General features: G+C 73.8%; 37 protein-coding genes, 2 pseudogenes and 2 riboswitches. Of the genes and pseudogenes, 28 read left to right on the top strand and 11 right to left on the bottom strand.

Annotated features, from left to right (window positions below):
• Nucleotides 1–68: 68 nt before the first annotated feature.
• From AB0I16_RS32500 to AB0I16_RS32465, 8 genes and pseudogenes are all read left to right on the top strand, one after another.
• Complete coding sequence (locus AB0I16_RS32500) at nt 69–734, top strand: CE1759 family FMN reductase (RefSeq protein WP_363253250.1); 666 nt, start codon at nt 69–71, stop codon at nt 732–734.
• 259 nt (nt 735–993) lie between these two features.
• The gene (locus AB0I16_RS32495) at nt 994–2,874 is read left to right on the top strand and encodes an amidohydrolase (protein ID WP_363253249.1); all 1,881 of its coding nucleotides are present in this window, start codon (nt 994–996) and stop codon (nt 2,872–2,874) included.
• Between the two features lie 94 nt (nt 2,875–2,968).
• Nucleotides 2,969–3,631 (top strand): hydrolase, encoded by a 663-nt coding sequence (locus AB0I16_RS32490; protein ID WP_363253248.1) that lies wholly within the window; start codon nt 2,969–2,971, stop codon nt 3,629–3,631.
• Between the two features lie 49 nt (nt 3,632–3,680).
• Nucleotides 3,681–4,217 carry a DoxX family protein gene (locus AB0I16_RS32485; protein WP_363253247.1) on the top strand — a complete coding sequence of 179 codons (537 nt, stop codon included), beginning with the start codon at nt 3,681–3,683 and terminating at the stop codon, nt 4,215–4,217.
• Complete coding sequence (locus tag AB0I16_RS32480; RefSeq protein WP_363253246.1) at nt 4,198–4,935, top strand: YoaK family protein; 738 nt, start codon at nt 4,198–4,200, stop codon at nt 4,933–4,935. Before AB0I16_RS32485 ends, AB0I16_RS32480 begins: the two co-directional genes overlap by 20 nt.
• A 10-nt stretch (nt 4,936–4,945) precedes the next feature.
• Nucleotides 4,946–5,292: pseudogene (locus AB0I16_RS32475) on the top strand (MFS transporter); the annotation flags it as partial.
• Nucleotides 5,293–5,372: 80 nt separating this feature from the next.
• Nucleotides 5,373–6,536, top strand: a complete 1,164-nt coding sequence (locus AB0I16_RS32470; RefSeq protein WP_363253245.1) for a hypothetical protein — start codon at nt 5,373–5,375, stop codon at nt 6,534–6,536.
• Between the two features lie 97 nt (nt 6,537–6,633).
• Complete coding sequence (locus AB0I16_RS32465) at nt 6,634–7,164, top strand: DUF6328 family protein (protein WP_363253244.1); 531 nt, start codon at nt 6,634–6,636, stop codon at nt 7,162–7,164.
• A 36-nt stretch (nt 7,165–7,200) separates the two neighbouring features.
• On the opposite strand, the gene AB0I16_RS32460 is transcribed toward AB0I16_RS32465, so the two are convergent.
• Nucleotides 7,201–7,920 (bottom strand): GAF and ANTAR domain-containing protein, encoded by a 720-nt coding sequence (locus AB0I16_RS32460; RefSeq protein WP_363253243.1) that lies wholly within the window; start codon nt 7,918–7,920, stop codon nt 7,201–7,203.
• Nucleotides 7,921–8,028: 108 nt separating this feature from the next.
• Nucleotides 8,029–9,018, bottom strand: coding sequence for a ferric reductase-like transmembrane domain-containing protein (locus AB0I16_RS32455; RefSeq protein WP_363253242.1), 990 nt, complete (start codon nt 9,016–9,018; stop codon nt 8,029–8,031).
• Between the two features lie 259 nt (nt 9,019–9,277).
• A riboswitch (cobalamin riboswitch) is annotated at nt 9,278–9,428 on the top strand.
• A 139-nt stretch (nt 9,429–9,567) separates the two neighbouring features.
• Here AB0I16_RS32455 and AB0I16_RS32450 point away from each other — a divergent pair.
• The 8 genes from AB0I16_RS32450 to AB0I16_RS32415 all read left to right on the top strand — a co-directional run bounded on the left by AB0I16_RS32450 (nt 9,568) and on the right by AB0I16_RS32415 (nt 17,894).
• Nucleotides 9,568–10,455, top strand: coding sequence for a hypothetical protein (locus AB0I16_RS32450; protein ID WP_363253241.1), 888 nt, complete (start codon nt 9,568–9,570; stop codon nt 10,453–10,455).
• Entirely contained in the window at nt 10,452–11,474 is a 1,023-nt protein-coding gene (locus AB0I16_RS32445; RefSeq protein WP_363253240.1) for a cysteine synthase family protein, read from the top strand. The genes AB0I16_RS32450 and AB0I16_RS32445 overlap by 4 nt, the downstream gene beginning before the upstream one ends.
• Entirely contained in the window at nt 11,471–12,724 is a 1,254-nt protein-coding gene (locus AB0I16_RS32440; RefSeq protein WP_363253238.1) for an ATP-grasp domain-containing protein, read from the top strand. The genes AB0I16_RS32445 and AB0I16_RS32440 overlap by 4 nt, the downstream gene beginning before the upstream one ends.
• The gene (locus AB0I16_RS32435) at nt 12,717–13,958 is read left to right on the top strand and encodes an MFS transporter (protein ID WP_363253237.1); all 1,242 of its coding nucleotides are present in this window, start codon (nt 12,717–12,719) and stop codon (nt 13,956–13,958) included. Before AB0I16_RS32440 ends, AB0I16_RS32435 begins: the two co-directional genes overlap by 8 nt.
• A complete protein-coding gene (locus AB0I16_RS32430; protein ID WP_363253236.1) occupies nt 13,955–14,704 on the top strand; it encodes a class I SAM-dependent methyltransferase in 750 nt (249 codons plus the stop codon). The genes AB0I16_RS32435 and AB0I16_RS32430 overlap by 4 nt, the downstream gene beginning before the upstream one ends.
• A 100-nt stretch (nt 14,705–14,804) precedes the next feature.
• A riboswitch (cobalamin riboswitch) is annotated at nt 14,805–14,926 on the top strand.
• 48 nt (nt 14,927–14,974) lie between these two features.
• Nucleotides 14,975–16,000, top strand: a complete 1,026-nt coding sequence (locus tag AB0I16_RS32425) for an ABC transporter substrate-binding protein (RefSeq protein WP_363253235.1) — start codon at nt 14,975–14,977, stop codon at nt 15,998–16,000.
• Between the two features lie 35 nt (nt 16,001–16,035).
• Complete coding sequence (locus AB0I16_RS32420) at nt 16,036–17,112, top strand: iron ABC transporter permease (RefSeq protein ID WP_363253252.1); 1,077 nt, start codon at nt 16,036–16,038, stop codon at nt 17,110–17,112.
• Entirely contained in the window at nt 17,109–17,894 is a 786-nt protein-coding gene (locus tag AB0I16_RS32415) for an ABC transporter ATP-binding protein (RefSeq protein WP_363253234.1), read from the top strand. The genes AB0I16_RS32420 and AB0I16_RS32415 overlap by 4 nt, the downstream gene beginning before the upstream one ends.
• 101 nt (nt 17,895–17,995) lie before the next feature.
• Here the strand turns inward: AB0I16_RS32415 and AB0I16_RS32410 are convergent, their stop codons facing one another.
• From AB0I16_RS32410 to AB0I16_RS32400, 3 genes are read right to left on the bottom strand one after another with little or no spacing between them, the layout of a single operon-like run.
• On the bottom strand, nt 17,996–18,688 hold the full coding sequence (locus tag AB0I16_RS32410) for a DUF3618 domain-containing protein (RefSeq protein WP_363253233.1): 693 nt from the start codon (nt 18,686–18,688) through the stop codon (nt 17,996–17,998).
• On the bottom strand, nt 18,664–19,101 hold the full coding sequence (locus AB0I16_RS32405; RefSeq protein WP_363253232.1) for a phage holin family protein: 438 nt from the start codon (nt 19,099–19,101) through the stop codon (nt 18,664–18,666). Before AB0I16_RS32405 ends, AB0I16_RS32410 begins: the two co-directional genes overlap by 25 nt.
• Nucleotides 19,102–19,104: 3 nt before the next feature.
• On the bottom strand, nt 19,105–19,749 hold the full coding sequence (locus AB0I16_RS32400) for a hypothetical protein (RefSeq protein WP_363253231.1): 645 nt from the start codon (nt 19,747–19,749) through the stop codon (nt 19,105–19,107).
• Between the two features lie 328 nt (nt 19,750–20,077).
• Between AB0I16_RS32400 and AB0I16_RS32395 the strand changes: the two are divergent.
• The 7 genes and pseudogenes from AB0I16_RS32395 to AB0I16_RS32365 form a co-directional block, all read left to right on the top strand.
• Nucleotides 20,078–20,254, top strand: a pseudogene (locus AB0I16_RS32395) (BatC protein); the annotation flags it as partial.
• 113 nt (nt 20,255–20,367) lie between these two features.
• On the top strand, nt 20,368–21,519 hold the full coding sequence (locus tag AB0I16_RS32390) for a cupin domain-containing protein (RefSeq protein ID WP_363253251.1): 1,152 nt from the start codon (nt 20,368–20,370) through the stop codon (nt 21,517–21,519).
• A gap of 1 nt (nt 21,520) precedes the next feature.
• Nucleotides 21,521–22,441 (top strand): sucrase ferredoxin, encoded by a 921-nt coding sequence (locus AB0I16_RS32385; RefSeq protein ID WP_363253230.1) that lies wholly within the window; start codon nt 21,521–21,523, stop codon nt 22,439–22,441.
• 119 nt (nt 22,442–22,560) lie between these two features.
• A complete protein-coding gene (locus AB0I16_RS32380; protein ID WP_363253229.1) occupies nt 22,561–24,933 on the top strand; it encodes a SpoIIE family protein phosphatase in 2,373 nt (790 codons plus the stop codon).
• 177 nt (nt 24,934–25,110) lie between these two features.
• Nucleotides 25,111–26,295 (top strand): alcohol dehydrogenase catalytic domain-containing protein, encoded by a 1,185-nt coding sequence (locus AB0I16_RS32375; protein ID WP_363253228.1) that lies wholly within the window; start codon nt 25,111–25,113, stop codon nt 26,293–26,295.
• 56 nt (nt 26,296–26,351) lie between these two features.
• Nucleotides 26,352–27,323 carry an SDR family NAD(P)-dependent oxidoreductase gene (locus AB0I16_RS32370; protein WP_363253227.1) on the top strand — a complete coding sequence of 324 codons (972 nt, stop codon included), beginning with the start codon at nt 26,352–26,354 and terminating at the stop codon, nt 27,321–27,323.
• 316 nt (nt 27,324–27,639) lie between these two features.
• Nucleotides 27,640–27,966: a plasmid stabilization protein gene (locus AB0I16_RS32365; RefSeq protein ID WP_363253226.1), complete on the top strand. Its 327-nt coding sequence runs from the start codon at nt 27,640–27,642 to the stop codon at nt 27,964–27,966.
• 74 nt (nt 27,967–28,040) lie between these two features.
• Here the strand turns inward: AB0I16_RS32365 and AB0I16_RS32360 are convergent, their stop codons facing one another.
• Together AB0I16_RS32360 and AB0I16_RS32355 are read right to left on the bottom strand one after the other, a co-directional pair.
• A complete protein-coding gene (locus AB0I16_RS32360) occupies nt 28,041–29,042 on the bottom strand; it encodes a Ku protein (RefSeq protein WP_363253225.1) in 1,002 nt (333 codons plus the stop codon).
• On the bottom strand, nt 29,042–29,965 hold the full coding sequence (locus AB0I16_RS32355; protein WP_363253224.1) for a hypothetical protein: 924 nt from the start codon (nt 29,963–29,965) through the stop codon (nt 29,042–29,044). Before AB0I16_RS32355 ends, AB0I16_RS32360 begins: the two co-directional genes overlap by 1 nt.
• 334 nt (nt 29,966–30,299) lie before the next feature.
• Here AB0I16_RS32355 and AB0I16_RS32350 point away from each other — a divergent pair, with 334 nt between their 5' ends.
• On the top strand, nt 30,300–31,361 hold the full coding sequence (locus tag AB0I16_RS32350) for a glucose 1-dehydrogenase (RefSeq protein ID WP_363253223.1): 1,062 nt from the start codon (nt 30,300–30,302) through the stop codon (nt 31,359–31,361).
• A gap of 144 nt (nt 31,362–31,505) precedes the next feature.
• Entirely contained in the window at nt 31,506–31,751 is a 246-nt protein-coding gene (locus AB0I16_RS32345; RefSeq protein ID WP_363253222.1) for a DUF5133 domain-containing protein, read from the top strand.
• A 13-nt stretch (nt 31,752–31,764) separates the two neighbouring features.
• Here the strand turns inward: AB0I16_RS32345 and AB0I16_RS32340 are convergent, their stop codons facing one another.
• On the bottom strand, nt 31,765–32,124 hold the full coding sequence (locus tag AB0I16_RS32340) for a hypothetical protein (protein ID WP_363253221.1): 360 nt from the start codon (nt 32,122–32,124) through the stop codon (nt 31,765–31,767).
• Nucleotides 32,125–32,340: 216 nt separating this feature from the next.
• On the opposite strand from AB0I16_RS32340, the gene AB0I16_RS32335 reads away from it, so the two are divergent.
• Entirely contained in the window at nt 32,341–33,102 is a 762-nt protein-coding gene (locus tag AB0I16_RS32335; protein WP_363253220.1) for a GAF and ANTAR domain-containing protein, read from the top strand.
• Between the two features lie 28 nt (nt 33,103–33,130).
• Here AB0I16_RS32335 and AB0I16_RS32330 read toward each other — a convergent pair whose 3' ends face one another.
• Nucleotides 33,131–34,345, bottom strand: a complete 1,215-nt coding sequence (locus tag AB0I16_RS32330) for a metallophosphoesterase (protein ID WP_363253219.1) — start codon at nt 34,343–34,345, stop codon at nt 33,131–33,133.
• A gap of 115 nt (nt 34,346–34,460) precedes the next feature.
• Nucleotides 34,461–36,362 carry an ABC transporter ATP-binding protein gene (locus AB0I16_RS32325; protein WP_363253218.1) on the bottom strand — a complete coding sequence of 634 codons (1,902 nt, stop codon included), beginning with the start codon at nt 36,360–36,362 and terminating at the stop codon, nt 34,461–34,463.
• A gap of 86 nt (nt 36,363–36,448) precedes the next feature.
• Between AB0I16_RS32325 and AB0I16_RS32320 the strand changes: the two genes are divergently transcribed.
• On the top strand, nt 36,449–38,767 hold the full coding sequence (locus tag AB0I16_RS32320; RefSeq protein ID WP_363253217.1) for a glycoside hydrolase family 3 N-terminal domain-containing protein: 2,319 nt from the start codon (nt 36,449–36,451) through the stop codon (nt 38,765–38,767).
• Between the two features lie 52 nt (nt 38,768–38,819).
• Here AB0I16_RS32320 and AB0I16_RS32315 read toward each other — a convergent pair whose 3' ends face one another.
• Nucleotides 38,820–39,677 (bottom strand): GNAT family N-acetyltransferase, encoded by an 858-nt coding sequence (locus AB0I16_RS32315; protein WP_363253216.1) that lies wholly within the window; start codon nt 39,675–39,677, stop codon nt 38,820–38,822.
• Between the two features lie 381 nt (nt 39,678–40,058).
• Here AB0I16_RS32315 and AB0I16_RS32310 point away from each other — a divergent pair, with 381 nt between their 5' ends.
• Nucleotides 40,059–40,949, top strand: a complete 891-nt coding sequence (locus AB0I16_RS32310) for a glycoside hydrolase family 19 protein (RefSeq protein ID WP_363253215.1) — start codon at nt 40,059–40,061, stop codon at nt 40,947–40,949.
• Nucleotides 40,950–41,004: the final 55 nt, after the last annotated feature.

The following is a 41,004-nucleotide window of genomic DNA, read 5'->3' as shown; positions in this document are numbered from 1 at the left end:
CCCACCCACACCGCCCGCGTCGCCCGCGCCGCCCTCACCAACCACCAGCCCCGGAAGGAAGCCACGGCATGAAACTCCTCGTCGTATCGGCCGGAGTGAGCCTCCCCTCCTCCACCCGCCTGCTCGCCGACCGCCTCGCCGCGGCCACCGCGCCGGCCGCGACCGCACCGGAACCGGCCCCCGCCGGCATCCACGTGCTCGAACTGCGCGACCTCGCCGGGGAGATCGCGCACACCTTCACCAACGGCTTCCCCGAGCAGAAGCTGTCCGCCGCCTTCGACGCCGTGCGCGCGGCCGACGGTCTGATCGCCGTCACCCCGGTGTTCTCGGCCTCCTACAGCGGCCTGTTCAAGTCCTTCTTCGACGCCCTGGGCGCCACCGACGACAGCGCCCTCGCGGGCAAACCCGTCCTGATCGCGGCCACCGGCGGCACCGCTCGCCACTCGCTGGTCCTCGATCACGCGCTGCGTCCCCTGTTCGCTCATCTGAAGGCCGTCGTCGTCCCCACCGGCGTGTACGCCGCCTCCGAGGACTGGGGCGCCGCAGGGCTCGAACAGCGCGTCCGGCGCGCGGCCGGGGAGCTGGCCGCGCTCATGTCCGGGGTGTCCGGCACACGTCCGGCGCTCCAGCGTGACTCCTTCGCGCACGTCACCCCGTTCGAGGAACGGCTCGCCGCGCTCAGCCCCGGCCCCGGTCCCGGCCCCGACGAGGCGCCCGGAACCTCGCAGACGTGACGCGGTGCCGGGCCGGCCGACCCCGACGTGTCCCGTGCGCTGCCAGGCAAGTCGCGGTGCGCTGACCAGGGACCGGGGCGGACCCGACCGGCATAGCGTGACCGACGAAGCAGCCGCGGCACAAAGGCCCGTGCCCCTCGCCACCGACGTCCCTGTCGGGCCCGTGCGCGCGGCCTCGACCCACATTCCACGCAGCCACATCCACGCAGCCACATTCCACGCAGTACACCCCGCAGGAGGTTGTCGAAAGGTGTCCACGATGCCGGTAGGCGGGCTGGTTCCCCGCGCCACCGACGACGCGGCGGACCTCGTCGTCCGCAACGCCAAGATCCATACGGGTGATCCCCGCCTCCCGCAGGCCGAGGCGATCGCCATCCGCGACGGCGTCATCACCGTCGTCGGCGGTGACAAGGACGTGGCCGGGCAGGTCGGTCCCGCCACGCGGGTGGTCGACGCGCTCGGCCGCAGGATGATCCCCGGTCTCAACGACGCCCACCTGCACGTGATCCGCGGCGGCCTCAACTACGTGCTGGAGCTGCGCTGGGACGGCGTCCGCACCCTGCGCCAGGGCCTGGCGATGCTGCGGGAGCAGGCGGCCCGCACTCCCAAGGGCCAGTGGGTCAGGGTGGTCGGCGGCTGGTCGGCCGAGCAGTTCGCCGAACGGCGGCTGCCCACGGTCGCGGAACTCAACGCCGCCGCCCCGGACACGCCGGTCTTCGTCCTGCACCTGTACCAGTCCGCGATCCTCAACCGGGCGGCGCTCAAGGCCGCGGGCTACGACAAGGACACCCCCGATCCACGGGGCGGGCAGATCATGCGGGGACGCGACGGCGACCCCACGGGCATGCTGCTGGCGGCCCCGAGCGCCCTGATCCTCTACTCGACCCTGGCCAAGGCGCCGGTCCTCGACGAGGAGCACCGCAAGACGTCGACCCGTCACTTCCTGCGGGAGCTGAACCGGTTCGGGCTCACGTCGGCGATCGACGCGGCGGGCGGGTTCCAGAACTTCCCCGACAACTACGCGACGGTCACGGAACTGGCCAGGGAGGGAGCGCTCTCCCTGCGCATCGCCTACCACCTGTTCCCCCAGACCGCGGGCCAGGAGATCGACGACCTCACCCGCTGGATCGGCATGGTCCGGCCCGAGGACGGCGACGAATGGCTCCGCCTCAACGGCGCCGGCGAGAATCTCACCTGGGCGGCGGCGGACTTCGAGAACTTCGCCGAGCCGCGGCCCGAGCACACGCCGGACTACGAGGTGGAGTTCGAGAAGGCCGTGCGCCTCCTCATGGAGAACGGCTGGGGCTTCCGCCTGCACGCCACCTACGACGAGACCATCCGCCGCGACCTGGCCGTGTTCGAGAAGCTCGCCGCGGAAGGTCTCTTCCCCGGCGGCAACCGGTGGCTGTTCGACCACGCGGAGACCGTGTCGGCCGACAGCCTGGACCGCATCGTGGCCCTCGGCGGGGCCATGTCGGTGCAGAACCGGCTCTCCTTCCAGGGCGAGGCGTTCGTCCGCCGCTACGGGATCGGAGCCGCCGCGGACGCGCCGCCGGTCCGGGCGATGCTCGGCCGCGGCCTGACCGTGGGCGCCGGCACCGACGCCACCCGCGTCTCCTCGTACAACCCGTGGCTCGCGCTCCACTGGCTGGTCACCGGCCGTACCGTCGGCGATCTGACCATCCACCCGCCGCACAACAGGGTGGACCGGGAGACGGCGCTGGAGATGTTCACCACGGCCGGTGCCGCGCTCACCGGCGAGCAGGACAGGAAGGGCGTCCTGCGCCCGGGGTGCCTCGGAGACCTCACCGTCCTGTCGGAGGACTACTTCACGGTTCCCGACCCGGAGATCGCGCACATCGAGGCGCTGCTGACGGTCGTCGGCGGTCGCATCGTCTACGCCGCCGGCGAGTACGAGGGCATCGACGAGCTGCTGCCTCCGGTGACACCGGGGTGGAGCCCGGTGGCGCACTTCGGCGGCTACCAGGCGGCACCGGCCCCCGGCAGGCCGGGGGTCCGCCAGGCCGAGCTCCTCGGCGAGGCCGTCGCCGAGTCGGAGCTGCACCGGCAGTGGCGCGCCCGCCGCGGCCTCGTCCCCGAGACCGAAGGCCCGGCCTTCGACCCCTGCTTCTCCTTCTGAGCCAGGCGTACACGAGCACCTGGCCCCACCCTCTTCCTTCCCCGGCCGCGGACGACCGTCCGCGACCGCCAACCTTCGACGGAAAGGCATACCCATGGTCAACATCGCCGAGGTCACCGCTTCCCCCAGCCCCGACCTGCTGACGCCCGACAACTGCGCGGTCCTGTTCGTGGACCACCAGCCGCAGATGTTCTTCGGCACCGGCAGCGGGGACCGCACCGCGATCATCAACGCGACGGTGGGGCTGGCGAAGGCCGCCAGGGCCTTCGACGTTCCCACGGTCCTGAGCACCGTGGCCGCCGAGTCCTTCTCCGGCCCGCTCATGCCGCAGCTCGCGGACGTCTTCCCCGGTCAGAACATCGTCGACCGCAGCACCATGAACGCATGGGAGGACGAGGCCTTCGTCGAGGCCGTCAAGGCCACCGGCCGCGAGAAGCTGGTCATCGCCGGCCTGTGGACCGAGGTCTGCGTCGTCCTGCCCGCCCTGTCCGCGCTCGCTCAGGGCTATGAGGTCTACGTCGTCACCGACGCGTCCGGCGGCGTCAGCCCCCAGGCCCACGAGCACGCCGTCCAGCGGATGGTGCAGGCCGGCGTGGTGCCGGTGACCTGGGTGCAGGTGCTCCTCGAACTCCAGCGTGACTGGGCCCGTACGGAGACGTACATGCCGGTCATGGACGTCGTGAAGGAGCACGGCGGCACCTACGGTCTCGGGGTCGTCTACGCGCAGGCCGTCATCGGCGAGCACGCCGCCGGCTGACGCCCTCCACCCGATCGACGACGGACGTCAGGAACAGGAACACAGCGCGATGGACAGCGGACTGTTGGTGCTCCGGCTGGTGGTGGGGCTCCTCATCGCCGGGCACGGAGTGCAGAAGGTCAGTCACCGGCTGGGAGGCGACGGACTGGCCGGCGGGACCGAGGAGTTCCGCCGGGACGGTTTCCGCGGCGGGAGGCTCACCGCCCTCGCCGCGGGCGGCAGCCAGATCGGTGCCGGCCTGTTCCTGGCGGCCGGCCTCCTCACCCCGCTGGCGGCCATGGCCGCCATGGGAGTGATGACGGTGGCCGGCACCGTCAAGCGGCACAAGGGGCTGTGGGTGCAGAACGACGGCTACGAGTACCCGCTGGTGCTCGTCACCGTCTCCGCGGCCGTGGCCCTCACCGGCCCGGGGCGCTGGTCCCTCGACCACCTCCTCGGGCCGGTCCCCTGGCCGCTGTGGATCACCGTGCCGGCGATCGTCGTCGGCCCGGTCAGCGGACTGCTCACCCGCACCTTGCTCGACGATCCCGCGGTGAGCGGCGGGACCACGAAGGAAAGGACGGGGCATGCGAAGGCTGTTGACTGACGCCGCCCACACACTCGTCCCCCCGAAGGACGACCGGCACGGCCCCCTGCCGCCGCTGATGCTGGTGCTGACAGTGGTGACCGGCCTCATAGACGCCGTGAGCTATCTGGCGCTCGGGCGGGTCTTCGTCGCCAACATGACCGGCAACGTGGTCTTCCTGGGCTTCGCCCTGGCGGGCGCACCCGGCCTGTCCGTGGCCGCGTCCCTCGTCTCGATGGCGTCCTTCCTCGTCGGAGCTGTGTCGGGAGGGCGGTTCGGCACCCTGTTCGCCGCGCACCGGGGCCGGCTGCTGACCACGGCGACCGCCGTCCAGGCCGTCCTGGTCGCCGGTGCGGTGGGCGCGCTGGTCGTCACGCACGGCGAGGTGACCGGCCCGGCCCGCTACACCCTGATCGTGCTGCTCGGCATCGCCATGGGCATGCAGAACGCCGTCGCACGACGCCTGGGGGTCCCGGACCTGACCACCACCGTCCTGACGCTCACCCTGACGGGACTGGCCGCCGACTCCTCCCCCGCGGGCGGACCCACCCCCCGGCCCGGCCGGCGCCTTCTCTCCGTGCTCGCCATGTTCCTCGGGGCCCTCGTCGGAGCCCTGCTCCTGGGACACGCCGAACTCCTCCACATCCTGGTCGTCGTCCTGGTCCTGCTCGTCGTCACCTCGGTGGCCACCCACCGCCTGGCGGCCTCCGGCCCCGCATGGACCAGGCCCGCCGCGTGAAGCTCCGGCCGACTCGGCCTGGGCGCCACTCGCGGTGCGTGCCTTCCGCGCGCTGTGGATCGCACAACTGGTCTCCAACACGGGCACGTGGATGCAGGCGGTCGGCGCCCAGTGGCTGCTCGTCGGGCACAGCGCCTGCTCGGTCTCACCTTCCTGCTGGGCTGCGGCACCGCGCTGATGGGCCCGGCCTGGCAGGCGGTCCAGCCCGAACTCGTCGAGCGCGGGCAGCCGGGGCAGGCGGCGGCGCTGGGGGCCGTGAACATGAACCTGGCCCGCGCCGTGGGGCCGGCCCTCGGCGGCGCGGTGGTGGCGGCGGCCGGCGCGGGGCGGGTGTTCGCCTGCAACGCCCTGTCCTACCACGTAGACTCCCGCTCGCTCCCCGGCCACCGGAGTCGCCGCGCCAGGGGGCCGGCCGGCGGGGGTCAGGGGGGAACGACATGTCCGCCGCACATCGCGCAGCCGCCCTCTTCGCGGTCCTGCTGGCACTCGCCGGCTGTGGTTCCGCGCCGGGGGGTGACGAGCCTCCGCCCCGGGACGGGCACCGGTCGGCGGCCGGCTGGCGCTACGACTACGCCGGGACGCGCACGAACGCCGCCTTCACCGACATCGTCGCCTCCTCCGGCGACGACGCCTGGGCGGTGGGCAAGACCCCCGTCACCGGACAGGTCGACGACCAGCGCACCTTCTTGTTCCGCTACGACGGGAAGACCTGGCGTCCCTACCGCCTGCCGCCCCGGCTGCGCCGCCTCGACGAGCTGCCCTCCGTCCGGCTCGCCGGCTCCGGGCCGCGTGACGTGTGGCTGTTCGCCGGTGTCCTCACGGCGCCCGAACGCAGCCGCCCCCCGCTCGCGGCCCACTGGGACGGCACGGCGTGGCGGACCGTGGACCTTCCCGAGGACTTCCCCCAGGTCGTGACGGACGCGGTGGTCGTCGGCCCCGAGGACGCCTGGGCCGTCGACGGGACGGCCACCGCCCGGCACTGGGACGGGCGGCGGTGGCGTGCCGTCCGGCTGCCCGACCGTGCGCGGGCGCTGGCCGGCGGGCCGGGGCGGGACCTGTGGGCCGTGGGGTCCACAGCGGCGGACACCGGTACGGCCGCGCCCGCCGCCATGCGCCGGGACGGCGACGGCTGGACGCGGACGCCGGTGCCCCCGCTGCCTCCGGGCCCCCGGGACGACCCGCGTTCCGGCGAACTCACCGGGGTGCACGTCCTGTCGACCGGCCAGGTGCTGGCCTTCGGGGACGTGACCAGCGAGGGCGGTGACACGGACGCCTACTCCGCGGGGCTCGCGCTGCGCTGGGACGGCTCCCGGTGGCAGGAGGACGGCCTGCCGTGCTGCGTCACCGGCGCGGCCGCGGACACCCTGTTCCTCGGCCCGAAGCGCTATCTGACGGCGTCCGGCGGGAAGCGGCACATCGCCGGGCCGCCCTGCCTCCCGGTCCGGTCCCGCCCGCGCGCCGAAGACCGCTGCGCGCGGAAGCCGGCCCTGGCGGCGTACGCCCCGGTCCCGGGAACGCGGCACGTCTGGGGCGTCGGCTCGGTGTCCGGCGGCGGGGCACTGTCTCGACCCGTCATCGTCCGCCTGCGGGCGCCTTCCTGACGCGGCGGCCGTCCCCGGTGGTCGCCGCCTTCAGGAGCCCGACCTGCATGGAAGGGGACGGAGGGGGCATCCGGTCTGCCGGACACGGGAGGATGCCATGACCATGACGGAGCGATCAGCCGAGCCGGTGGAGCGGAACGAGGACGACGCGGCGCCGGAGACGGCGCGTGAGAGGGTCAACCGGCGCTGGCACGAGATCCTGCAGGAGACGCGGGTCGCCCAGACAGGCGTGCAGATCCTCTTCGGATTCCTGCTCAGCGTGGCGTTCACCCCCCTGTTCCGGGAGCTGGACACGTTCGACCGCGCCGTCTACGTCGCCACCGTGCTCCTCGGCGCGTCGGCCACAGGCGCGCTGATCGCGCCCGTGTCCCTGCACCGCTTCCTGTCGGGCCAGCGCATGAAGGACGAAGTGGTGGAGACCGCGGGGCGCCTGATGATGTGCGGCATGGTCCTCCTCGCGCTGACGATCGGCTGCACCCTGCTGCTGATCCTGCGCATCGTGCTCCCCGGCCCCTTCGCCGAGGCCCTGGCCGCGGCGGTCATGCTGTGGTTCGGCATCTGCTGGTACGCGCTGCCCCTGCGGCTGCGCCGCCGCGCCGCGCGCCGCTCCTTCGACGAGCGCCCGTAGTCCCCGCCGAGCGGTCCGCGGCGCGGCGGCGGGGGTTCAGAAGCGGATGTCGGGCTCGGTGGGGGGCCGGCCCGTGAGGTTGGTGAGCAGTTCCCCGCACAGGTCACGGAGTTTGACGTTGCGGCGCTGAGAGGCGGAGCGCAGGATGCCGAACGCTTCCTCGGCGGTGCAGCGGCGCTGGCCCATGACGACGCCCAGGGCCTGGTCGATGATGCCGCGGGACCGCATGGCGGTCCGCATCTGCTCGGCGAACTCCTGGTTCTCGCTGATCCGCCGGGCCACGGCGATGCCTCCGGTGGCCTCGGCGGCCAGGGAGCGCAGGGCGCCGATGTCGACCTCCGCGAACGCGTCGGGCCGGGCGGCGTAGAGGTTGAGGGCCCCGGCGGTGTGCGTATGGGCCGCGATCGGCAGGGAGAGGGAGGAGCGGATGCCGCGGGACACGGCGTACGCGGGGTAGTCGCCCCAGCGGGTCTCGGCCGCCATGTCGCGGACGGCGACCTCCTCGGCCTTGCGCAGCGAATGCAGGCAGGGGCCGTCGTCCTGGCCGTACTGCTTCTCGTCCAGGTCCGGCGCCGGGGGCCCGGCGCTGACCACCGTGAGCGGCCGGCCGTCCCGTTCCAGGGTCACCCCGGCGCCCGCGAAGCCCGTCATGTCCAGAGCCGCGTCGGCCAGGGTCTGGAGGAACTGCTCCAGGGAGTCGGTCTCCAGCAGCCACTGGGTCATCCGGCCGCTGTCGTAGGTGCCGTCACCGTTCATGCGCTGCGTTCCCTTCGCACGGTCGCGAGGCCCCTTTTCGCCGGGTGGCTCCTCATCGGTGCCACTATGCCCGAGGCCGGCCCGGGTAACCGCGCCGCGTGCCGGCCGTCAGTCCGTCTCCTGGGCGTGCGGGGCCGTCGCGGGCGGATGGGCCGGGCGGTCCCGCCCGCCGTCACGGCCGGACACCACCACGACGACCAGCCCCACCACGACGGCTCCGGCCACGACGCGTCCGGCCGCGCGGGCCCACCAGGCCGGACGGGCCGCGTCCGCGCCTCCCCCCGGCGGGCCCAGCCGTTCGGCCCGCCGCGCGGGTCTCACCAGGCGCAGCAACAGCAGGGCGGCGACCGGCAGTTGGAGGAGCCACAGGACGGTGCGCGGCCACTCCCCGTACCAGACGTTGGTTCCGTACAGCAGGGTGTGCCACACGCTCAGTACGTAGACCGCGATCACGAAGCGGTGCAGTCGGCGCCAGGTTCTCGCGCCGATGCGGTGCCGGACGTAGAACAGCAGGCCCAGCGGGACCGCCAGATAGAGGGCGCCCTGTCCCAGCGGGATGGCGATCCTGCCGGTGCCGGAGTCGTACCAGCCCGGCACGAAGGCGTCCGCGAAGCCCGCCCACAGCCGCTCGGCCCACGCCAACCGCGTCTCGTAGCGCACGAGTTCCGCGGCGAACATCAGCGCGTGCGCGGCCATCAGGGCCATCGTCGTGAGGCTCGTGGTGCGGTGCCAGCGCTCAAGGACCTGCCGGGAAGCGGGCAGCCGGGCGGGGCGCGGCCCCGAGAGCAGCAGGCCGATCATGACCGTGCCCCAGGCCCACAGCAGCCCCGACCAGCCGAAGGCCTGGCTGAGCAGGTACATCCAGTAGGTGCGGGGATCGTCCATGAACGGCATGACCGCGACGGTGTCCGACGCACCCGACTCCATGCGCGCCCACAGGAACGCGAACACGAGGGCCGTGACCACCACCACCGCCGCCGTCGCGTCGGGCACGGCGGACCGCAGATCGCCGCGCAGCGCGACCCGGTCCCCGGGAGGCCGCGGCCGTGCGGGCGGCGCCACCGCCCCGTCCTCGTCCGGCCTCGCTTCTGACGTCATCAGGGGCCTCCCGGGCACGGGCCACCGCGGCCACGGTTGTGCGTGTGTCGTGAGGCGACAAGTCTGGCTGATGGGGCGGCGATCCCAGAGGGGTTATCCGGCCAGAGCTGTCACGACGAGCGCACTGGTTCCCCATCTGTCTCTGCCTCCCCTCCACTTTCAAGACAACCGCTGAAGCCCCTCTGTCGCAGAAGTACGAGCGCCCCTACGCTGCTGAACGCAGTCGGTTCGCGCCTCCCGTCCGCCCGTCGCGCGACGCAAGAGGGAACCCGGTGCGAATCCGGGACTGTCCCGCAGCGGTGAGTGGGAACGGAAGCCGTCGAGATCACTGGGCCCGAACCAGGGCCGGGGAAGTGACGGCCGGTAGGTGTCCGCCCTTTCGGCGGACGCGCCCACGAGTCCGAAGACCTGCCACTGTGCCCGCGTCCGCGCGGGCTGTGCACGTGACCTCGTGGACTGGGTCGGCGGTATGAGCGGTCTCGTACGTCGTGCGTGGGGCCGCGCCTCCCTCCCTGTCGGTGTGCAAGGCCCGGTACGGAGGAGGACGGTGTGCGGGACCCAGCGGCTTCGCCCCGCGGCACGGTGTCGGGGGTCTGCCACGGCACCCTGGGCGAGCTGTACCAGGGCCCGTCGCGAGCGGGCGGCGACCCCGAGATCGCGGTGGTGTCCTTCCCCGTGGACCGGCACTCCTGGGTGTACTTCACACCGGGGGCGACGGCCGGATCGCCGTATCCGGGGGTGCTGGGCGAGAAGTCGGCGACGGCGGCGCGGCTCTTCCTGGCCCACTACGGCCGCGTGCTGCCCGCGGGCGACTGGCGCGTCCACTCCGAACTGCCGGTGGGCATCGGCATGGCCAGTTCGACGGCGGACGTCGTGGCGACGCTGCGCTGTCTGTTCCGCGTCTTCTCCCTGCCGTACGACGTGGACGTGGTCGTCGGCATCCTGGCGGACATCGAACGCGCCGACAGCGTCTTCCTCGACGAGTTCGCGCTGTACCTCAGCGGCCGGCACCGGGTGGTGCGGCGGCTCGGCGCGGACATCGGCTTCCACACCGTCTACGTCACGGAACCCGGCACGGTGGACACCGCTGCCGTCACTCCCCTGCTGCTCGACCACTACCGGCGCCGCGGCGAGGAGTACCAGCGGTGTCTCACCGACCTGGTGAAGGGCTTCGACTCGGGCGATCCGGCCGCCGTCGCCCGCGCCGCCACGGTCAGCGCCGCACTGTCCCAGGAGGTGCTGCCCAAGGCGGTTTTCGGCAGCCTCCAGCACCATCGTGAGCGGTTCGGCGCCGACGGCGTCTTCGTCGCCCACACCGGCTGCCTGGCCGGCTACCTCTTCACCGCACGCCCACGGGCCGAGACCAAGTCCGACCTCTCCGCGTTCTTCCACTCGCTCGGCCACCAGTGCACCTTCGCCCAAGGAGGCTACGGGTGATCCACCCCCACATCGCCGACGCCCTGAAGGTCCCGGACCTCGTCCGGCTCACCGATGGACTCGTCCTGCTGCGGTTCGAGTCGATGAAGATCTACTCGGCCCTCGCCGCCGTCCGCCATCTGCTGGAGCGGGGCACGGTCCGCCGGGGACAGACCCTGGTCGACAGCTCCAGCGGCATCTACGCCCACGCCCTCGCACTGGCCTGCCACCGGTACGGCATGCGGTGCCACATCGTCGCGTCCACCACCGTCGACGCCACCACCCTCGCCCAGCTGGAGATCCTCGGCGCCACCGTGGAACAGGTCAGACCGTCGCGGAACCTCGGACTCGACCAGGAGCTGAGGGTGCGCCGGGTGCGGGAGATCCTCGCCGAGCGGCCCGGACACCACTGGATGCGCCAGTACCACGACGCCGTCCACTACCTCGGCTACCGGGAGGTCGCCGACCGGATCGCGGCGGCGTTCCCCTCCGCGGCGCTGACCGTCGTCGGCGGAGTGGGTTCCGGGGCCTCGACCGGCGGCATCGTGGAACGCCTGCGCACCGCGGACCCCTCCGTGCGGCTGGTCGGCGTGCAGCCCTTCGGCAGCGTCACCTTCGGCAGCCAGGACCACCACGACCCGGAGGCGATCATCGCCGGCATCGGCTCGTCGATCGTCTTCGACAACGTCCGCCACCACCTCTACGACACCGTGCACTGGCTGGACTTCACCCACGCCATGTGCGGTGCCGTCGCCCTGCTCCGGGAGCACGCGGTCTTCGCCGGACTGTCCACCGGTGCCGGGTACCTGGCGGCGACGTACGAGGCCCGCCGCCACCCCGACCGGCTGCACCTGGTGATAGGGGCCGACACCGGACACCGCTACGTGGAGCGCGTGTTCGCGCGGCACACCGAGGCCCTGGACCCGGCCGCGCTGAAGCCCCGCGAGGTCCGCGGCCCGGAGGAGATGGCCATGCCCTGGTCGAGGATGGCGTGGCGGCGCACTCCGTGCCCGGCGGACCGGAAGGAGAGCGCCGCATGACCGTGGCCTGCCTGGAGTCCCTGACCTTCGGCCTCGGCCACCTGGTCACCGCCGCCGACCGGCTCGGCGAGCGCCTGCTGCTCCTCACCCGGGACCCCGCCTACTACGTCCACGAACTGGACCGGCTGCCCGCGGGCGCCCTCGACGTCGTCGTGACCGACACCTTCGACGTGGCACGGACCGCCGATCTGCTCCGGCGCGTCCCGGGGCTGCGCGGTCTGATCAGCTCCACCGACACCTGGACCCTGGCCGGCGCCGCCCTCACCGAACGCCTCGGCCTGCCGGGGCTCGATCCGGCCGTCCTGCGGCTGACCCGGGACAAGGCCGCCGTACGCAACCGGCTGCACGACGCGGGTCTCACCCGCGGACGGGCCGTCGAAGTCGCCGAGCCGGACCGCGAGGCACGTGCGCTGCTGCTCAAGGAGGCGGGGCTGCCGCTCGTGCTCAAGGACACCGCGGGCACCGGGAGCCAGAACGTGTGGCTGGTCCGTGACGAGGGTGAGCTCGACGCGGCACTGGCGGAGGCAGCGGTCCGCGAGCTGAAGGGGCGGCTGTTCGCCGAGCCCTACTTCAGCGGCCCGGTGTACAGCGCCGAGACGCTCACCTGGGACGGCCGCACCCGGCTGCTCGGCGTCTCCAGCCGGCTCATGTCACCGGAACCGCGCTTCCGGGAGGAGATCACCGCCTTCCCCGTGGCGTTCCCCGGCCGGCAGCGGGCATCGCTGGAGTCCTGGCTCGACCGGGTGCTCGCCGCCGTCGACTACACCGACCGGTTCGCGCACGTGGAATTCGTGCTGACCGCCGACGGCCCGGAGGTGGTGGAGGCCAATCCCCGCATCGGGGGCGCCCTGGTCGGCGAGGGCCTGTGCCGGGCGCTGGGCGTCAACGTGTACGAGGCGATGATCGAGGCCGCGCTCGGCCGCCGCCCCCGCCTCATGGACGCGGACCTGCCCGGCGGCCCCGCCGTCGCCTTCGTGCTCGGCTACCCGGCCGCGCCCGGCGTGTTCACCGGCGTCGCCGGCCTCGACCGGCTCACCGCCATGCCGGGGGCGCCCGTCTGGTACCCGGTCAAGCGGCCCGGCGACCGCATCGAGCACCTGGGCGACAGCCGCGGCTACGCGGGCATCGTGTACGCGGAGGCGGAGACCGCCGAACTCGCCACCCACCGCGCGGTGGCCGCGGCCGGTGCCCTGCGCGTGCTCACCGGCCCGTTCCCCGGCCCGGCCGGCCGGGAGGCGCCCGGTGGGTGAGCGCACCGACCGGGGGCCCGGTCTGCGGGCCTCGCTGTTCCCGCTCACCGGGCCGCTGCGGTTCCTCCTGCTCAGCTCGTTCCTCATTCCGCTCGGCAGCTTCATGGTCCTGCCGTTCATGTCGGTGTTCCTGCACGAACGGCTGGGGATGGGGCTCGGCGCGGCCGGCGCCGTCCTGGCCGTGGCATCGCTCGTGCAGTTCTCCGGCGGCATCGTCGGCGGGGCCCTCGCGGACCGGTTCGGGCTGCGCCGCACGATGCTGTGGGCGCTCGTCGTGCGCACCGCCGGCTTCGCCGGGCTCCTGGCGGCCCTGCGCTGGCCGGCCCTGGCGGTCGGCGCGCTGGTCCTGACGTGCTGCGGTGCCGCGCTCTACCTGCCCGCCAACAAGGCGTACCTGGTGCACGGCGTCGACGACGAGCGCCGTCCGGCGTTCCTGTCGGCGGGCAACGCGGCACTCAACGCCGGGATGGCCGTCGGCCCGCTCGTCGCCGGTCCCTTCGTCCTGTCGGCGCCCGGCTGGTTGTTCGCGGCCGTCACGGCGCTGTTCCTCGCGGTCACCGCGGGACACGCACGGCTGCCGGAGCCCGGGAAGGAGCAACCCGCCGCGTCACCGGAGACGGCTCCCCCGAGTCTCCTGGCCGGCGTGGCGCTCCTGCCGTTCGCCGCCAACGCGCTGGCCTTCTACCTCTACTTCCACTTCCAGCACTTCCTGGCGGTGTACGCCGTCGAGCGCGCCTCCGGCGCCTTCTACAGCGTGGTGCTGCTGCTCTGCTTCACGCTGGTCATCGTCGTACAGCCGGTCGCGTCCGGCCTGATCCGGCGCATGCCCTACGCCCTCGCCCTCGCGATCGGCTTCACCGGCCTGGCGGCGGGCCTGGCCGTGCTGGCGGCGGGGAACCGGGCCGCGCTGCTCGCGGGCGGCGCGCTGATCACCCTCGGGGACATCGTGCTGTTCCTCAAGAACGACCTGGAGGCACTGCGCCGCAGCCCCCGCTCCGACGCCGTGGTCTTCGGTCAGCAGCGGCTGGCCGCGGGCCTCGGCGCCTGCGCGAGCGGCGTGCTGGGCGGTCAGCTGTACGGCGCCGGCGAACGCGCCGGGAGCACCGGCTGGTTCTGGCTGCTGGCCGCCGCCCAGTGCCTGCTGCTTCCCCCTCTGCTGCTCGCGCTGCGCCGTCGCACGGCGCGGCACCCCGACCCCGACGGCGACCACGAAGGAGCACTGACCGCGCGATGACACGGACCGGCGGGTTCCAGGACGATGACTTCTGGACCGAGTTCCATGACTTCCTCTTCTCCGAGCAGCGCCACGAGCAGGCGGAGGAGCTGCTGGACACCTCTCCCCTGCTGGCCTTCCCGCCGGGCTCGCGCGTGCTCGACCTGTGCTGCGGGCCGGGGGTGTTCACCGTGCCGCTCGCCCGGCGCGGCCACCGCGTGACCGGCGTGGACCTGAGCCCGGCCATGCTGGAGCGGGCCCGCAAGCGGTCGGCGGGCGCCGGCGCCGAGGTCGACTACGTGCGGGCCGACGCCCGCACGTACGAGGCGCCGGGCCGCTTCGACGCCGTCCTCAACATGTTCACCTCCTTCGGGTACTTCGAGGACCCCGCCGACAACGCGCGGGTGCTGCGCACCATGCACGCCTGCCTGGCACCCGGCGGCACGCTCGTCCTCGACCTCGCGGGGAAGGAGCTCCTGGCCCGCAGGGTCACCCCGCCCAAGGTGGTGCGGCGGGGCGACGACGTGCTGGTGCAGACCGACACCGTGCTGGACGAGTGGGCGCGGCTGCGCAGCGACTGGGTGCTGGTCCGTGGCGAGCGGGTGACGCGGGCCACCCTGACCTGGTTCGTGTACAGCGCCGTGGAGCTCCGGCGGATGGCCGAGGACGCGGGGTTCGGCCGCGTGGAGGTCTTCGGCGGGTTCGACGGGCGCCCCTACGACGAGAGTGCCGAGCGGCTCGTCCTCCGGGCCGTCCGTGCCGCGTAGAGGAGGGGCGGGGGCGAAAGGGCGTACGGCCGGGGCCGCACGCTCTTTCGCCGTCGGCTCGGGGGAACGTAGGATCGCCTGGTCATTGCCGCGACGGGAGACAGGAAGCCGGTGTGAATCCGGCACGGTCCCGCCACTGTGACCGGGGAGCGCCCCTCCGGCATGCCACTGCGCACCGCGCGGGAAGGCGGGGGGAACGCCGATCCGGGAGTCAGGACACTGGTCCGTCGCGGGCCCGTCCCGAGGAGCGCGGACTCCAGGAGGCTTCACGTGTCCCAGCTGTTCCCCCCTGCCCGCACGCGCGGGCTCCTTCGTGCCACGGCCGCCGCCGTCGCCCTGACATCGGTGCTGCTGACCGCCGGCTGCGGTTCGTCCGGCGGGAGCGGCGGGGACGCGAAGGCCACCGCGGCCGTGCCCGCCGGCTTCCCCGTCACCGTCGACAACTGCGGCGTGCGGACGACGTACGACAGGCCGCCGTCGCGGGTGGTCACCATCCACCAGCACCCGGCGGAGCTGATGCTCTCCCTCGGCCTGAGGGACCGCATGGTCGGCACGGCCTTCCCCGACTCCGCCGTCCTGCCCGAGCTGCGGAAGGACTTCGCGTCCGTACCGGAACTGGCGAAGAGGGAACCGTCCTTCGAGACCGTCCTGGACGCCGAACCCGACCTCGTCTACGGCGGCTACGGCAGCGCCTTCGACGAGAAGGCGGGCCGCTCCCGCGAGGCGTTCGCCGACGCCGGCATCGACACCTACCTCAACCGCGAGTACTGCGGCGGGAAGCGGGTGACGATGCGGGACACCTACGACGAGATTCGCGCCGTCGGCAGGATCTTCGGTGTGAACGACCGAGCCGACGCCCTGGTCGCGGACCTCAAGGACCGCGTCGGCAGGGCCGCCGGCAAGGTCGGGGGGGAACGCGACGTGCCCGTCTTCGTCTACGACAGCGGCGACAAGAGCGCCTTCACCGCGGGCGGCGGGAGCCTGGGCACCGAGCTGATCCGGCTCGCCGGCGGCGAGAACGTCTTCGGTGACCTCGACGACGTCTTCGGCGACGTCTCCTGGGAGCAGGTCGTCGAGCGCCGGCCCGAGGTCATCGCCATCTACGACTACGCGGGCGCCGGAAGCGTCGAGGAGAAGAAGAGGTTCCTCCTCTCCCGGCCCGCGCTCGCCGACGTACCCGCCGTCAAGAACAAGCGGTTCGTCGTCCTGCCGCTGACCGACACCCTGGTCGGCATCCGCTCGGCCGACGCGGTCGAGGACCTGGCCCGCGGGCTGCACCCCGAGAGCTTCCGGTGACCCAGGCCGCCACCGGGACGCCCGCCGAGCGGACGGTGCGACGACAGGGGCCCGCCGAGCCGGGCGCGGGCCGCACACGGCTGACCTGCACCCTGCTCGTGCTCACCGCCCTGCTCGCGGTCTCCGCCACGGCGGGCCTCGCGATCGGTTCCGTCCAGGTGTCACCCGGCCAGGTCTGGGGCATCGTCACGCACGCGCTGGGCGCCGGCTGGGGGGAACCGGACTGGTCGCGGGCCCGGGAGGTCATCGTCGTGGACGTGCGGGCGCCGCGGGTGCTCCTCGGCGCGGTCACCGGCGCCGGCCTCGCGGTGATCGGCACCGCGCTGCAGGCCCTGTTGCGGAACCCGCTCGCCGAGCCGTACCTGCTGGGCGTCTCCTCCGGAGCGTCGCTCGGCGCGGTCGCCGTGATCGTGTTCGGGGTGACCCTCCTCGGGCCGGTCTCGCTGTCGGCGGCCGCCTTCGCGGGCGCCCTGGGCGCGCTCCTGCTCGTCTACGCCACCGCCCGCACCGGCGGACGCATCACCTCGTCGCGGCTCGTGCTGTCCGGAGTGGCGATCGCGGCGATGCTCACCGCGGTCCTCGACCTGCTGCTGCTCACCACCGACCGGGGGAACGAGGCCCGCGCGGTCCTCGCCTGGACCCTCGGCGGTCTCGGCGGCGTCGACTGGGGCTCGCTCTGGCTGCCGAGCACCGCCCTGCTGCTCGGCATCGGCGTCCTCATGGTGCAGGCGCGCAACCTGAACCTGCTGCTGGCCGGCGAGGAGGCGGCCACCACGATGGGGCTCGACGTGGCCCGCTTCCGCGCCCGGCTCTTCGTCCTGCTCTCCCTCGTCACGGGCGTGCTGGTCGCGGCGGCCGGACCGATCGGCTTCGTCGGCCTGATGATGCCCCACATCGTGCGCCTGTTCGTCGGCGGCGACCACCGCCGGGTCCTGCCGACGGCGGCACTCGGCGGAGCGGTCTTCCTCATCTGGGCCGACATCGCCGCGCGGACGGTCGCCGCGCCGATGGAGATACCCGTCGGCGTGCTCACGGCCCTGTGCGGCGGGCCGTTCTTCCTGTGGCTGATGCGCAGGGACGCCCGGCGCGGCACCGACCGAGGAGTGGCATGACGGCGACCGAACTGAGCGTCGACGGCGTCACGCTGACCGCCGGAGCGCGCCATCTGGTGCGCGACGTCACGTTGACCGCCCGTCCCGGCGAGACCGTCGGGCTCGTGGGCCCCAACGGCAGCGGCAAGTCCAGCCTCCTGCGCACCGTCTACCGGGTCCTGCGCCCCGACGCGGGCCAGGTCCGGGTCGACGGGGGTGACGCCTGGGCGCTGCCGGTGCGGCGGCTGGCCCGCACCGTGGCGGCGGTGGTGCAGGACTCGGCGGCCGACTTCGACCTCGCCGTCCGCGAGGTCGTCGCCATGGGCCGCACCCCGCACAAGCGGCTCCTCGCGGGAGACACCCCCGAGGACGCCGGACTCATCGACTCCGCACTCGCGGCAGCCGACGCCGTCCACCTGGCCGACCGCCCCTTCGACCGGCTCTCCGGCGGCGAGCGCCAACGCGTCCTCATCGCGCGCGCCCTCGCCCAGCAGCCCACCCTCCTGGTCCTCGACGAACCCACCAACCACCTCGACATCCGGCACCAGTTGTCCGTACTCGGCACCCTGCGCCGCCTGCCCGCCACCGTGCTGCTCGCCCTGCACGACCTCAACCTTGCCGCCTACTACTGCGACCGCCTCTACGTCCTGCACGCCGGTGAGGTCGTCGCCTTCGGCCCGCCCGCCGAGATCCTCACCCCGCGGCTCCTGGCCGACGTCTACGGAGTGGCGGCGGACGTCGCCGTCCATCCGCGTACGGGCGCCCCGCAGGTGACGTTCTTCCCCGAGGAGCCGCGCGGCTGAAGGGCCCGCCCCGTTCCGCCCGGCACCCGGACGGCACGAGAGCGGCCCACCCCGTTCCGCAGGGTGGGCCGGTCGTCCTCGTGCCCGCGCGGGGCGCGCCGTCAGGGTTTCGGCCGGCCGGGGCCGCCGGGGTCCTCGCGCACCTCCTGCGCGGTCTCCCTGCCCATCTCGCGCAGCCCCTGCGCCGTGTCCTGCCCGGCGCTCCGGGCCTGCTCCTTCGTGGTCCGGGCGGCGTCCTGCGCCGTGGACTTGACCGCTTCCACCGCTTCGGCGGCCGGCTCCCGCAGCTCTTCCTTGACGTCCTGTGCCGCCCGCATCGCCTGCTGCTTCGCCGGTTCGAGCAGTTCGTCGGAGTGCTCGCGCAGTTGCCTGCCCGCGTGTTCCTCGGCCTCGGTGACCGGCAGCAGCGCGGCGGTCAGCATGCCGGCGCCGAAGGCGATGAGGCCGGCCGCGAGCGGGCTGCCCTGCGTCTGCTGCCTCACCTGGGAGGGCGCCCGCTGGACGGCGTCACCGATCTGCCCTGTCGTGTCCTTCGCGGTGTCGGCGAGGCTGCCCGCCGTCTGGCCCGCGGAGTCGGCCAGGCCGTGCGCGGTGTCCGCGACGTGCCCGGCGGTGTCACCGGCTGTGCCCATCACGCGGTCCTTCATGCCGGTCAGCCTTCCTCGGGCGGCGCCCGCCCCGCGCCGCGCGACCCTGCGGGGGGCCACCTTGTCCGCCAGGAGGTCGACGTTGCGGGCGAGATGTGCGCGCCGGTACTCCACGTCGGTCCTCAGCTCGTCGGGTGTCGTGCCCATTGGGCATCCTCCTTCAGGGATTCCACGGTTCGTTCGGGCTTGAGGTGCACGGTGCGCAGGCGCTTGCGGCCGGCGGTGAACAGCACCGCGGCGACCACCGCCCACACGGCGGTGACGATCAGCGCCGCCCAGGCGATGTCCACCACGTGGGCGAGCGCGAAGACCGCGGTCAGGCTGCCCAGGAGCAGGACGAGGTGACCGGCGTAACCGGCCCCGCCCAGCATGCCGACGGCCTTGCCGGCCTTCGCCGACTCCTGCTTGATCTCGGCCTTGGCCAGTTCGATCTCGTCGCGGACCAGCTGCGACACATCGGTGCTGATCTCGCTGAACAGCTCACCGATCGAGGGTTCGTCCGACGGGGCCGTCCGACGGTGCTGGTCCGTGCTCGCGGTTTCGGGAAACAGTGTGGCCACCGGTCAACTCCTCTGGCTCGGCCCCCGCGCGTCCGGGCGCGACGGTGGGGACACGGGTGCGGAGGGCGGAGGCGTGCCCGCGGCGGGCAAGTCCGCGCCCGTCGCGCCCCGGCCCGTCGCGCCCTGGCCCGGGGCGGCGGACGAACCGGCGGCGCTGACGCCCTTGCCCGCCCGTGCCGCGACGAAGCCCGCCAGGGCCGCTCCCGCCAGGAACACGCCCGGCCTGCGCCGCGCGAAGTCCCGGAGGTCGCCGACGAGGCCGTCGGGGCCGCGCTGCTCCAGGCGGGACGCCACTTGGCGGCCGCCGTCGGCTATCTGGCCGACGACACCCGCGGCGGTGGAGTCGGGCTTGCCGTTCGCGCTCATGTCGTGCAGTTCGTCCGCCAGTCTGCGGACGTTCTCCGCCAGGCGGCGGGTCTGGGTCCTTGCCTGGTCCTGGAGTTGGTCCCGGACCTCTCCCACCAGGTCACGTGCCTGGGCGGTGGCCTCGTGACCCACTCCTGACGCTTGTTCCCTGGCGGTGCCCGCCACTTGGCCGGCCTGTTCGCCGACCAGTCCGGCGCCTTCGCCCGCCTTGTGCCGTGCCGTCTCTGCCACCGCCGCTGACGTGCTCTGGTCCTGGCGGTTCCTGCCCTGGAAGTCACTCAAAGTTCCTCCTGGTGTTCGCGAGTGGGGCGCCGGTGATGCCGGTGCCGTCGCCGGGCGCCACAGGTGGCCGCCGGCGGTGACCGGTGGGCGTACGCCGTCCGGCGCCTCGGCCGCAGTCCGTTTCCACGCTGCCCTACGCGGACCGCCTCCGCATGTCGGGCGGGGACGGCGCACGGCCGACCCGGACCGCGGCACCACGGCGCCCGCGGTCCGGGTTGCCGACCCCCGTCGCCTGAGCGAGCTTGGTGGGAGCGGAGAGGGCTCCCGAGGCACGCCCCGGCCCGCCCGTTCCCACCCGTTCGACCCCGTCCGACTCCCAGGAGGAACCATGGCGAACCCCGAGCAGGACCCGACCCGGCAGAGCGAGGGCCCCGCGGACGGCGGCGCGGCGGGCACGCCCGGCGTCCACGACGGCGGCGCGGACGGCGGCGCCGAAGGACCCGCCGACGGCGGCGCGGCAGGCACCCCCGGCGTCCACGACGGCGGCGCGGACGGCGGCGCCGACCAGTCCGGCAGCGGCCTTTGAGCGGCCCGCAGGCCGGGCCCGGGACCGCCGGGCTCCGGACCGCGCTCCACACCGGCCCCCGAGGCGCCGGCGCGGCACCAAGCGCCGGCGTCCTGGAGACGCGCCTGACCGGCGGCCTCGGCCAGGAGGCGTTCGCCCGCGAGATCTGGGCGCGCACCGCGCTGCTCACCCGCCGCGCGAGCGACTTCAGCGACCTGTTCTCCGCCGACGCCGTGGACGAGCTGGTCTCGCGGCGCGGGCTGCGTACGCCGTTCCTCCGCGTCGCCAAGGACGGCTCCACGCTGCCCGAGTCGTCGTTCACCGCGTCCGGCGGGGTCGGCGCCACCATCTCCGACCAGCTCGACGACACCGCGCTGTGGCGCGCGTTCGCCGACGGCGCCACGCTCGTCCTGCAGGCGTTGCAGCGCACCTGGGAGCCGGTCGGGGAGTTCAGCGCCCGGCTGAGCGGCGAGCTGGGCCATCCCGTGCAGGCCAACGCGTACGTCACGCCGCCGCAGAACCGCGGCTTCGACGCCCACTACGACGTCCACGACGTCTTCGTGCTCCAGATCGGCGGCACCAAGCGCTGGATCGTCCACGAGCCCGTCCACCCCGACCCGTTGCGCGACCAGCCCTGGACCGAGCGCCGGCCTGCCGTCGCCGAGGCCGCGCGGGGCGAGGCGTCCATCGACACCGTCGTCGAGCCCGGTGACGTCCTCTATCTGCCGCGCGGCTGGCTGCACGCCGCCGAGGCGCAGGGCGAGGTCTCCGTCCACCTGACGCTCGGCGTCCACACCTGGACGCGGTACGCGCTGGCCGAGCAGCTCGCCGAGGCCGCGCTCGCGACGCTGCGCGACGACCCCCGGATGCGCGCCGCCCTGCCCCTCGGCGTGAGCGGGCCCGGCGACGAGATCGACACCGTACGGGAGCGCCTCACCGCCGCGGTCGCGCAGGCCGATTCCACGCCGCTGTTCCACCGCACCCGGCGGGCCCAGGGGCGTCCGGCGCCGCTGGGGCCGCTGGCCCAGCTCGCGGCCGTCGAGGGGCTGCGCCCCGGCTCCCCCGTGCGGCTGCGCGCCGCGCTCGAAGCGCGGCTGGACGGCTCGCGCCTGGTCACGCGCGTGGGCCGGCTCGACTTCCCGGAGGCCGATCTGCCGTCGGTGACCCGTGTGCTCGACGGGGAGGTGCACGCCGCCGGTGACCTCGGTGTCGCGCTCGCCGTCAGACTGCTGCGCGCGGGCGTCCTGGTCCCCGCCGAGCGGTGACGTGGCCGCGGAGGGGCGGTTCTTCTGCGCCGACGCCGCGCGGACCCGCGGCGATCTCCTCGCGGGCACCGCGCCGTACGGCTCCGTCTGGGTCCTCGTCGAGCACCGCGGCGGCTGGCCGCCCAGCGGCTTCGACGGCCTCGCCCTCGATCCGGACGTCAAGGAGCTGGTGTTCTCCGCCGCCCGGGCGGTGCGGGCCCGCATCCTGCTGATCCGCCGGCACGAACGCCGCTCCGCCGACGGCCCCGGGCGGTGGGCGGTGCTGCGCCAGGAGGGCACGGGCGCCGCACACCAGCGGTGGGGCACCTGGAGCCGCGACGAGGACCTGGTGCGGATCGCCGCCGCGCTCGAAGAACCGGAGGGCGGGCCGGGAGCCGGCCCCGGCGCGCCCGGTCCGCCGCCCGTCGTCCTCGTCTGCGCCCACGGCCGGCACGACGCCTGCTGCGCCGTGCGCGGCCGTCCCGTGGGGCGTGCCCTGAGCGAACGCTGGCCCGAGTTGGTGTGGGAGTGCAGCCATGTGGGCGGCGACCGGTTCGCCGCCAACGTGATCGTCGTGCCCGACGGCGTCTACTACGGCAACCTCGACGCCGCCTCGTGCGTGGAGACCGTCGCGGGACACCTGGCCGACCGCATCCGCCCGGAGCACCTGCGCGGGTACACGGACCTCTTCCCGCCGCAGCAGGTCGCGGTCGCGGCGCTCCTCGGGCGCTTCGGTCCGGCCGGCCGGCACCACTACGCGGTCGTCGCGACGGCCCGCGAACACGACCAGTGGCGCGTCCGTGTCGTCACCCGGACGCCGCGCCCCGCGGCCTTCGACGTCGAGGTGCGCTCCCACCGCACACCACCGCGCCAACTGACCTGCCGCGGGCTGTCGATGAGTTCGGCCGTCGTCCACGAGGTCATGTCGGTCAGGGCGGTCTGAGGGCCGTGCCCGTCCTCCCGGCCCCCGCACCCGCATGGGGGAGCCGTCGGCGCCCCGCGGTTGTGCCCGTGTCGGCGACGGCGGACCCTGTAGGGAACGAACGGGGCTGATGTGGCGCCATGACTGCACCGAACGCCGAGCCGAGGACCGACTTCCGTGGCCCCCTGGACGTCACCAGAGGAGCCACGGCGGTCCTCGACGCCCGGGACACGGTCATCGGGTGGAGTCCCGCCGCCGAGCGGCTCCTCGGCCACCGGGCGCCGGAGGTCGTCGGGCGGCCCCTGGTGACGTTCCTGCCGCCCCGCCCCGTGCCCTCCGCCGTGCCTCCCGGGTTCCGGGGCAACGAGATCCGCGTCGCGCGGCACCGGGACGGCCACGAGCTGCTCGTGGCCACCGCGGTGTGTCCGCTGCGCGGCGACGGCCCCGCCGAGCGGGTCCTCGTCATGGCGGAACTCGCCGACCTCCGGCTGTGGGAGGCCCGGCTCGCCCTGCTGCATGGACTCGCCACCCAGTCCCCCGTCGGCCTGGCGATCTACGACACCGATCTCCGGCTGGCCTGGTGCAACGCGGCGTACGAGCAGGAGATGGGGCGGCCGTTCGCCGAGTTCCGCGGCTCACGGGCCGACGACATGTATATGGCGGGCAGGTTCGTCACCAAGGGGCACCCGCCCACGCTCGACGCGGTCATGCGGCACGTGCTCGACACGGGCGAGTCCTTCCTCGACCTGCACTTCCAGGGCCGCCCGCCCAGCGACCCGGAGACGGACCACCTCTGGTCCTGCGCCTACTACCGGCTCCAGGACGCCGACGGGCACGTGCTCGGGGTCTGCGAGGACGCCTTCGACATCTCCGACCGCGACCGGGCCCAGCGGCGCCTCGCCCTGCTGGTGGAGGCGGGCCGCGGCATCGGGACCGCCCTGGACGTGACGGCCACGGCCGAGAAGATCGCCGAGGTGGCGGTGCCGGAGTTCGCCGCCGCGGTCACCGTCGACCTCGGCAGGGCGGTCCTGGAGGGCGAGCTGCCCGCCACCGGGTCCTCGGCGGCCATGTCCCTGGTGCGGGTCGCCCACCGCTCGGCGGAGGACCCGGACACCGCCCCTCCCCCGGAGATCCGCTCCGCCGTCGCGTACCCGCCCGGCTCACCGCAGGACCGCGCCCTCGCCTCGGGCGGGCTCGTACTCGACGACACGGCCCTGGTGGTGCCGCTGCGGGCCGAGAACAGCCTGCTGGGGATCGTCGCCTTCGTCCGCTCCACCGGCACGGCCGTCTTCGACGGCGGCGAGGTGGCGCTCGCCGACGAGCTGGTGGCGCGCGCGGCCGTGTCCATCGACAACGCCCGCCGCTTCACCCGGGAGCGCACGGCCGCCCTGGCCCTCCAGCGCCAGCTGCTGCCGCAGCGGCTGCCCGAGCAGTCGGCGGTCGACCTCGCCCACCGCTATCTGCCCACGGACGACGTGACGGGGGTCGGCGGCGACTGGTTCGACGTCATCCCGCTGTCCGGGACCCGGGTCGGGCTCGTGGTCGGCGACGTGGTCGGTCACGGGCTGCAGGCCGCCGCCACGATGGGCAGGCTCCGTACGACCGTACGCGCCTTCGCCCAGATGGACATGGACCCCGTGGAGCTGCTCTCGCGGCTCGACGACCTGGTGGCGCAGGCGGCGGACGAGCACGGGGGCGGCCCGGGCCCGCCCGACGCCACGTACGCCGACGTGACCACCGGGGCGACCTGCCTCTACGCGGTCTACGACCCGGTCACGCGGCGCTGCGTCATGGCGCGGGCGGGGCATCTGCCGCCCGCGATCGTCGGCCCGGGGGGAGAGCCGACCTTTCCCGAGCTGCCCGCGGGGCCGCCGCTCGGCCTCGGCGGTCTGCCGTTCGAGTCGGCGGAGGTCGAGCTGCCGGTGGGCAGCCTGCTCGCGCTCTTCACCGACGGCCTGGTCGAGGCGCGCGACCGCGACATCGACCAGGGCCTCGACACCCTGGCGCGGGTGCTCGGCGACCGCGAGGCGTCCCTCGAAGAGCTGTGCGACCGGGCCGTGGCCGAACTCCTTCCCGGCGGCTCGGCGGGTGACGACACCGCCCTGCTCCTGGTCCGCACCCGCGAGCTGGACGTCTCGCAGGTCGCCGAGTGGGTGCTGCCCGCGGAACCGGTCGCCGCGGGCCGCGCCAGGGAGCTGGCCACGCGGCAACTGCGCGACTGGGGCTTCGACGAGCTGTCCTTCACGACCGAACTCGTCGTCAGCGAGCTGGTGACCAACGCCGTCCGGTACGCCGAGGGGCCCATCCAGGTGCGCCTCATCCGTGACCGCACCCTGCTGTGCGAGGTCGCGGACACCGGCCACACCTCGCCGCACCTGCGCCACAGCGGCGATGAGGACGAGGGCGGCCGCGGGCTCTTCATCGTCGCGCGCCTCGTCCAGCGGTGGGGCACGCGCTACACCCACTCGGGCAAGACCATCTGGACCGAACAGCCACTGCCGCCCGGGGAGTGAGGCCCGCGGCGTGCCCCGAACGCCCCGTTGCGGTTGGCGGGTGCGGGCGCATGCGGGTTTGCTGGGGACCGGGCGTGCCTCGTGTCGGCTCCGAGGAACTCGCATGACACCTCGGGCCCGGGGAACCCGCGCGCCGACAGCAGGGCTACGACCGACAGCTGGTGCGAGGAGTGAGCGATGCGGGCACTGACGTGGCAGGGCAGGCGCGATGTGCGGGTGGAGACCGTCCCCGATCCGGTCATCAAGGACCCGACCGACGTGATCATCCGCGTGACCTCCACGGGGGTCTGCGGTTCGGACCTCCACCTGTACGAGGTCCTCGGCCCGTTCCTCGACGCCGGTGACATCCTGGGCCACGAGCCGATGGGCGTCGTCGAGGAGATCGGCCCCGAGGTGACGGAACTGGCCGTCGGCGACCGGGTCGTCGTGCCGTTCAACGTCTCCTGCGGCGAGTGCTTCATGTGCGGCCACGGGCTGCACTCCCAGTGCGAGACGACGCAGAACCGCGACCAGGGCACGGGCGGCTCCCTCTTCGGCTACACCAAGCTGTACGGACAGGTGCCGGGCGGTCAGGCCGAGTACATGCGCGTGCCGTTCGGCAACAACCTGCCCGTCAAGGTGCCCGACGGTCCCGCCGACGACCGGTACGTCTACCTCTCCGACGTGCTGCCGACCGCCTGGCAGGCCGTCGAGTACGCCGCGATCCCGCCCGGCGGCACCGTGACGGTGCTCGGTCTCGGGCCGATCGGGGCGATGTGCGGGCGGATCGCGCTGCACCGCGGGGCGAGTCTGGTCGTCGGCGTCGACCTGGTGCCCGAGCGGCTGAGCCGGGCGGCGCGCGACGGCGTCAAGGCCATCGACCTGCGCCGGCACGGCAAGGACCTCGGGGACGCGATCCGCGACCTGACGGACGGCCGCGGCACGGACGCCGTGATCGACGCCGTCGGCATGGAGGCCCATGGCGCGCCGCTGGCCAAGGCCGCACAGTGGGGCGTGGGGCTGCTGCCCGACGCCATGGGCGCGAAGTTCATGGAGAAGGCGGGCATCGACCGCCTCGGCGCCCTGTACGCGGCGATCGACATCGTGCGCCGCGGCGGCACGGTCTCGCTCTCCGGCGTGTACGGAGGAGCCGTCGACCCGATGCCGCTCCTGACGATGTTCGACAAGCAGCTCCAGTTCCGCATGGGCCAGGCGAACGTCCACCGCTGGGTCGGCGACCTCCTGCCGCTGCTCACCGACGAGGACCCGCTCGGCGTCGACGGCTTCGCCACCCACCACGTCTCCCTGGAGGAGGCCCCCAAGGTGTACGAGACGTTCCAGGCCAAGGAAGACGGCATGATCAAGACGCTGCTGCGGCCGTGAACGGCGACCGGACGATGACGGGGGCCCGGCGCGGGACGACCGGGAGCATCGGGAGCGTGGACGACCTCGGCGGGCTCCGTGCCGTCGTGACCGGCGGCTCGCGCGGCCTCGGGCTGCTCATGGCGGACCGCCTGCTGGCCCGCGGCTGCGCCGTCACGCTCGCGGCGCGCGACGGCGGCGAGCTGGCGCGGGCCCGCGCGAAGCTGCTGGCCCGTCACCCGGCGGCGACCGTGCGGACCACCGTCTGCGACGTACGGGACCAGGCGGGGGTACGCGAGCTGTTCACCGCGGCGCGTGCGGACCTCGGCGGTGTCGACATCGTCATCGCCAACGCCGGCATCATCCAGGTCGCCCCGCTGGAGGCGCTGCGCGCCGAGGATTTCGAGGACGCGATGCGGACGATGTTCCACGGCGCCCTGCACACGGCCCTCGAAGCCCTCCCCCACCTCGGGGAGAGCCCCGCGGGCGGCAGGCTCGCGCTCATCTCCTCCGTCGGCGGGCTGCTCGGCGTGCCGCACCTGCTGCCCTACTCGTGCGCCAAGGCCGCGATCGGCGTCCTCGCCGAGGGGCTGCGGGCCGAGACGGCGGGCAGCGGCGTGAGCGTGAGCGCCGTGTACCCCGGCCTGATGCGCACCGGCTCCCATCTGCACGCGAGGTTCGGGGGCGCGCGGAGCCAGGAGTACGGGTGGTTCTCCACCCTCGCGGGCACGCCGCTGGTGTCGATGAACGCGGGACGCGCCGCCGAGCGCATCGTGCGGGCCGTCGTCCGGCGCCGCACCCGCCTCGTGCTCACCCCCGCGGCACGCGCCGCCGGCCTGGCGCACGGCATCGCCCCCGCGGCGACCACCCGGCTCAGCGGCGTCGCCGCGCGCCTCCTGCCGAGCGCGCCCGGCGGTCCGCGCGGGCAGCGCGAGGGCAAGGACGTCGACCCGCCGCGGGGAGCGGTGACGCGGACCGTGCAGCGGGCCGGGAGCGCCCTCAACGAACGGGCCGCCCGCGCCTACAACGAGCGGGACGAGAAGCCGTGAGGGCGGCGCCGCGGCACGGTGGACCGCTCGCCCGCCCGCTCGGGCCCGGCGATGAGAAGAGTTTGCGGAGACTCCGGGCGAGGCGGGATTGGTCTCGCCGAACCGGATCACCCGTGGAGACGGTCCTCGTACGCGAGGGCCGGGCGCCGGCCGTTGGGACCACAGCGGCCGGCGCCGCCCCGGCCCCTCGGGCGCCGCACACCCGTGCGTGATCGGGCGGAGCCCGGGTACCGGTGTGAAACTGGGGCACATGCCCACGAAGAGAACCACCGCGAGCACTCTCGGCGACCGGTGGCCGTGAGAAAGCGAGGCCGTCATGCCGGCTGGATCCAGCAAGAAGCGTGAGCGTCAGTACGAGCACATCAAGGACAGCGCCGAGGACCGCGGCGCGTCCGAGGGCCGGGCCAAGGAGATCGCGGCGCGCACGGTCAACAAGGAGCGCGCCCGCTCCGGCGAGTCGAAGACCGCGAGCAGGACGTCGACGAAGGACCCCAAGTCGGCGTCGCAGCGCGGCGGGGAGCGCTCGCACAGCGGCTCCCAGGGTCCCACCAGGGACCAGCTCTACGAAGAGGCCAGGAAGAAGAACGTCGAGGGCCGCTCCTCGATGAACAAGCAGCAGCTCAAGAAGGCGCTGGGGCGCTGACGCGGAACGACGGGGCGCGGGAGTGACGGGGTGGCCGCGGCGGCCGGCGCCGCCACGGCCACCCCGTCAGGTTCTCAGGCCGCCGCCTTCCGTCCCTTGAGGGCTTCGACGAGCTGCTCCCGGCTCATCTTCGAGCGGCCCGGGACGCCGGCGTCGGCCGCGCGCCGGTACAGCTCGCCCTTGGTGAGCGACGACAGGTCCTCACCGGGCCGCTTCCCCGACTTCGCCGGGCCCCGGCGGCGACCGCCCTTCCCCTTGCTCCCGCCCTTCCCCTTGCTCCCGCCGTCACCGCCGCCCCGGCTGCGCTCGACGCTCCGCTCCAGCGCCGACATCAGGTCCACGACGTTCGTGGCGTCGGGCGGTCCCTCCTCGCCGACCACTTCCTTGCCCTCGCGTTTGGCCTCGACGAGTGCCTTGACGCGTTCCTCGTACGTGTCGTGGTAGTCGTTCGGGTCCCAGTCGACGCTGAGGGCGTCGATCAGCTGCTGGGCCGTCCGCAGCTCGCGGTCGGCGACCTCGGGGCGCCGGGCGGGCATGGCGTCCACATCCGCGCGCGGGTCGCGCACCTCGTCGGCCCAGCGCATCGTGTGCAGCACCAGGACGTCGTGCTGGGCGCGCAGGGCGGTCAGGTACTGCTTGCTGCGCATCGTGAAGGTGGCGATGCCCGCCTTGTCCGACCGTTCGAGTGCCGCGCGCAGCAGTTCGTAGACCTTCGCGTACTCCTTGCCGCGCGGCGCCACGTAGTAGGTCCTGTCGAAGTACACGGGCTCGATCCGGTCGAGGTTGACGAAGCCCGTCATGTCGATGACCTTCGACTTGCCCGGGGCGATGTCGTCGAGCTCCTCGGGTTCGACGACGACGTAGTCGCCCTCGCCGAGGTCGTAGCCCTTCACGATGTCGTCGCCGGGCACTTCCTCGCCGGTGCGCTCGTTGACCCGCTTGTAGCGGATGCGGTCGCCCGTGCCCCGCTGGAGCTGGTGGAAGTGGACGGTGTGGTCCTCGGTCGCGGTGAAGAGGCCCACGGGGACCGTGACCAGGCCGAAGGTCAGCACCCCGCTCCAGATCGATCTCGCCATCAGTCGTCGTCTCCTTCACCGTCACGGTGGTCGGGGTCCTCGGTGTCCAGCCGGTCGAGGAGCGCGGACGCCTGCTCCGCCCGGCTCCCCGCCGCACGGGCCGCGCGGGCGGCCGCACGTGCCGCTTCCCGCGCCTCGCGCTCGGCGGAGCGGGCCCGCTCGTGCCGCTCCGCCGCGCTGCGGCGTTCCTCTTCGAGCTCCGCGAGGCGCCGCTCCGCCTCCCGCACCCGGTCCGCCGCCGCCGCGGCCCGCTCGTCGGCCGCCGCCGCCTCCTTCCGGCGCTCCCGCAGTGCGCGGTCCGCCTCATCGGCGTCCCGTCGGGCGCGCGCGAGTTCTTCGCGCCGGCGTGCGTCGGCCGCGGCGTCCCGCTTCCATGCCTTCGGCCGTGGGCGGCGCTTCTCCGGCGGCGGCTCGGCGGCCTCCTCGTGGGGCCCTGCGCCCCTGAGGGCGGCGTCGAAGCCGGTGGTGGCGTCGAGCGGCCTGGTCAGCCGGCCCTGCGCCCACGCCCGCGCGGCCCGCTCGTCGGCGAGGACGGCGTGCAGGGTCTGCTCCACCTCGCGCCGGGTGTCCTCGCCGATCGGGTGGCCCGCGTCGGCGGCGAGCCGCCCGGCCTGCCGGGACAGGGCGTTGATCAGGACGTGCTGCTGCCGCGACAGCTCGCGGAGCCGCGGCCCGTCCATGCCCCGGTGCGCCCGGCGCAGGCCCTCACCCAACTGGATCAGCGGCCGGACCTCGTCGGGCTGTCCGCGCACCAGAAGGTTGCCGGCCCAGGCCGCCAGGCTCGGGCGGCGCAACGCCTTGATCCGCTCGGCGAGCGGCCGGTCACCGGCCTTCCGCGCCGCCGCCGCGCGCTCGTCACGGGCCGCGGTGAACTCCTCGGGCCGCAGTCCGTACAGCTCGTCGGCGACCGTCTCCAGATCCACGGACGCCCCCTTCTCCGCCCCCGCTCGTGTCTCCGCCCCGCTCGGCGTCTCCCTCTCCGATCACGTCGGCCATGCCGTTCACGTCGGCCATGCCGTTCAGGTCGGTCATGCCGTTCACGTCGGTCACGTCGATCACGTCGAACTTGTCGCGCAAAGATGCTTATGTGGGGATTATGCGCAGCCTCGCGCCGATCGGCATGTGCGCCGGGAACGCCGACGGCGGCGGCGTATGGGCCCCGCGAAGGCGGGCACTCTGGTGCGAAAGGCCCCCTTCGCCCGCGCGGTCCCGCCCAGCGGAGGCGCCGCACCCCCGCACAGAGCCTGGAGAGTGCCCATGCGTGCCGTCACCGTCCGACCCTCCGCCCGCGACTCCCTGTCCGTGCGCGACATGCCCGAGCCGGAGCGCGGCGAGGGCGAGCTGCTGGTGGACGGCCTGGCGGTCGGGGTCTGCGGCACCGACAAGGAGATCGTCGCGGGCGACTACGGCTGGGCGCCGCCCGGCGAGGACCGTCTGATCCTCGGCCATGAGTCACTGGGCCGGGTGCGCGAGGCGCCGCGGGACAGCGGCTTCGCCCGGGGCGACCTGGTGGTGGGCGTGGTGCGCCGCCCGGACCCCGAGCCGTGCGGCGCGTGTGCGCACGGCGAGTTCGACATGTGCCGCAACGGCCGCTACACCGAGCGCGGCATCAAGGAGCGCCACGGTTACGCCAGCCGGACCTGGACCGTGGAGAGCGACTACGCGGTCAGGCTCGACCCCGCCCTGGAGCCGGTGGGCATGCTGCTCGAACCGACCACCGTGGTGACCAAGGCGTGGGAGCAGGTGGAGCGGATCGGCGCCCGCGCCTGGTTCGAGCCGCGCCGGGTGCTCGTCACGGGGGCGGGCCCGATCGGCCTGCTCGCGGCGCTGCTCGGCGTGCAGCGGGGCCTCGACGTACACGTGCTCGACCAGGTCACCCGGGGGCCGAAGCCGGGGCTGGTCGGGGACCTGGGGGCGACCTACCACAGCGAGGACATCGGCGGCGTCACCTCGGCGCTCCGCCCCGACGTGGTGATCGAGGCGACCGGGGCGGGCTCCGTGGTCTTCCAGTCGATGGCCGGGACGGCGACGTACGGGATCGTCTGCCTGACCGGCGTCTCGCCCAAGGGGCGCAGCCTCTCGGTGGACGCGGGGACGATCAACCGGGAGCTGGTGCTGGAGAACGACGCGGTGGTGGGTTCGGTCAACGCCAACCTCCGCCACTACCGGCAGGGCGCGGACGCCCTCGCGAAGGCCGACCGCTCCTGGCTGGAGCGCATGATCACCAGGCGCGTACCCCTGGAGCGCGCCGCCGAGGCGTTCACGGCGCGCGAGGACGACATCAAGGTGGTCATCACCCTGGAGCACGACGGGCGCTAAGGGCGCTAAGGGCGCTGAGGGCACTAAGGGCACGGAGAGCGCGGGAAGAGCGAATAGAAGATCTCCGGAAATGAAGTGGAATGTCCGGAGTGGGTCGGGGTACCGCAGGAACGTAAGCCGCTCTGCTCCGAAAGGATGACCGCCGTGCTGATGGCCCGACCCGTACTCCGCAACCTGGTCGAGAACTACGAGGCGCTGAGCGCCGGGCGCGCGGAGGGCACCGGACGCGCCGGGGCCGCCGAGACCCGCCGGCGCATGGAGGACGTCACCTACACCCTGTGCGTCTCCACCGGCACCCGCGACATAGGGAGCGCGCTCGCGGTGGCCAGGCGGCAGCTGCACCCCACCGCGTCCCGCGAGAAGCCGGTGGCCGGGGTGACCGGCCCCTGACCGAGCGGCGCCGTCAGTCCGCCGCCTCCCGCAGGGCCGAGAGCAGGTCCGGGTGGACCGCGAGGCAGACGTCGGCCGCGGTGACGCGCAGGACGTGCCGGGTCAGCCGGTGCGGGGCGGCCACCAGCAGCCGCACCCCGAGCCGGTCCGCCAAGGCCTGGGTCTCCTCCAGGACGCCGACGGCCGCCGCGGTCAGGCACGGGGTGCGCAGGTCGACGACGGCCACGCGCGTTCCGGCCGAACCGAGCAGCCGCCCCAGGTCGTCGCGGACGCGCGCGACGTTGGCGAGGTCGACGATCTCGACCAGCGGGATCACGATCGGATCGGCGTCGGCGTCGGCGTCGGCGTCGGCCGGAAGGTTCGGCAGGGACACGGAAAGCTCCAGAGCACTGTTCAGCCCATGGGCAGCCTCTGCCTGACTACGCCTCTGGCAGGAGGTTATCGGCGGCGGGGCGCCATCGGAACCACCCCGGACGGCCACCGGGTGAGTGGGCGAACGGATGTGCGGTACACGTTCGCGGCATGACGGGACGCGGGCGGGTACTCGCCCCGGGGATATGCCCCCGTCGCGAAAGGCGCCCACCGCACCATGACCGCCGTAGAGCCCGGTCTGCCCGGAATCGGGGAGCAGGCCCTGGCACAACTACAGTCGCTGCTCCTCGGCTCGGACCGCCTGGAGGAGTTCCTCCAGGAGCTGGTGGTGCTCGCCGCGGATCTGCTGCCCGTGCGGGTGCACTGCTCCATCACGCTCGCCGCGCGGGGACGGCTGCGCACCGCGGCGGCCAGCGACGAGCTGGTGCGCCGTGCCGACCAGGAGCAGTACGACAGGGGCGAGGGCCCCTGCCTGGAGGCCCTGCGGACCGGTGAGATACACGCGGTCGGCGACATGCGCGGCAGCGTCCGCTTCCCCGTCTTCGCCGAGCGCGCCCTGCTGATCGGCCTGCGCTCCTCGCTCGCGCTGCCCCTGACGCCGCCGGGCCGGTGCGGCACCGGCGTGATGAACCTCTACGCCGACGAACCGGACAGCTTCTCCGGCTCGGTGCGCGACCAGGCCGCCGTCTTCGCCGGGCACGCGGCCGGGGCCCTCGGCGTGGCCCACAAGATCGCCGAACAGACGCGGTTCAGCGAGGACCTGCAGACCGCGCTCGCCTCCCGCACACGGATCGACCAGGCCATCGGCATCCTCATGGCCCAGCGGCGCTGCACCGCCCCGCGGGCCTTCGAGATCCTGGCGCGCGCCTCGCAGAACAGGAACAAGAAGGTCCGCGACCTCGCGGCCCTGCTGATCACCGAGGTCAGCGGCGCCCCGCCGGCCCCGCTGACCCCTCTGGAGCCGCCGGAGCGCCTCTGAGGGCGTGATCCGCCGGCCGGTCCGGCCCTCACCGCGCGGGTGCCGCCGCCAGCGGGCCCGACGTGCGGACGCTGTGGGCGAGGCGGGCCCTGCGGGTGGCGACGTCCACCGTGTACGCGTCCACCGTCATCGCCCGCCCGGACGTCTTGAGGATCATGAAGCCGTGGTCGGTGAAGTCCTGCCAGGACGCGGGGTGGCCGAAGTGCGCCCTGCCGTCGCCCGCCTTGCCCGCGGCTCCGCAGACGATCTGCCGGGTGCCGCCGGTGCGGGTGGTGGGTTCCAGGATCTGCAGCGTGTGGTCGTGGCCGGAGAGGATGAGGTCGGCCCGGCCGCACACCACCTCCTCGTACAGCTCCTTGAGATGGATTCCGCTGGTGTAGTTGCCGATCGTGAAGCCGTCGTACGAACCGGCACTGCCGTGCTTGCCGTTGTTCAGGTACGGGTGGTGGCCGAGCACGACCTTCCAGCGCGCCCGTGACGCCTTGAGCGCGCCGTCGAGCCAGGCGCGCTGCTCCCGCATGTAGGGGCCGTTCCACCAGTAGTGCGGGTCGATCTGGGCCACGTAGGAGGAGACGGGGTTGGTGTCGATGGCGAAGAACTCCACCAGCGGCCCGCCCTCGCCGGCCGCCGGGAGCGCCACGTTGTAGTAGCGGTCCGGCATGTGCCAGCGCCGTGACGCCCTGGCGTAGGCGACCTCGCGGTCGCCGCGCGAGGGGTCGCCGCCGCTGCCGGGTATCAGCCCCGAGCAGTCGTGGTTGCCGAGGACCATCAGCCACGGGAAGTCGAGGCCCGCGTTGGGCTCCTCGAACTTGGTGCGGAACTCGGAGTCGTCCGCGGACTCGGGGCCGTTCTCGTAGATGTTGTCGCCGAGCCCGACGGCCAGGCCGACCCCTTCGGCGCGGCACACCTCCCGCGCCGCGGCGGCCACCGCGTGCTGCGCCTCCTCGCCCGTACCGGCGTCACCGGTGAGCAGCACCGCGTACTCCCCGTTCCGGTTCGGCGCCGCCGGCAGCGGGAAGGCGCCGGTGCGGGCGGCGGCCGCCGCGGGTGTCCGGCCCGCGGCCGACAGGACGGTGAGCGCCGCCGCGCCCGCCACCGCTCCGCCGAGCACGGCCCGCCGCCGGGGAGCCCGCATGGCCCGGACCCGCTCCCCCACCGGCCCCCCGGAGAGCGCGGGGTCGGTCCGCAGCCACTGCTCCTCGGTCATGTCCGCGCTCGGCGGTATCAACTCGTCGTCGCACATGGGGGGTTTCTCTCATGGATACCGGCGAGGATGGTGGGGAACCGATGAACTCCCGGTGGACGTCCGGACACGGATTCGACGCGTCCGCGGGACCTGGCCGCTCCGTCCCCCGCGCTCAGGCCACCTCCACCACCTCCGCGGCTTCGGCCTGCCCCGCCCCCTTGGCGAACTGGGTCCGGTGCAGCTCCGCGTACCGGCCGTCCAGGGCGAGGAGTTCGTCGTGCGTGCCGCGTTCCACGATCCGGCCCGCCTCGACGACGAGGATGAGGTCGGCGGAGCGGACCGTGGAGAGCCGGTGGGCGATCACCACGGCGGTGCGGCCCTCAAGGGCCTCGGCGAGCGCTTCCTGCACGGCCGCCTCGGAGGTGTTGTCGAGGTGTGCCGTCGCCTCGTCGAGGATGACGACCCGCTGCCCGGCGAGGAGCAGGCGCGCGATGGTCATGCGCTGGCGCTCACCGCCGGAGAGGCGGTAGCCGCGCTCGCCGACCACGGTGTCGAGCCCGTCGGGCAGGGAGCGCACCAGGTCTTCGAGGCGGGAGCGCCGCAGCACGTCCCAGAGTTCGTCCTCGCTCGCGTCCGGCCTGGCGAGGAGCAGGTTGTCGCGTACGGACTCGTGGAAGAGGTGGCCGTCCTGGGTGACCATGCCGAGGGTGGCCCGCAGCGACTCGGCGGAGAGGTCCCGCACGTCGACGCCGCCGATGCGCACCGCGCCCTGGTCGGTGTCGTAGAGCCGTGGCAGGAGTTGCGCGATGGTCGACTTGCCGGCGCCCGACGAGCCGACGAGCGCGACGGTCTGGCCGGGTTCGGCGCGGAAGGAGACGCCGTGCAGCACCTCGTCGCCGCCGCGGGTGTCGAGCGAGGCGACCTCTTCGAGGGAGGCGAGGGAGACCTTGTCGGCGGCCGGGTAGGCGAAGCGCACGTCGTCGAACTCCACGGCCACGGCCCCCTCGGGGACCGGGGCGGGCTCCGCCTTCTCCTCGATCAGCGGCTTGAGGTCGAGGACCTCGAAGACCCGCTCGAAGCTGACGAGGGCGCTCATCACCTCGACGCGGGCGCCCGCCAGGGAGGTCAGCGGCGCGTAGAGCCGGGTGAGCAGCAGCGCGAGCGAGACGACGGCGCCCGCCTTCAGCGAACCCTCCAGGGCGAAGTACCCGCCGAGTCCGTAGACCAGGGCCAGCGCGAGCGCCGAGACCAGGGTGAGCGCGGTGATGAACGCGGACTGCGCCATGGCGGTGCGTACGCCGATGTCGCGCACGCGGCGGGCCCGCGCGGCGAACTCGGCGGACTCGTCGCCGGGCCTGCCGAAGAGCTTGATGAGCGTGGCGCCGGGCGCGGAGAAGCGCTCGGTCATGCGGGTGCCCATGGCGGCGTTGTGGTGCGCGGCCTCCCGCTGGAGCTTGGCCATGCGCGCGCCCATGCGCCGGGCGGGCACGACGAAGACGGGGAGCAGCACCAGGGCGAGCAGGGTGATCTGCCAGGAGAGGGTGAGCATCACGGCGAGGGTGAGGAGCAGCGTGACGATGTTGCCGACGACCCCGGAGAGGGTGTTGCTGAAGGCGCGCTGGGCCCCGATCACGTCGTTGTTGAGCCGGCTGACCAGGGCGCCCGTGCGGGTGCGGGTGAAGAAGGCGACGGGCATGCGCTGTACGTGGTCGAAGACGGCGGTGCGCAGGTCGAGGATGAGGCCCTCGCCGAGGTTGGCCGACAGCCAGCGGCTCAGCAGGCCGATGCCGGCCTCGGCGAGCGCGATGGCGGCGATCAGCAGGGCGTAGCGCACGACGGTCGCGGAGTCGCCGCCGGAGACGATGACGTTGACGACCTTTCCCGCGAGGACGGGCGTGGCCACGGCGAGCAGCGCGGTGACGACGCTGAGCAGCACGAACTGCCAGATGCGCGTGCGGTGGGGCCGCGCGAATGCTCCGATGCGGCGAAGGGTGGCGCGGGCGAAGGGGCGGCGGTCCTGCTGGGCGTGCATCACGCTGTACAGCTGGGTCCAGGCCGTGGTTTCCATGCTCATGAACAGAACGTTAGGACCTCAAGTTAACTTCAGGTCAACCGAATCGAAGGCATCCCCCACCCCACCCGAGGTGAGAAGGCGAACGCATGCGTGATGTACGACGGCGTACCCTGCTGTCCGCCATGGGCGGCACGGCGGTCGCGGGAGGCGCGCTCGGCGCCCCGGGCACCGCGGGTGCGAGCAGCGCCGGCGCGGCGCAGGGCGGCCCCGCCGCCCGTCCGGAGAAGGCGTACCACCGCGAGATCCGCGAGCTGCTCGACCGTATGACGGCCGAGGAGAAGCTGGGTCAGCTCCAGCAGCTCCCGTGGGCGTACGACACGGGTCCCGGCGGGGGCGGCACCAAGGAGGCGGAGGCCGCGGCGCGCGCGGGCAGGCTCGGTTCGGTGCTGAGCGTCTACGGCGCGAAGGCCACCAACGCCCTCCAGCGCATCGCTGTCGAGGAGTCCCGCCTCGGCATTCCGCTGGTCTTCGGCCTCGACGTGATCCACGGCTTCTGGACGACGTTCCCGATCCCGCTGGCGCAGGCGGCGAGCTTCGACCCCGCCGTCGCGGGGGCGGACGGCGAGGTCTCGGCGCGGGAGGCCCGCTCCAACGGCGTGCACTGGGCCTTCGCGCCGGCCATGGACGTCACGCACGAGCCGCGCTGGGGCCGCGTCGCCGAGGGCAACGGCGAGGACCCGTACCTGACGTCGGTGTTCGCCGCGGCCAAGGTCAGGGGCTATCAGGGCGACGCGGACGGCGGGGACTTTGCGCCCTACCGCGCCAGGGACCGCGTCGCCGCCTGCGCCAAGCACTTCGTCGCGTACGGGGGCGCCGAGGGCGGCCGGGACTACAACACGGTGGACGTCTCGGAGTCGCGCCTGCGCAACCTCTACCTGCCGCCGTTCGAGGCGGCCGTGGCGGCCGGGGCCGCCACCGTCATGGCCTCGTTCAACACCATCAGCGGCGTCCCCGCCCACGGCAACACCCACACCCTGACCGACATCCTGCGCGAGGAGTGGGGCTTCGACGGCATGGTCGTCAGCGACTGGACCGGCGTGCAGGAGCTGATCGCGCACGGCTTCGCCGAGGACGGCGCGGCGGCGGCACGCCTCGCCCTCGACGCCGGCGTCGACATGGAGATGACCAGCACCACCCTGGTCCAGAACGGCAAGAGGCTGCTGCGCGAGGGGAAGATCGGCGAGCGGCGTCTCGACGACGCGGTGGCCCGCGTCCTGCGCCTCAAGTTCGACCTCGGCCTCTTCGACGACCCCTACGTCGACGAGGACGGCGCCATCGAGGGGCCGACCGCCGCCACCCGCCGGGCGGCCCGCACGGCGGCGGCGCGCTCGATGGTGCTGCTCAAGAACGAGGGCAAGGCGCTCCCGCTGGAGCCGTCCCTCACGTCCATCGCCGTCGTCGGCCCCTTCGCCGGCTCCGGGGACCTCCTCGGCACCTGGTCGTTCCCCGGCGCGGTCGAGAAGTACCCCTCGGTGAAGGTCGTCGACGCGGTCGGGCGGGCGGCGCCGGGCGCGCGGGTGACGTACGCCCGGGGCGTCGCCCCCGAGGGCGGGGGCACCGGGGGCATCAAGGAGGCGGTGGCCGCCGCGGAGGCCGCCGACGTGACGGTCGTCGTGGTGGGCGAGCCGTCCGCGATGAGCGGCGAGGCCGCGGCGCGCGGCGACATCTCCCTGCCCGGCGCCCAGGAGAAGCTGGTGAAGGCCGTCGCGGCGACCGGCCGCCCCTTCGTGGTCGTCCTCGTCAACGGCCGCCCGCTGACCATCGGCGGCTGGCTGGACTCCGCGCCCGCGGTCCTTGAGGCCTGGCACCCCGGGATCGAGGCGGGCAACGCCATCGCCGACGTGCTGTTCGGCGAGGTCGCGCCCGGCGGCAAGCTGCCCGTGTCGTTCCCGCGCGCGGTCGGCCAGATCCCGGTCCACTACAACCACGAGCCGACGGGCCGCCCGTACGACGCGGACAACAAGTACACGTCGAAGTACCTCGACCTGCCGCCGGGCCCGCAGTTCCCCTTCGGGTACGGCCTGAGCTACACCACGTTCGAGATCGGCGAGCCGCGGCTCAGCCGTGCGCGCGTCTCCGCGGACGCCCTGCGCGGGGGCGACACGCTGGAGGTGTCCGTGCGGGTCACCAACACCGGCGGGCGCGCGGGCGACGAGGTCGTCCAGCTCTACGTCCACGATGTCGTCGCCCGCCTGGCGCAGCCCGTGCGCAGGCTGCGCGGGTTCCGCCGGGTCACCCTCGGGCCGGGCAGGTCGCGCACCGTCCGCTTCCGGCTCGGCGCGGAGGACCTCGGCTTCTGGACCAACGCGCCGCACGGCGAGTTCGTCGTGGAGGAGGGCACGGTCGACCTGTACGTCGGCGACAGCTCGGCGGCGAAGGCGCGGACGACGCTGACGATCACCTGAGCGCGGTCCGGGCCCGGCACCACCGGGGGCACGCCGGGCGTCTGCCGTACCGTCAGCCGAGTTCGAGGGTGGTGACCCCGAAGACCCGTTCCCGCGCGAAGTCCCTGACAGGGCCGGTGTACATGCGGGCCGTGCCGAACGTCGGCTTCATGCCGCGCGCCTCCGCGAGCGCGACGGCCGCGGCGTTGATCTCCGGCACGTCCATGGCGACGGGTGCGCCGTCCGCCCCGGCGGCCAGCGCGCCGAGGAGCGCCTCGGCGTCGGCGCGCGTGTCCGCGAAGAGCGGGCCCACGCGCGGCGCGTCGCGGCCGGGGCGGATCACCCCGTACCCGGTGAGCGTGCCGTCGACGACGCGGGCGAGCGCGCGGTGCCCGGGGGCGGTCAGCCAGGACCGCAGGAAGCGCGGCCGGTCGGCGGGGAGGCAGGCGCCGTCGTAGGCGGTGAGCGCTCGCAGGTCCGCGGCCCCCACGGGGCGTACGTGCGGGTCGGGCGCACCGGCGGCGGGCAGCACGCCGAGGTAGCGCAGGGTGCCGTGGGCGCGGGTGAACCCGGAGCGGCGGTAGTTGTCCTGCTGGGCGGGGACGCCGTCGAGGCCGACGATCCTGCCCGCGGCGTGGGCGAGCCCGGCCCGCCAGGTGGCGAGCCCGTGGCCGCGGCCGCGCAGACCGGGGCGGACGAGGTAGAAGCCGAGGAAGGCGTAGTCGTCGCCGTAGGTGACCACGGAGACCGCGGAGACCGGTTCGCCGTCGACGCGCCCCACGAAGAACCCCTCGGGGTCCTGCGCGAAGAAGGAGGGGGCGTCGCCGAGGCCGGGGTTCCAGCCCTCGTCCGCCGCCCACCCGGTCACCACGCGCCAGTCGTCGAGCGACGCCCGTGAGACCACGAGGCGCCCGGGAACCGCGTCTGTCATCGCTCCGCCCTTCTCGCGTCCGCGCCGGGCCCTCGTGGGCCGCGCCGGGTCCATCCTGCCCGGGAGAGGGACGGCCGAGGCCGGCGCCGCGCAGCACGGAGCGGCGTCCGCATGCTGGACACACCGGCGGAATCTCATGTTCCGGAACGGTCCGCCGGACGGGCGGCGGGCGGCCGTTCTCGCCATCACCCGCCGTCATCCGTCCAGTTGAGAGCCGAATCATCCGGACCGGACGGCGATCGGGGCCGCCGCGCGGCCCGTTCGGGCCGTCGGACCAATATTGGTCCAGACCTTGACAGGTTCAGACCATTTCGCTTGAGTCACCGACACCCCCATGGCGGCGTGGAGCCCACCCCTCGCCCGCCCGTTAGGAGTTGTCGCATGATCAAACGCCTCACCAGCCTCGCGGCCGCCCTGGCCGCGCTCTGCGCGATGATCGTCCTGGGCCCGGCCGCCGCCACGGCGTCCGCGGCCGCGTGCGCCGCGCCGTGGAGCGCGTCCTCCGTCTACACGGGCGGCAAGACCGCCTCGCACAACGGGCACAACTGGACCGCCAAGTGGTGGACCCAGAACGAGACGCCGGGCCGCTCCGACGTCTGGGCGGACGCGGGCACCTGCGGCGGCGGCACCGACCCGGGCAACCCCGACCCGTCCGGATTCATCGTCAGCGAGACCCAGTTCAACCAGATGTTCCCGAGCCGGAACTCGTTCTACACGTACAAGGGCCTGACGGACGCCCTGAAGGCGTACCCGGCCTTCACCAACACCGGCAGCGACACCGTGAAGCGCCAGGAGGCGGCGGCCTTCCTCGCCAACGTCTACCACGAGACCGGCGGCCTGAAGTACATCGTGGAGCAGAACCAGGCGAACTACCCGCACTACTGCGACGCCAAGCAGCCCTACGGCTGCCCCGCCGGACAGGCCGCCTACTACGGCCGCGGCCCGATCCAGCTCAGCTGGAACTTCAACTACAAGGCCGCGGGCGACGCGCTCGGCATCGACCTGCTGCGCAACCCCTACCTGGTCGAGCGGGACCCGGCCGTCGCCTGGATGACCGGGCTCTGGTACTGGAACACCCAGTCGGGACCGGGCACCATGACGCCGCACGACGCCATGGTCAACGGCAAGGGCTTCGGTGAGACCATCCGCGCCATCAACGGCACCCTGGAGTGCAACGGCGGCAACCCCGCCCAGGTGCAGAGCCGTGTCGACCGCTACAAGCAGTTCGCCCAGGTCCTCGGCACCACGCCGGGCTCCAACCTGAGCTGCTGACGCCCCACCCCCGGAACACCGCGGCGGCCGGGCGGTCCTGATCGGGGATCAGGAC

This window comes from Streptomyces sp. NPDC050703, assembly GCF_040654435.1.
Classification (GTDB): Bacteria; Actinomycetota; Actinomycetes; order Streptomycetales; family Streptomycetaceae; genus Streptomyces.
Note: the sequence above shows the minus strand (reverse complement) of the source record. Positions and strands in the feature narration are given on the sequence as shown.

Coding starts and splice junctions, on each gene's coding strand:
- AB0I16_RS32500 (WP_363253250.1), top strand. CDS start 69: ATGAAACTCCTCGTCGTATCGGCCGGAGTGAGCCTCCCCTCCTCCACC.
- AB0I16_RS32495 (WP_363253249.1), top strand. CDS start 994: ATGCCGGTAGGCGGGCTGGTTCCCCGCGCCACCGACGACGCGGCGGAC.
- AB0I16_RS32490 (WP_363253248.1), top strand. CDS start 2,969: ATGGTCAACATCGCCGAGGTCACCGCTTCCCCCAGCCCCGACCTGCTG.
- AB0I16_RS32485 (WP_363253247.1), top strand. CDS start 3,681: ATGGACAGCGGACTGTTGGTGCTCCGGCTGGTGGTGGGGCTCCTCATC.
- AB0I16_RS32480 (WP_363253246.1), top strand. CDS start 4,198: ATGCGAAGGCTGTTGACTGACGCCGCCCACACACTCGTCCCCCCGAAG.
- AB0I16_RS32470 (WP_363253245.1), top strand. CDS start 5,373: ATGTCCGCCGCACATCGCGCAGCCGCCCTCTTCGCGGTCCTGCTGGCA.
- AB0I16_RS32465 (WP_363253244.1), top strand. CDS start 6,634: ATGACCATGACGGAGCGATCAGCCGAGCCGGTGGAGCGGAACGAGGAC.
- AB0I16_RS32460 (WP_363253243.1), bottom strand. CDS start 7,920: ATGAACGGTGACGGCACCTACGACAGCGGCCGGATGACCCAGTGGCTG.
- AB0I16_RS32455 (WP_363253242.1), bottom strand. CDS start 9,018: ATGACGTCAGAAGCGAGGCCGGACGAGGACGGGGCGGTGGCGCCGCCC.
- AB0I16_RS32440 (WP_363253238.1), top strand. CDS start 11,471: ATGACCGTGGCCTGCCTGGAGTCCCTGACCTTCGGCCTCGGCCACCTG.
- AB0I16_RS32430 (WP_363253236.1), top strand. CDS start 13,955: ATGACACGGACCGGCGGGTTCCAGGACGATGACTTCTGGACCGAGTTC.
- AB0I16_RS32415 (WP_363253234.1), top strand. CDS start 17,109: ATGACGGCGACCGAACTGAGCGTCGACGGCGTCACGCTGACCGCCGGA.
- AB0I16_RS32410 (WP_363253233.1), bottom strand. CDS start 18,688: ATGGGCACGACACCCGACGAGCTGAGGACCGACGTGGAGTACCGGCGC.
- AB0I16_RS32380 (WP_363253229.1), top strand. CDS start 22,561: ATGACTGCACCGAACGCCGAGCCGAGGACCGACTTCCGTGGCCCCCTG.
- AB0I16_RS32375 (WP_363253228.1), top strand. CDS start 25,111: ATGCGGGCACTGACGTGGCAGGGCAGGCGCGATGTGCGGGTGGAGACC.
- AB0I16_RS32365 (WP_363253226.1), top strand. CDS start 27,640: ATGCCGGCTGGATCCAGCAAGAAGCGTGAGCGTCAGTACGAGCACATC.
- AB0I16_RS32360 (WP_363253225.1), bottom strand. CDS start 29,042: ATGGCGAGATCGATCTGGAGCGGGGTGCTGACCTTCGGCCTGGTCACG.
- AB0I16_RS32350 (WP_363253223.1), top strand. CDS start 30,300: ATGCGTGCCGTCACCGTCCGACCCTCCGCCCGCGACTCCCTGTCCGTG.
- AB0I16_RS32335 (WP_363253220.1), top strand. CDS start 32,341: ATGACCGCCGTAGAGCCCGGTCTGCCCGGAATCGGGGAGCAGGCCCTG.
- AB0I16_RS32330 (WP_363253219.1), bottom strand. CDS start 34,345: ATGTGCGACGACGAGTTGATACCGCCGAGCGCGGACATGACCGAGGAG.
- AB0I16_RS32325 (WP_363253218.1), bottom strand. CDS start 36,362: ATGAGCATGGAAACCACGGCCTGGACCCAGCTGTACAGCGTGATGCAC.
- AB0I16_RS32320 (WP_363253217.1), top strand. CDS start 36,449: ATGCGTGATGTACGACGGCGTACCCTGCTGTCCGCCATGGGCGGCACG.
- AB0I16_RS32315 (WP_363253216.1), bottom strand. CDS start 39,677: ATGACAGACGCGGTTCCCGGGCGCCTCGTGGTCTCACGGGCGTCGCTC.
- AB0I16_RS32310 (WP_363253215.1), top strand. CDS start 40,059: ATGATCAAACGCCTCACCAGCCTCGCGGCCGCCCTGGCCGCGCTCTGC.